53 protein-coding genes and 1 pseudogene (2 of these 54 cut by a window edge) are annotated in these 57,032 nt (G+C 63.4%); 24 read left to right on the top strand and 30 right to left on the bottom strand.

What is annotated here, in order from left to right; genetic code table 11:
• Positions 1-138, top strand: partial view of a hypothetical protein gene (locus GWE18_RS25700; RefSeq protein ID WP_275188486.1) — the end only. The gene continues 1,503 nt to the left of window position 1, outside the view; the window shows 138 of its 1,641 coding nt (coding positions 1,504-1,641); its start codon lies off the left edge, out of view; the stop codon is at positions 136-138.
• 20 nt (positions 139-158) lie between these two features.
• Here GWE18_RS25700 and GWE18_RS25705 read toward each other — a convergent pair whose 3' ends face one another.
• On the bottom strand, positions 159-581 hold the full coding sequence (locus GWE18_RS25705) for a DUF6157 family protein (protein ID WP_275188487.1): 423 nt from the start codon (positions 579-581) through the stop codon (positions 159-161).
• A 29-nt stretch (positions 582-610) separates the two neighbouring features.
• Positions 611-1,252 carry a glutathione S-transferase family protein gene (locus GWE18_RS25710; RefSeq protein WP_275188488.1) on the bottom strand — a complete coding sequence of 214 codons (642 nt, stop codon included), beginning with the start codon at positions 1,250-1,252 and terminating at the stop codon, positions 611-613.
• 88 nt (positions 1,253-1,340) lie between these two features.
• On the opposite strand from GWE18_RS25710, the gene GWE18_RS25715 reads away from it, so the two are divergent.
• The gene (locus GWE18_RS25715) at positions 1,341-2,348 is read left to right on the top strand and encodes a YafY family protein (RefSeq protein ID WP_275188489.1); all 1,008 of its coding nucleotides are present in this window, start codon (positions 1,341-1,343) and stop codon (positions 2,346-2,348) included.
• Here GWE18_RS25715 and GWE18_RS25720 read toward each other — a convergent pair.
• From GWE18_RS25720 to GWE18_RS25755, 8 genes and pseudogenes are all read right to left on the bottom strand, one after another.
• Positions 2,335-3,045 carry a nitroreductase gene (locus tag GWE18_RS25720; RefSeq protein WP_275188490.1) on the bottom strand — a complete coding sequence of 237 codons (711 nt, stop codon included), beginning with the start codon at positions 3,043-3,045 and terminating at the stop codon, positions 2,335-2,337. The genes GWE18_RS25715 and GWE18_RS25720 overlap by 14 nt on opposite strands.
• A 2-nt stretch (positions 3,046-3,047) precedes the next feature.
• Positions 3,048-4,292 (bottom strand): acyl-CoA dehydrogenase, encoded by a 1,245-nt coding sequence (locus GWE18_RS25725; protein WP_275188491.1) that lies wholly within the window; start codon positions 4,290-4,292, stop codon positions 3,048-3,050.
• A gap of 143 nt (positions 4,293-4,435) precedes the next feature.
• The gene (locus GWE18_RS25730) at positions 4,436-5,683 is read right to left on the bottom strand and encodes an acyl-CoA dehydrogenase (protein WP_275188492.1); all 1,248 of its coding nucleotides are present in this window, start codon (positions 5,681-5,683) and stop codon (positions 4,436-4,438) included.
• Positions 5,684-5,806: 123 nt separating this feature from the next.
• Positions 5,807-6,934, bottom strand: coding sequence for an acyl-CoA dehydrogenase family protein (locus tag GWE18_RS25735; protein ID WP_275188493.1), 1,128 nt, complete (start codon positions 6,932-6,934; stop codon positions 5,807-5,809).
• A 111-nt stretch (positions 6,935-7,045) separates the two neighbouring features.
• On the bottom strand, positions 7,046-8,917 hold the full coding sequence (locus tag GWE18_RS25740) for an AMP-binding protein (RefSeq protein ID WP_275188494.1): 1,872 nt from the start codon (positions 8,915-8,917) through the stop codon (positions 7,046-7,048).
• Between the two features lie 78 nt (positions 8,918-8,995).
• Positions 8,996-9,100 (bottom strand): annotated as a pseudogene (locus GWE18_RS25745) (enoyl-CoA hydratase/isomerase family protein); the annotation flags it as partial.
• Positions 9,101-9,283: 183 nt separating this feature from the next.
• Positions 9,284-10,042 (bottom strand): SDR family NAD(P)-dependent oxidoreductase, encoded by a 759-nt coding sequence (locus GWE18_RS25750; protein WP_275188495.1) that lies wholly within the window; start codon positions 10,040-10,042, stop codon positions 9,284-9,286.
• Positions 10,043-10,128: 86 nt separating this feature from the next.
• Positions 10,129-10,794, bottom strand: a complete 666-nt coding sequence (locus GWE18_RS25755; protein WP_275188496.1) for a TetR family transcriptional regulator — start codon at positions 10,792-10,794, stop codon at positions 10,129-10,131.
• A 148-nt stretch (positions 10,795-10,942) separates the two neighbouring features.
• On the opposite strand from GWE18_RS25755, the gene GWE18_RS25760 reads away from it, so the two are divergent.
• From GWE18_RS25760 to mbfA, 4 genes are all read left to right on the top strand, one after another.
• Complete coding sequence (locus GWE18_RS25760) at positions 10,943-12,115, top strand: acetyl-CoA C-acetyltransferase (protein WP_275188497.1); 1,173 nt, start codon at positions 10,943-10,945, stop codon at positions 12,113-12,115.
• A gap of 189 nt (positions 12,116-12,304) precedes the next feature.
• Complete coding sequence (locus GWE18_RS25765) at positions 12,305-13,846, top strand: acyl-CoA synthetase (RefSeq protein ID WP_275188498.1); 1,542 nt, start codon at positions 12,305-12,307, stop codon at positions 13,844-13,846.
• A 161-nt stretch (positions 13,847-14,007) separates the two neighbouring features.
• Positions 14,008-15,159 carry an alpha/beta hydrolase gene (locus GWE18_RS25770; protein ID WP_275188499.1) on the top strand — a complete coding sequence of 384 codons (1,152 nt, stop codon included), beginning with the start codon at positions 14,008-14,010 and terminating at the stop codon, positions 15,157-15,159.
• An 82-nt stretch (positions 15,160-15,241) separates the two neighbouring features.
• Positions 15,242-16,213, top strand: a complete 972-nt coding sequence (gene mbfA / locus GWE18_RS25775) for an iron exporter MbfA (protein WP_275188500.1) — start codon at positions 15,242-15,244, stop codon at positions 16,211-16,213.
• A gap of 8 nt (positions 16,214-16,221) precedes the next feature.
• Here the strand turns inward: mbfA and GWE18_RS25780 are convergent, their stop codons facing one another.
• Positions 16,222-16,758 carry a GNAT family protein gene (locus GWE18_RS25780; RefSeq protein ID WP_275188501.1) on the bottom strand — a complete coding sequence of 179 codons (537 nt, stop codon included), beginning with the start codon at positions 16,756-16,758 and terminating at the stop codon, positions 16,222-16,224.
• 377 nt (positions 16,759-17,135) lie between these two features.
• On the opposite strand from GWE18_RS25780, the gene GWE18_RS25785 reads away from it, so the two are divergent.
• The 3 genes from GWE18_RS25785 to GWE18_RS25795 all read left to right on the top strand — a co-directional run bounded on the left by GWE18_RS25785 (position 17,136) and on the right by GWE18_RS25795 (position 19,625).
• Positions 17,136-18,608 (top strand): amidase, encoded by a 1,473-nt coding sequence (locus GWE18_RS25785; RefSeq protein ID WP_275188502.1) that lies wholly within the window; start codon positions 17,136-17,138, stop codon positions 18,606-18,608.
• Between the two features lie 126 nt (positions 18,609-18,734).
• Positions 18,735-19,232 (top strand): hypothetical protein, encoded by a 498-nt coding sequence (locus GWE18_RS25790; RefSeq protein WP_275188503.1) that lies wholly within the window; start codon positions 18,735-18,737, stop codon positions 19,230-19,232.
• A 39-nt stretch (positions 19,233-19,271) separates the two neighbouring features.
• Positions 19,272-19,625, top strand: coding sequence for a nuclear transport factor 2 family protein (locus GWE18_RS25795; RefSeq protein WP_275188504.1), 354 nt, complete (start codon positions 19,272-19,274; stop codon positions 19,623-19,625).
• Between the two features lie 190 nt (positions 19,626-19,815).
• Here the strand turns inward: GWE18_RS25795 and GWE18_RS25800 are convergent, their stop codons facing one another.
• Together GWE18_RS25800 and GWE18_RS25805 are read right to left on the bottom strand one after the other, a co-directional pair.
• On the bottom strand, positions 19,816-20,904 hold the full coding sequence (locus GWE18_RS25800; protein WP_275188505.1) for a Zn-dependent alcohol dehydrogenase: 1,089 nt from the start codon (positions 20,902-20,904) through the stop codon (positions 19,816-19,818).
• Positions 20,905-20,956: 52 nt separating this feature from the next.
• A complete protein-coding gene (locus GWE18_RS25805) occupies positions 20,957-22,726 on the bottom strand; it encodes an acyl-CoA dehydrogenase family protein (protein WP_275188506.1) in 1,770 nt (589 codons plus the stop codon).
• A 284-nt stretch (positions 22,727-23,010) separates the two neighbouring features.
• Here GWE18_RS25805 and GWE18_RS25810 point away from each other — a divergent pair, with 284 nt between their 5' ends.
• Positions 23,011-23,712, top strand: a complete 702-nt coding sequence (locus tag GWE18_RS25810) for an SDR family NAD(P)-dependent oxidoreductase (protein ID WP_275188507.1) — start codon at positions 23,011-23,013, stop codon at positions 23,710-23,712.
• 130 nt (positions 23,713-23,842) lie between these two features.
• The gene (locus GWE18_RS25815; protein ID WP_275188508.1) at positions 23,843-24,673 is read left to right on the top strand and encodes an enoyl-CoA hydratase; all 831 of its coding nucleotides are present in this window, start codon (positions 23,843-23,845) and stop codon (positions 24,671-24,673) included.
• A gap of 42 nt (positions 24,674-24,715) precedes the next feature.
• On the opposite strand, the gene GWE18_RS25820 is transcribed toward GWE18_RS25815, so the two are convergent.
• Positions 24,716-25,348, bottom strand: a complete 633-nt coding sequence (locus GWE18_RS25820) for a GNAT family N-acetyltransferase (protein ID WP_275188509.1) — start codon at positions 25,346-25,348, stop codon at positions 24,716-24,718.
• Between the two features lie 69 nt (positions 25,349-25,417).
• Complete coding sequence (locus GWE18_RS25825) at positions 25,418-25,621, bottom strand: DUF1127 domain-containing protein (protein ID WP_275188510.1); 204 nt, start codon at positions 25,619-25,621, stop codon at positions 25,418-25,420.
• A gap of 114 nt (positions 25,622-25,735) precedes the next feature.
• On the opposite strand from GWE18_RS25825, the gene GWE18_RS25830 reads away from it, so the two are divergent.
• From GWE18_RS25830 to GWE18_RS25860, 7 genes are all read left to right on the top strand, one after another.
• Complete coding sequence (locus GWE18_RS25830) at positions 25,736-26,635, top strand: transcriptional regulator GcvA (protein WP_275188511.1); 900 nt, start codon at positions 25,736-25,738, stop codon at positions 26,633-26,635.
• A 189-nt stretch (positions 26,636-26,824) separates the two neighbouring features.
• On the top strand, positions 26,825-28,216 hold the full coding sequence (tcuA, locus tag GWE18_RS25835; protein WP_275188551.1) for an FAD-dependent tricarballylate dehydrogenase TcuA: 1,392 nt from the start codon (positions 26,825-26,827) through the stop codon (positions 28,214-28,216).
• Positions 28,217-28,267: 51 nt separating this feature from the next.
• Positions 28,268-29,299 carry an esterase gene (locus GWE18_RS25840; protein ID WP_342804296.1) on the top strand — a complete coding sequence of 344 codons (1,032 nt, stop codon included), beginning with the start codon at positions 28,268-28,270 and terminating at the stop codon, positions 29,297-29,299.
• Positions 29,300-29,329: 30 nt separating this feature from the next.
• Positions 29,330-30,445 (top strand): tricarballylate utilization 4Fe-4S protein TcuB, encoded by a 1,116-nt coding sequence (gene tcuB, locus GWE18_RS25845; RefSeq protein ID WP_275188513.1) that lies wholly within the window; start codon positions 29,330-29,332, stop codon positions 30,443-30,445.
• 350 nt (positions 30,446-30,795) lie between these two features.
• A complete protein-coding gene (locus tag GWE18_RS25850; protein ID WP_275188514.1) occupies positions 30,796-32,268 on the top strand; it encodes an HlyD family secretion protein in 1,473 nt (490 codons plus the stop codon).
• Positions 32,269-32,297: 29 nt separating this feature from the next.
• A complete protein-coding gene (locus GWE18_RS25855) occupies positions 32,298-33,491 on the top strand; it encodes a hypothetical protein (protein WP_275188515.1) in 1,194 nt (397 codons plus the stop codon).
• Positions 33,491-35,467 (top strand): cellulose synthase catalytic subunit, encoded by a 1,977-nt coding sequence (locus tag GWE18_RS25860; RefSeq protein ID WP_275188552.1) that lies wholly within the window; start codon positions 33,491-33,493, stop codon positions 35,465-35,467. Before GWE18_RS25855 ends, GWE18_RS25860 begins: the two co-directional genes overlap by 1 nt.
• Positions 35,468-35,516: 49 nt before the next feature.
• Here GWE18_RS25860 and GWE18_RS25865 read toward each other — a convergent pair whose 3' ends face one another.
• The 4 genes from GWE18_RS25865 to GWE18_RS25880 all read right to left on the bottom strand — a co-directional run bounded on the left by GWE18_RS25865 (position 35,517) and on the right by GWE18_RS25880 (position 38,819).
• A complete protein-coding gene (locus GWE18_RS25865; protein ID WP_275188516.1) occupies positions 35,517-36,122 on the bottom strand; it encodes a DedA family protein in 606 nt (201 codons plus the stop codon).
• A 92-nt stretch (positions 36,123-36,214) separates the two neighbouring features.
• On the bottom strand, positions 36,215-36,628 hold the full coding sequence (locus GWE18_RS25870; RefSeq protein ID WP_275188517.1) for a Rieske (2Fe-2S) protein: 414 nt from the start codon (positions 36,626-36,628) through the stop codon (positions 36,215-36,217).
• Positions 36,628-37,737: an amidohydrolase family protein gene (locus GWE18_RS25875; RefSeq protein ID WP_275188518.1), complete on the bottom strand. Its 1,110-nt coding sequence runs from the start codon at positions 37,735-37,737 to the stop codon at positions 36,628-36,630. The genes GWE18_RS25870 and GWE18_RS25875 overlap by 1 nt, the downstream gene beginning before the upstream one ends.
• Positions 37,734-38,819 (bottom strand): amidohydrolase family protein, encoded by a 1,086-nt coding sequence (locus tag GWE18_RS25880; RefSeq protein ID WP_275188519.1) that lies wholly within the window; start codon positions 38,817-38,819, stop codon positions 37,734-37,736. Before GWE18_RS25880 ends, GWE18_RS25875 begins: the two co-directional genes overlap by 4 nt.
• A 132-nt stretch (positions 38,820-38,951) precedes the next feature.
• Between GWE18_RS25880 and GWE18_RS25885 the strand changes: the two genes are divergently transcribed.
• The gene (locus GWE18_RS25885; protein ID WP_275188520.1) at positions 38,952-39,434 is read left to right on the top strand and encodes a CinA family protein; all 483 of its coding nucleotides are present in this window, start codon (positions 38,952-38,954) and stop codon (positions 39,432-39,434) included.
• A gap of 117 nt (positions 39,435-39,551) precedes the next feature.
• Entirely contained in the window at positions 39,552-40,442 is an 891-nt protein-coding gene (locus GWE18_RS25890) for a hypothetical protein (protein ID WP_275188521.1), read from the top strand.
• A gap of 164 nt (positions 40,443-40,606) precedes the next feature.
• On the opposite strand, the gene GWE18_RS25895 is transcribed toward GWE18_RS25890, so the two are convergent.
• From GWE18_RS25895 to GWE18_RS25905, 3 genes are all read right to left on the bottom strand, one after another.
• Entirely contained in the window at positions 40,607-41,914 is a 1,308-nt protein-coding gene (locus GWE18_RS25895) for an HlyD family type I secretion periplasmic adaptor subunit (protein WP_275188522.1), read from the bottom strand.
• Positions 41,911-43,656: a type I secretion system permease/ATPase gene (locus GWE18_RS25900; protein ID WP_275188523.1), complete on the bottom strand. Its 1,746-nt coding sequence runs from the start codon at positions 43,654-43,656 to the stop codon at positions 41,911-41,913. The genes GWE18_RS25895 and GWE18_RS25900 overlap by 4 nt, the downstream gene beginning before the upstream one ends.
• A 384-nt stretch (positions 43,657-44,040) precedes the next feature.
• Complete coding sequence (locus GWE18_RS25905) at positions 44,041-44,310, bottom strand: GlsB/YeaQ/YmgE family stress response membrane protein (RefSeq protein ID WP_057849015.1); 270 nt, start codon at positions 44,308-44,310, stop codon at positions 44,041-44,043.
• Positions 44,311-44,452: 142 nt separating this feature from the next.
• Here GWE18_RS25905 and GWE18_RS25910 point away from each other — a divergent pair, with 142 nt between their 5' ends.
• Entirely contained in the window at positions 44,453-44,692 is a 240-nt protein-coding gene (locus GWE18_RS25910; RefSeq protein WP_275188524.1) for a hypothetical protein, read from the top strand.
• A 167-nt stretch (positions 44,693-44,859) separates the two neighbouring features.
• Here GWE18_RS25910 and GWE18_RS25915 read toward each other — a convergent pair whose 3' ends face one another.
• From GWE18_RS25915 to GWE18_RS25945, 7 genes are all read right to left on the bottom strand, one after another.
• Positions 44,860-45,843 carry an ABC transporter ATP-binding protein gene (locus tag GWE18_RS25915; protein ID WP_275188525.1) on the bottom strand — a complete coding sequence of 328 codons (984 nt, stop codon included), beginning with the start codon at positions 45,841-45,843 and terminating at the stop codon, positions 44,860-44,862.
• The gene (locus GWE18_RS25920) at positions 45,840-47,252 is read right to left on the bottom strand and encodes an amidase (RefSeq protein WP_275188526.1); all 1,413 of its coding nucleotides are present in this window, start codon (positions 47,250-47,252) and stop codon (positions 45,840-45,842) included. Before GWE18_RS25920 ends, GWE18_RS25915 begins: the two co-directional genes overlap by 4 nt.
• A complete protein-coding gene (locus GWE18_RS25925; protein ID WP_275188527.1) occupies positions 47,249-47,446 on the bottom strand; it encodes a hypothetical protein in 198 nt (65 codons plus the stop codon). Before GWE18_RS25925 ends, GWE18_RS25920 begins: the two co-directional genes overlap by 4 nt.
• Complete coding sequence (locus tag GWE18_RS25930) at positions 47,443-48,522, bottom strand: ABC transporter ATP-binding protein (protein WP_275188528.1); 1,080 nt, start codon at positions 48,520-48,522, stop codon at positions 47,443-47,445. Before GWE18_RS25930 ends, GWE18_RS25925 begins: the two co-directional genes overlap by 4 nt.
• A 4-nt stretch (positions 48,523-48,526) precedes the next feature.
• Positions 48,527-49,414 carry an ABC transporter permease gene (locus tag GWE18_RS25935; RefSeq protein WP_275188529.1) on the bottom strand — a complete coding sequence of 296 codons (888 nt, stop codon included), beginning with the start codon at positions 49,412-49,414 and terminating at the stop codon, positions 48,527-48,529.
• A 3-nt stretch (positions 49,415-49,417) separates the two neighbouring features.
• Entirely contained in the window at positions 49,418-50,371 is a 954-nt protein-coding gene (locus GWE18_RS25940; protein ID WP_275188530.1) for an ABC transporter permease, read from the bottom strand.
• A 206-nt stretch (positions 50,372-50,577) separates the two neighbouring features.
• Positions 50,578-52,236 (bottom strand): ABC transporter substrate-binding protein, encoded by a 1,659-nt coding sequence (locus tag GWE18_RS25945; protein ID WP_275188531.1) that lies wholly within the window; start codon positions 52,234-52,236, stop codon positions 50,578-50,580.
• A gap of 198 nt (positions 52,237-52,434) precedes the next feature.
• Between GWE18_RS25945 and GWE18_RS25950 the strand changes: the two genes are divergently transcribed.
• The 3 genes from GWE18_RS25950 to GWE18_RS25960 all read left to right on the top strand — a co-directional run bounded on the left by GWE18_RS25950 (position 52,435) and on the right by GWE18_RS25960 (position 55,172).
• Positions 52,435-54,048: an ABC transporter substrate-binding protein gene (locus tag GWE18_RS25950; protein WP_275188532.1), complete on the top strand. Its 1,614-nt coding sequence runs from the start codon at positions 52,435-52,437 to the stop codon at positions 54,046-54,048.
• Between the two features lie 201 nt (positions 54,049-54,249).
• Positions 54,250-54,459 (top strand): hypothetical protein, encoded by a 210-nt coding sequence (locus GWE18_RS25955; protein ID WP_057849005.1) that lies wholly within the window; start codon positions 54,250-54,252, stop codon positions 54,457-54,459.
• Between the two features lie 62 nt (positions 54,460-54,521).
• Positions 54,522-55,172 (top strand): hypothetical protein, encoded by a 651-nt coding sequence (locus GWE18_RS25960; RefSeq protein ID WP_275188533.1) that lies wholly within the window; start codon positions 54,522-54,524, stop codon positions 55,170-55,172.
• Positions 55,173-55,384: 212 nt separating this feature from the next.
• Here the strand turns inward: GWE18_RS25960 and GWE18_RS25965 are convergent, their stop codons facing one another.
• A protein-coding gene (locus tag GWE18_RS25965; RefSeq protein WP_275188534.1) for an adenylate/guanylate cyclase domain-containing protein crosses the window boundary here: on the bottom strand, positions 55,385-57,032 show its 3' portion. The gene runs 581 nt beyond the window's last position; only the last 1,648 of its 2,229 coding nucleotides appear in the window; the start codon falls outside the window, past its right edge; its stop codon occupies positions 55,385-55,387.

The following is a 57,032-nucleotide window of genomic DNA, read 5'->3' on the forward strand; positions in this document are numbered from 1 at the left end:
TGTGCCCGTGCACTGCTCGACCATGGAATGCCGCACGCGACGGCTATTGCTGATGATCCCGAATGGGTGCTGATCGCCGGCAAGCGAAAGCAATTCTCCGACGAGATCACCGAGGAGTTGCTGTCGGCACGTGCTTGACGCGCGTGCCCACCATCTACTCAGGCCCGCTTCGTCCGCATCGCGCGTGTTTGGGCGATGTTCGGATCCTTTGCAAGCGCCTGGTATCGCTTGCTGTCGACGGCGTAGAGGGCGACGCGGCCTTCGGCATCGGCGTGAATGCCCCAGCCGAAGCGCTTGCCGAGACCCGATGCCCGCAGGCACGCCTGGCCCCTGGAGAAGAATTCGCTGCGGGCCAGATCGCGCGCCTTCCTTGTCGCCTTCGCATCGAGTTGCCTGCCGGGAGCAGAGGTCGCGAAAACCACGTCGTCGGAGGTGTACTTGTAGGGCGCCTGCGCGATCATCTGATATTGCAGGCTTGCGACGGTCGGATTGCCGCCGCGAAGCGGCGGCTCCTCGCCCGTTTGCGCCGGACAGTCCTCCGCGACGCGGATAAAGGTGTTGAAGCAATTGGTCGTGTGCATCGTCTTTATCATGGGGGTGGTTGCATCTTTTATCCGGCTGCCTCAGCGTGCCGGGCAGCCATCTCATCGTCTGCGGCGCTGATCCGCTGAAATGCCGGGCGCTGTGTGATGCGCTCGGCGTAACGAACGAACACGTCCTTTTTGGGCACGAGGCCGAACATCATCGTCCAGCTAAAGGCAACGCCCCAGAGAATATCGGCCGCTGTCATGCGTTCGCCGAGCAAATATGGCCCCTTCGATAGCTGCGCCTCGAGAGCACCGAGCATCGAGTCGTAATCGGAATATGGCGATTGCGTCACCGGCGCCGGCTCGCGCTTCATGAAGCTGTCGATCACGGCCGGCTCGAACGAGGCGCCATAATAGGCGATCCAGCGCAGATAGGGGCCGCGGAGGGGGTCATTGAGGGCGGGCGTAAGGCCCGCCTGGGGAAATAGGTCAGCGAGATAGATGTAGATCGCGACCTGCTCGGTCACCAGCGCCTCGCCGTGGCGGATCGCCGGCACCTTGCCGAGCGGGTTGACGGCGAGATAGGCCGGCTGGCGCTGCTCGCCTGCCTTCATGTTGAGGACGTGGAGATCGTAAGGCGCGCCCAACTCCTCCAGCAGGATCCGTGCGCCGGTCGCGCGGCTCTGCGGCGAATAATACAGGGTGATGCGGTTGGGATCGGTCATTGGCAGGTCTCCAGATGCGCCCTCGGGCCATGGCCTCTCTATGAACCGACATACCTGACATCTTGTGTCAGGTATGCTTTAAGGGGCCATGCGCGCGAGCCGGCTGCTTTCCATCCTCACCGCCCTGCAGGCCCGGGGGCGGATCACCGCGCCCGAACTCGCCGAGGCCTGCGAGGTCTCGGTGCGCACGATCTATCGCGACATCGACGCGCTCTCGGCGGCCGGAATCCCCGTCTATGCGGAGCGCGGCGCGGAAGGCGGTTATCGTCTGCTCGACGGCTACCGGGTGCGGCTGAACGGACTATCGCCGCCCGAAGCTGAGGCGCTGTTCATGGCGGGACTGCCGGGGCCGGCCGCTGCGCTTGGCCTGGACGCAGCCATGATGGCGGCCCAGACCAAGGTGATGGCGGCTCTGCCGGCCAATCTGCGCCCGAGCGCCGCGCGGATGCTGGGACGCTTTCATCTCGATGCGCCAGGCTGGTTCGGAGAGGCGGAGCACCCCGAGCATCTGCGCGCCATTGCCGGCGCGCTGCTGCGCGAGAGCCTGATCGAGATCCGCTACCGAAGCTGGAAGGCCGAAAAACGCCGCCGCGTCGCGCCGCTCGGCCTTGTGCTGAAGGCCGGCAGTTGGTATCTCGCCGGCAGCGTCGATGGCAGCGTGCGCACCTATCGCGTGGCGCGTATCCTCGATTGCATGGTGCTGGAAAAGACCTTCGTCCGGCCCGCTGACTTCGATCTCGCCGCCTATTGGCAGCGCGCGACGGAGCGCCTCGAAGCCGAACTGCATCCAAACCGCGCCACCGTGCGGCTGTCACCGTTTGGCATCAAGCTGCTCGACGTCCTGAGCCAGCCCTATGTGAAGACACGCACGCGGTTTGAGGACGCGACTGATGCGGCGGGCTGGCGGATCGCGGTAGTGCCAATCGGAAAATCCATCTGGCACGCCGCCGCTGAACTGCTGCGCCTCGGCGCAGAGGCTGAGGTGCTGGCGCCGGCGGAACTGCGCGACAAGATGGCCGAGATCGCGCAGGCGATGGCGGCGCGGTATCAGCAAGAGCCGGTTCGCGACCTACCTGATCTCGCTATTCATCGATGAACGTCACGGTATCGGCGACGCTCGCCCGCGAGGTACGGTAGCTGTTGACCTTGTGGGCGTGGTCGGCATAGCCGAAGGAAATGCCGCAAACCACGCGGCGGTCGTCGGCAAGATTGAAGTGCCGCCGGATCAGCCCGGAATGCCGCGCCAGCGCGGCTTGCGGAATCGTGCCGAGGCCGAGCGCCTGCGCCGCCAGCATGAAATTAGAGACATAGGCGCCGCAATCGACCGCGCCGTAGATGCCGAGCGGCTCGTCGGTGTGGATAACAGCGACATGCGGCGCGCCGAAGAAATTGTAGTTCTCCAGCGCCTGCTTCGCATAGGCCATCTTGTCGCCTCTGGTGATGCCGAGCGTGTTGTAGAGCTGGAAGCCGCTCTCGCGCCGGCGCTCAAGATAGACGCCGAGATATTCGCGCGGCGGCGTGAAGTCATGATCGTCCTTGGCGCCGGAGGCGGCCTCGGCGTAGATCGCCTTGCGAAACTTCTCCTTTGCCTCGCCGCTGGCGATCAGCACCTGCCATGGCTGGCTGTTGCACCATGACGCCGTGCGCTGCGCCACCTTGAGAATGTGTTCGATGGTCTCGCGCGGCACTTCCTGCGGCAGGAACGCGCGCACGGAGTAGCGCTCGTTCAAGAGCTCTTCGAGCACGCCGATGCGATCTTCTGTCGTGTAACTCGCCTTCGCCACAGCATCCATGTTCACCGCCCCTTGGTCGGGATCCTGTTGAACGGCACGTCCTTGTCGACGCGGATATCGCCGGGCAGGCCCAGCACGCGTTCGGCAATGATGTTGCGCAGGATCTCGTCCGTGCCGCCGGCGATGCGCATCGAGGGCGAGGACAGCAGCATCTGCTGGAACTGGCCACGCGCCGCTTCCTCGTCCGCGCCGGTGAGCGCGCCGGCCGCGCCCTGCAGATCCATCGCATAAGTCGCGATGTCCTGCAGCATGGTGCCGGAGACCAGCTTGCCGATGGAATTCTCGGGGCCTGGACGCTCGCCCTTGGAGAGCGAGGAGATCGCGCGGTAGCTGGTGTATTTCAGCCCGCTCGCCTTCACCGCCCAGCTCGCAAGCTTCGAACGCGTCGCGGGATCGTCGATCGCGAGCCCGTCATCCGTCATCAGGTTCGAGCAGAACTCGAACATCTCGGGAAAGCCGGTCGCAAGCCGCGAACCGATCGACATGCGTTCGTTCATCAGCGTAGTCAGCGACACGTTCCAGCCGTCGCCGACCGCGCCGAGACGCTGATGATCGGGGATCACGACATCTGTGAAATAGACCTCATTGAACTCCTGCATGCCGTTGGCCTGCTTGATCGGCCGCACCTCGATGCCCTTGCTCTTCATGTCGAGGAAGAACATCGTCAAGCCCTTGTGCTTGGGCACATTGTGATCGGTGCGGGTGATCAGCAGGCCGTAGTCGGAATAATGCGCGCCCGAGGTCCAGATCTTCTGGCCGTTGACGATCCAGTTGTCGCCCTTCTTCTCCGCGCGCGTGCGCAAGCCCGCAACGTCGGAGCCGCCGGCCGGCTCGGAGAAGAGCTGGCACCAGATGTGCTCGCCGGAAGCGAGCTTGGGCAGATAATGGCGCTTGTGCTCCTCGCTGCCGAACGCCATCACCGTCGGGCCGCACATGCCCTCGCCGATCTGGAACGGCTGCGTCAGCTTGCCGTAGACGCCCTCTTCCTGCTGCCAGATCACCTTCTCGATCGGGGTCGCGCCGCGGCCGCCATATTCCTTCGGCCAGTGCAGGCAGGCCCAGCCGCCCTCGGCCTTCTTCTTCTGCCAGGCCTTGCCGACATCGACGATCTCTTCCTTCTCCAGGCGGATGCGGCCGAGCGAGGATTTTGACAGCTCCGCCTCATATTGCTTCGGCGCATTGGCGTCGATCCATTTGCGGGCAAGGCTACGGAATTCCGCTTCCTGCGGGGTATCGTCGAAGTTCATGGCGGACCTCTCATTTTTCTAATCTTGCTTCTGTCTCTTCCTCATGGTGAGGAGCGCGGAACGCGCGTCTCGAACCATGAGGCCACCGGCCGGGCCTTCATCCTTCGAGACGCCGCGCTTCGCGCGGCTCCTCAGGATGAGGATCAAGCCCTTCCCTTGGTCGGGATCTTGTTGAACGGCACGTCCTTGTCGACCCTGATGTCGCCGGGCAGACCGAGCACGCGCTCGGCGATGATGTTGCGCATGATTTCGTCAGTGCCGCCTTCGACGCGGGTGCCCGGCGCACGCAGCAGCATCGCCTGGAATTTTCCGGCGACTTCGGCGTCTTCCGGCCCGCTCAGCACGCCGGCGGCGCCCTGCAGGTCGAGCGCATACATCGCGACTTCCTGGACCATCGATCCCGCCACCAGCTTACCGATCGAATTTTCCGGACCGGGACGCTCGCCCTTCGATAGCGCCGAGATCGCGCGCATGCTGGTGTATCGGAGGCCGCTGGCCTTCACCGCATAGTTCGCAAGCTTCGAGCGAACGCTGCGGTCCTCGATCGCGGGCCCATCCTCCAGCATCAGGCTGTTGCAGAAGTCGAACAGTTCCGGGAAGCCGGTCGAAACGCCCGCGCCGATCGACATGCGCTCGTTCATCAGCGTGGTCAGCGAGACGTTCCAGCCGTCGTTGACGCTCCCCAGCCGCTGCGAGTCCGGGATCTTCACGTCAGTAAAGTAGACCTCATTGAAGTCGGACTGGCCGCTGGCCTGCTTGATCGGCCGCACCTCGACACCCGGGCTCTTCATGTCCAGGAAGAACATCGTGAGGCCCTTGTGCTTCGGCACGGTCGGATCGGTGCGCGTCAGCAGGATGCCGTAATCGGAATAGTGCGCGCCCGAGGTCCAGATCTTCTGGCCGTTGATGATCCAGTCGTCGCCCTTCTTCTCGGCGCGGGTGCGCAAGCCCGCCACGTCGGAACCGCCGGCAGGTTCGGAGAATAATTGACACCAAACCTTTTCGCCGGAGGCCAGCGGCGGGAGGTACTTCCGCTTCTGCTCCTCGCCGGCGAACGCCATCATGGTCGGCCCGCACATGCCGTGGCCGATGATGAACATGCCGCTAAGTTTGCCGAACGGGCCCTCTTCCTGCTGCCAGATCACCCGCTCGATCGGCGAGGCGCCGCGGCCGCCATATTCCTTCGGCCAGTGCAGGCAGGCCCACCCGGCATCGGCCTTCTTCTTCTGCCAAGCTTTTGCGACTTCAAGGATGTTGGCGCCCTTCAGCACGGTGCGGCCGAGCGAGGACTTGCGCAGCTCTTCCTCATATTGCTTCGGCGCGTTGGCTTGTATCCACGCCCTGGCTTCGGCGCGGAACGCGGCTTCCTGCGGAGTGTCGTCGAAGTTCATGTTCTAGTCCTCGGTCGCATCCTGCTTCGTAGGATGGGCGGAGCGAAGCGATACCCATCTCTTTTGCCGTCCAACTTCTGATGGGTTTCGCTTCGCTCTACCCATCCTACGGTTCTCACAAGCTCACGCCGCGTTCTTCTTGCGCATGCGGTCGATCAACTGATCTTCCCAGTACGACAGGCTGCCGAGCGTCAGCGCGGTGGCGTTGGCGCGGCGGTAGTACATGTGGCAGTCGAACTCCCAGGTGAAACCCATGCCGCCATGAACCTGGATGTTGTTCTTGGAGCAGTGCTGGAACGCCTGCGTCGCGCTGATGCGCGCAGCCGCCGCGGCTTCCGGCAATTCGGACGCGTTGGTCGAGAGCGCCCAGGCGCCGTAATAGCAGTTGGAGCGTGCCAGCGTTGCCGAGACATACATATCGGCCAGCATGTGCTTCACCGCCTGGAACGAGCCGATCGGCCGGCCGAAGGCGATACGGTCGAGCGCATAATCGCGGCCCATTTCGAGCGCGCGGTCGGAGCCGCCGACCTGCTCGAACGCGAGCAGCACGGCGGCGCGGTCGAGCACCTGGGTCAGGATGCTCCAGCCTTCGCCGACTGCTCCCAGCGGCTCGGCCTTGGCGTTCTTGAAGGTGAGTTCGGCCTGGCCCCGGGTCGGATCGACATTGGTCAGCGACTTGGCTTCGACGCCGCCGGCCTTCAGGTCGACCAGGAACAGCGAGATGTCTGAATCGCGCTCGGTCGAGCCGGTGCGCGCGGCGACGACGGCGAAATCGGCGATCGCCCCATCCGGCACCGGCTTCTTCACGCCATTGAGCGTGCCGCTGGAAGCCTGCAGCTTGATTGCCTTCGGCGACGGATTGCCCTTGCCCTCGAACAGAGCCAACGTGCCGATCACCTCGCCGCTCGCGATCTTCGGCAGCCATTTCTGCTTCTGCGCGTCGGAGCCTGCCAGAAGCAGCGCTTCGGCGGCGAGGTAGGCGGTGGACGAGAACGGCACCGGCGCATTCGCGCGGCCCATTTCTTCCGCGATCACGCAGAGTTCAAGATGGCCTGCGCCCGCACCGCCGAACTCTTCCGGGATCGCGACGCCGAGGAAACCCATCTCGGCGAGCCCCTTCCACAACTCCTTGTCATACGGCGCCTTGCCGTCGAGCACCTCGCGCACGGCTTTCGGCGGGCACTTCTCGGCGAGAAACTTCCTCGCCGCGTCGCGCATCTGTTTTTGTTCGTCGGAGAAATCGAAGTTCATAGCGTGTTACTCGCGTTGTGTGATGGCTCTGTAGGATGGGTGGAGCGAAGCGATACCCATCAATTGTTGGTTTCGAATGATGGGTTTCGCTGCGCTCTACCCATCCTACGGTCAGTTCAAGATGATCACGTCCTCTTCCGGCTGATCGGCATAGAGCTTGTCCACCAGCGCGGCGCGACGCTCGAGGCCGGCGCGCTGGTTGATGTAGCCCTTGTCGGTGAGTTCGTTGCCGTCGATCGAGGGTGGCTCGGCCATCAGCATCGCCCGCGCAATCCGCATGCTGCTGCCGGTGGCGGACGCGTTATGCGTCTCCAGCCCGCGCTTCAGGCAGGCGATCACTTGGGGATGCCGGACCACATCCTCAAACGTCGCATCGGGATTGCCTGTTATCTGCCGGCAGGCGTGCAGATTGGGCCAGGCGAGCAGCCCGATGAACGGACGATCCTGTCCCGTGACCAGCGCATCGTGCACCACCGGCGTCGCGGCCGCGATCGCATCGGTGCGCAGCGAACCGACATGGACGAAGGTGCCGGTCGTGAGCTTGAAGTTCTCGACCACGCGGCCGGCGAAGATGATGCCCTGCAGCGGATCGTTGTCGTCGACGAACACGCCGGCATCGCCGATGCAGTAAAAGCCTTCCTCGTCGAACATCCTCTTGGTCAGATCGGGTTGGCCGAAATAGCCTGGGGTGACGTTGATGCCGCGCAATCGCAGCTCATACTTCGAGCCGCACGGCACCATCTTTAGTTCGACGCCGGGAAACGGCAGGCCGATCAGGCCGACGCGCTCGGTGTCCCAATAGGTGCCTGTCGAGGTCGGCGCGGTCTCGGTCGAGCCCCAGCCGGTATAGAACACGATGCGCTCGCCGGTGGTTTTCACCGCCAGCGCCTGCATGCGGTCGTAGAGATCATCCGGTAACCGCGCGCCGCCATAGGCCATGATGCTCAGGTTTTTGAAGAAGCTGCGGCACAGCGCGTCGTCCTTCTCCATGGCGGCGGCAAGCGCCGCGTAACCGGCAGGCACGTTGGCATAATAGGTCGGAGACACTTCGCGCAGGTTACGGATGGTCTCTTCGAACTGGCCGGGCATCGGCCGGCCGTCGTCGATATAGAGCGTACCGCCATCGACCAGGATCGGATGGAACGCCGCATTGCCGCCCATGGTATGATTCCAGGGCATCCAGTCCAGCACGGTCGCGACCGGCCCGCTGGGATCGCGCGGGCGCACCTGCATCATCATCGCCGCATTGGCGCACATCATTTCCTGCGTATTGATGACGGCCTTCGGCATGCCGGTCGAGCCCGAGGTGAACAGCAGCTTGCCGATGGTGTCAGGCGTAATTTTCGCAATCGACTCCTCGACCGCGTTCGTCACCGGCGTTGCGGCCAGATCGGCAAAGGACACGCTCTTGATGCCCTCGCAGGGCCGCGCGACGTGAACGACGGTGACACCGGTCAGATCGATCGCCCTGAGCGCCTTCTCGAAGGTCGGCCCGTCCTGCACCATCACGATCGCAGGCTTGATCAGATTGAACAGGTATTTGAGCTTGAGATGATCCTGGCTCATCAGCGAATAGGCCGGCGACACCGGCGCCGCCGGTAGCCGCGCCTGCATCGCGGCCTGCGTCATCAGCGCGTGCTCGATCGAATTGCCTGACAGGATCGCGACGGGCCTGCCTTCGGCAAGGCCGAGATCGAGCAGTCCCTGCGTCAGCCCGTCGACGATGCGCTTGGCTTCGCCGTAGGGGACTTTCCGCCATTGCCGGTCCGGGCCGCCGCGTTGCGCCAGCCAGATGCGCTCGGGCGCTTGCTTGGCCCATTTTGCCAGCGATGCCGGAATATGCTTCTCGTAAGCCTGCAGCGGGATGCGAGATTTCAGGATGATGACGCCATCAGGACGACGCTCGACCGCAATGTCACGCGCCAGCCATTCGATCTTGCGAAAGGCCGGCTTGGTCAACACTGCGGCAGCACTCCCACTCATATTGCGTCTCCCGGAATTTTTGTCCTTTGCGGATCTTGTCGTCATCGCCTGATATAGACAGGCTTTCGTTTCTCAAGGAAGCGCGTCGATCAGTGACGGATCGAGCGCGCTCAGGCTGTCCGGGCGATTAGGCGTGACCCAATCGATCCCGTCATGACGTTCGATCAGCAGCGGTTGAGTCACGGGGCGCTCCCTGCATCCGCGGATTGCGGCGCTCGTTGCTGCGCCCTCTCCCCCTGTGGGAGAGGGCTACACCGGCGTTAGCCGTGCATTCGATTCGGTGAGGGGTTGCCAACCGGAGAGGACCCCTCATCCGTCTTCGCGTTCCGCGAAGCCACCTTCTCCCACAAGGGGAGAAGGGAGGCGCTACCGCGGCCCCATGCGGATCGCGCCGTCGAGACGGATGGTCTCGCCGTTGAGCATCGGATTCTCGACGATGTGAACCGCCAGCGCGCCGTATTCGGCGGCATCGCCGAGGCGGGCCGGATGCGGCACCTGGGCGCCCAAGCTCTTGCGGGCCTCTTCATTCAGACCCATCAAGAGCGGCGTCAGGAACAGGCCGGGCGCGATGGTGTTGACGCGGATCTTGAGGCTGGCGAGGTCGCGGGCTGCCGGCAGCGTGAGGCCGACGACGCCGCCTTTCGAGGCCGAATAGGCGATCTGGCCGATCTGGCCTTCGTAGGCCGCGACGGAAGCGGTGTTGATGGCGACGCCGCGCTCCTCGCCGACCGGCGGCGCCGTGGCGAGCCGCTCGGCGAACAGGCGCAGCACGTTGAAGGTGCCTATCAGATTGACGTTGATGATGCGGACGAATTTTGCCAGCGGATAGACGCCGTCCTTGCCGACGGTGCGCTGCGATCCGCCGATGCCGGCGCAGTTCATCAGCACGCGGGCGATGCCGTGCGCGGCTTCGGCTTTCGCAATCGCCGCCTTGATGGCTTCCTCGTCGGTGACGTCGGCGTGCAGCGCAACGCCCTTCACTTCGGCGGCGACCTTTTCGGCGTTTTCCTTGTTCTGGTCGATCACGCCGATTTTCGCGCCCTTGGCGGCCATGGCGCGGGCGGTCGCGGCACCGAGGCCCGAACCACCGCCGGTGATGAGAACGGCAACGTCTTGCAACTGCATTTTAGAGGACCTTTCCTTGGATGTTTTCTTCTCTAGATCTGGCGAATAGCGAATAGGGAGTAGCGAATGGCGCAGATGACCATTCGCTATTCGCTACTCGCCATTCGCCCATTCAGCATTCCGCTGCAGATCAGCGCTTCCATGTGCTTGATATACTCGCGGCAGACGTCGTCGGTGACGGGACCGACCCCGGTCGCGCGCGACATAGCGTGGCGGCCGAAGAACAGGTGATCGCAGGCGCCGATCAGGCTGGTATAGAACAGCACCGGATCGATATCGCGGAATTCACCGGCCTTGACGCCTTCGGCGAGCAGGCGGCGGTGAAAGTCCAAGAGCGGCGCGACGAAGAATTTCGAGACTTCGTCGGCGGCTTCCGGGCTGCTCTCATGCAGGAGATAGTGGATCAGCCGGTTCATATAGGGGAACTGGTGATAGGCACGGATGATGCCGCCGATATGCAGGCGCAACTTGGCGGTCGGCGAGATCGGCTGGTTGATCAGGTATTCGAGCCCCGACATCTCGGTCGCGGCGTCCCGCGCCAGCAGCGCCAACAACAGCCCGTCCTTGTTGCCGAAATGATATTTCACCAGTGCGGCGTTGACGCCGGACTTCTGCGCGATGTCGGAAAGCGACACTTCGATCGAGGCGCGCTCGATCATCAGTTCGCTCGCCGCGACAAGCAGCTTCTCGGCGGTGGCATTTTTGCCGCCCGGAAGCCTCGTCGGTACGCTGGTATTCAATTGCGATGCCATCACTGCCTGCCGGAAGTCCGGGCCGCACATAAGCGCATGCCGCGGCTGCACTCAAGAGTTAATTGATTGATTGACTAAATCCCGCAGTGCCCCTTAAATCCGGCCAATCCATCAAACGCCATCCATAACAATCCAAGGGAGAACAGACATGGCCGAGGCCTATATCGTCGCCGCCGCACGCACCGCGGGTGGCCGCAAGGGGGGACGTCTGGCGGGCTGGCATCCGGCCGACCTTGCCGCTTCCGTGCTGGATTCGCTGGTCGACCGCACCAGGGTTGATCCCGCCCAGATCGAGGACGTGATCATGGGCTGCGTGATGCAGGCCGGCGAGCAGTCCAACAACATCGCCCGCAACGCGGTGATGGCCTCAAAACTTCCCGAGAGCGTGCCCGCCACCTCGGTCGACCGCCAGTGCGGCTCGTCGCAGCAGGCGCTGCATTTCGCGGCGCAAGCGGTGATGGCCGGTTCGATGGACATTGTCATCGCTGCCGGCGTGGAGTCGATGACGCGCGTGCCGATGGGCCTTGCCTCGCAGCTTCCCGCCAAGAACGGCTTTGGCCATTACAAGAGCCCGGGCATCGAAAAGAAATATCCGAACATCATGTTCAGCCAGTTCACCGGCGCGGAGATGATGGCGGAGAAGTACGGGCTCTCCAAGGACCAGCTCGACGAGTATTCCTACAACAGCCACCAGCGCGCGATCGCCGCCACGCAAGCCGGCAAGTTCAAGGACGAGATCGTTCCGCTGCAGGTCACCCGCGCCGACAATACGGCCGACACCCACCATATCGACGAAGGCATCCGCTTCGACGCCAGCCTCGACGGCATCAAGGGCGTCAAGCTGATCGCCGAGAACGGCAAGCACACCGCAGCCAGCGCCAGCCAGATCTGCGATGGAGCCTCCGGCGTCCTGGTTGTCAACGAACGCGGCCTGAAGTTGCTCGGCGTAAAACCGCTGGCGCGCATCCATCACATGACCATGATGGGCGGCGATCCCGTCATCATGCTGGATGCGCCGTTGCACGCCACCAAGCGGGCACTGGAGAAGGCCGGCATGTCGATCGACGACATCGACCTGTTCGAGGTCAACGAGGCCTTCGCCGCCGTGCCGGTCGCGTGGCTGCAGGCCACCGGCGCCGATCCGGAAAGGCTCAATGTCAATGGCGGCGCCATCGCGCTCGGCCATCCGCTCGGCGGCTCCGGCACCAAGTTGATGACCACCCTGGTCAACGCGCTCAAGCAGCGGGGCAAGCGCTACGGCCTGCAGACCATGTGCGAAGGCGGCGGCATGGCCAACGTGACGATCGTCGAACGGCTGTAAGAAAGCGGCTGCTGAACTGCTAGACGCGTCCACATAAAAGGTGTCGTCCCGGCCTTGAGCCGGGACCCATAACCACAGGTGAGCGTGGTTACATAAAGCTGGAGCTCCAGCTTGCTTGAACAATGACCCGCAGTGGTTATGGGTCCCTGCGTTCGCAGGGACGACAAAAATAAATCCGAGGAAACGTCTGTGACCCACCCCTCTATCCACGCCCGCAGCCAGCCGAACAAGATCGCCTATCAGATGGCGGGGACAGGCAAGGCGATCACCTATCGCGAACTCGACGAGCTCTCGAACCAGGGCGCGCAATTGTTTCGCAAGCTCGGCCTAAACGCCGGCGACCACATCGCGCTCTTGATGGAAAACCGCCTCGCTTTCATGGAAATCTGCTGGGCGGCGCAGCGCGCAGGTCTCTATTACACCGCGATCAGCCGCTATCTGACGCAGGACGAGATCGCCTACATCGTCAGGGATTGCGGCGCAAAAGTCTTCATCACCACGCCGAGATGCGCCGAACAGGTCAGGAGCCTTGTCGGCCAGTCTGACGGGCCGCTGCTCTACATGATCGACGAGCCGGAGCCTGGCTTCCGTTCGTATGACAAGGAAGCCGCCGCGCAGCCGGCTACGCCGATATCGGATGAAGTGGCGGGCTACGACATGCTCTATTCCTCCGGCACCACCGGGCGGCCGAAGGGCATCAAGAAGGAGTTCGAGGGCAAGGCGATCGACGTGCCGAACCCACTGCTGAAAATTCTCTGCGCCGACATGTGCGGCATGTCGTCCGACAGCATTTATCTGTCGCCGGCGCCGCTCTATCATGCGGCTCCATTGCGCTTCAACATGATGGCGATCACGCTCGGCGGCACCTCCATCATCATGGAACATTTTGACGCCGAGGAATTTCTGAGACTGGTCGAGAAATACAAGGTCACGCAGTCGCAGCTCGTCCCGACCATGTTCGTGCGCATGCTGAAGCTACCGGACGAGGTTCGCGCGGCTTACGACGTCTCGTCGCTGAAGGGCGCCATTCACGCTGCGGCCCCCTGCCCGGTCGACGTGAAAGCAAAAATGATCGAATGGTGGGGACCGATCCTGATCGAGTATTACGCCGGCTCCGAAGGCAACGGCGTCACGGTTTCGACCTCGCAGCAATGGCTGACCCATCGCGGCACCGTCGGCCGCGCCGTGGTCGGCAAGGTCAAGATCCTCGACGAGAATGACGAGGAGCGGCCGGTGGGTGAAATCGGCACGGTCTATTTCGCCGATGCGCCGGTCTTCACCTATCACAACGACCCCGAGAAAACGAAGAAGGCCTACAACGACAAGGGCTGGTCGACGCTCGGCGACGTCGGCTATCTCGACGCGGAAGGCTTTCTCTATCTCACCGACCGCAAGAGCTACATGATCATCTCCGGCGGCGTAAACATCTACCCGCAGGAGACCGAGGACGTGCTGATCACCCATCCCGCCGTCTCCGACGTCGCCGTGTTCGGCGTGCCGAACGAGGAAATGGGCGAAGAGGTCAAGGCCGTAGTGCAGCCGCACGACATGACAAAGGCGGGAAAGGCGCTCGAGGCCGAACTGATCGCGTTCTGCCGAAAAAATCTGTCCCCGGTCAAATGCCCGAAGAGCATCGACTTCGAGGCGGAACTGCCGCGCACGCCGACCGGAAAACTGGTGAAACGGCATCTGCGCGACAAATACTGGCCGAAGCCGGCGGCGAAGACATAGCTTCCTTCCCTTCTCCCCGTGTGGGAGAAGGTGCCTTCCCGAAGGGAAGGCGGATGAGGGGTATGTCTCCGCGGAAACAACCCCTCACCCGTCTCGAATGAGCTTACGCTCATTCGATCCACCCTCTCCCACAAGGGGAGAGGGGAAGAGAGGCGCAAACAATGACCATCCTCCCCGAGATCCCGCTCCCCTCCTCCATCCGCTCGCGCTACGTCGACGACATCAACGGCCTGCGCATGCACGTGCTGGAAGCCGGCTTCGAGACCCGCGGCAGGCCTTGCGTGCTGCTGCTGCACGGCTTTCCCGAACTCGCCTTCAGTTGGCGCAAGGTGATGCCGGTTCTCGCAGAAGCCGGCTATCACGTGATCGCGCCGGACCAGCGCGGCTATGGCCGCACTACCGGATGGGATCCGGATTATGACGGCGACCTCGCCTCGTTCCGGCTCCCCAATCTGGTGCGCGATGCGCTGGGGCTGGTATCGGCATTCGGCTATCGCAGCGTCGACGCCGTCATCGGGCATGATTTCGGCTCGTCGGTCGCCGCATGGTGCGCGCTGATCCGGCCGGACGTGTTTCGCTCCGTCGTCATGATGAGCGCGCCGTTCGGCGGCCCGCCGTCACTGCCCTTCAACACCGCCGACGGCGCGGCCATATCAGCAGCAGAAGATCCCATTCATTGCGATCTTGCCGCGCTGCCGCGCCCGCGAAAACATTACCAGTGGTACTATTCGACGCGCGAGGCGAACAACGACATGCACCACGCGCCGCAGGGCGTGCATGATTTTCTCCGTGCCTATTACCACCACAAGAGCGCGGACTGGAAAGCCAACAAGCCCTACCCGCTCAAATCCTGGACGGCGGACGAAATTGCGAAACTCCCGACCTATTATGTGATGGACCTCGCCAAGGACATGGCCGCCACCGTGGCGGAAGAAATGCCGTCGGCCGCTGAAATCGCCGCCAACAAATGGCTGCCGGACAGCGAGCTTTCCTTCTACAGCGCCGAGTATGAACGCAACGGATTCCAGGGCGGCCTGCAATGGTATCGCTGCGGCACCTCGGGCGCGTTCCTGCCGGAATTGCAGACGTGGTCGGGCCGCACCATCGACGTGCGCTCCGCCTTCATCTCCGGCAAGCAGGACTGGGGCACCTATCAGCGCCCCGGCGTGTACGAGGCCATGCAGAAGGCCTGCACCAACATGATCGGCTGCAATCTCGTCGATGGCGCGGGCCACTGGGTGCAGCAGGAGCAGGCTAACGAGGTGAGCTGGTTGCTGGTGCAATTCCTGCGAGGGGCGAAAACAAGCTCGTAGACGAAGGCGAACCAGGCCACGGCCGGCAATTGACCGCGGCGACAGCCAATATTAGAATAATTCTAAACTAAGGCGCTGTCCCGTGAAGAATTTCGCCGATCTCACCGAGCGCGAAGTGCTGGCCGTTGCGATCTCTTCCGAGGAGGAAGACAGCCGCATTTACATGACCTTCGCGGAAGACCTCGCCGCGCGCTATCCGGATTCGGCCAAGGTGTTCGAGGAGATGGCCGAGGAAGAACGCGGCCACCGTCACCGTTTGCTCGAGCTTTATGAGAAGCGTTTCGGGACGCATCTGCCGCCGATCCGCCGCGAGGACGTCAAGGGATTCCTGAGGCGACGCCCGATCTGGCTGACCAAAAACCTGCCGCTCGACACCATCCGCAAGGAGGCCGAGACGATGGAGCTCCAGGCCGAGCAGTTTTACATCAAGGCTGCAGAGCAGGCCGAGGACGTCGGCGTACGCCGCTTGCTCGGCGACCTCGCCGAAGAGGAAAAGGGCCACGAGAAACTCGCGATCAAACTCACCGGCGAAATCTTGAAGCCCGACGTGCGCGCTGAAGAGGATCGGACGCGGCGGCGCATGTTCGTGCTGCAATATGTGCAGCCGGGACTGGCCGGCCTGATGGATGGTTCGGTCTCGACGCTGGCGCCGCTGTTCGCGGCGGCCTTCGCCACACATCAGAACTGGCAGACGTTTTTGGTGGGACTAGCCGCCTCGATCGGCGCCGGCATCAGCATGGGGTTTGCCGAAGCACTGTCCGACGATGGCTCGCTCACCGGGCGCGGCTCGCCCTGGCTGCGCGGCTTGACCTGCGGGTTGATGACCACGCTGGGCGGTATCGGCCACACCCTGCCCTATCTCGTTCCCGACTCCTGGCCGAACGCGTTCTGGATCGCGACCGTGATCGCCTGCATCATCGTGTTCTTCGAACTGTGGGCAATCGCCTTTATCCGCGCGCGATATATGGACACACCATTCCTGCAAGCGGTGTTCCAGATCGTGCTGGGCGGCGTCATCGTGCTCGCGGTCGGGATATTGATCGGGACGGCGTAGCCGGTGTCTCAGTTCGCACTCACGGCGTCTCCCGCGATCCGGCCGAACATTCGAAAATCATGGAACGCGCCCTTGAACCATGCCTTTTGCCGCAACGTGCCTTCATAATGAAAGCCTGACTTTTCCAGCACGCGGTCGGACGCGGCATTACCGGGCATCGTCCAGGCATCGATACGATTGAGCCTGAAGGTCTCATGTCCGCACGCGACCACGGCCCGCACCGCCTCCGTCATCAGGCCCCTGCCCCAATAATCCGGATGCAACTCGTAGCCGATTTGGCCGCACCGCCATTTCTTCTCGAAACTGTTGAAGCGGATCGCGCCGGCCAGCGCCTTTGAGCCGCTGATCTCGATGATCCAGGCACACCCCTTGCCGGAGCCGTGGACCTTGGACATCCAGCGCACGAAACGTTCGACCTGCGTCGTGGACGGCGCGTCGGGCCAATTGGAAAAACGCGTTACGTCGGGAACCGACAATAACGCCCGAAACGCAGGGACGTCCTTTGGCGCCGCGGCCCGCAAGGTCAGCCGCTTGGTGGACAACATGGGAAATTTCCGGCTCGCGCTGGGCGGCATGGTTTCCTCTGCCCGTTGATTTTGGTTCGCAGACATTCCGGACGAGTGGCATCAACTGCCGTTGAGCCCGCCGATCTCGGGGAAGAACATGTCCTTCCGAAGCAGGCTCGTGCTTGATGGCGCCGACCCGGCGCATGAATTTTGCGAATTTCATCTGCGCCGATCTCATCGGAGCCTCCCGCGCTGTTTTCATTTTTCGTTGAACGGAAGACTAGCGCGCAAACGGTGTTGCCGCCAAGAGAATAGCAATGTGACCGTTCTGCCGCTGTACAGCTATTGCTCTTGCGGCATGCGCGCAAACTGAGCATCATCCGCGCCGCATTCGAAAAACAGAGCGGGAGTACGCCTTGGCCAAATCGCAATGGAGTTTCAAGACCGCCGTCGAACTGTCCTCTGCGCTTGCTGACAGGAAAGTCTCAGCGGTCGAACTGGCAGAGGACGCGATCAGCCGGATCGAGCGGCACGATGCGAAGATCAATGCAATCTGCGTTCGCGATTTCGAGCGTGGCCTTGCGGCGGCCCGTGCCGCCGACGCCGAACTCGCGCGCGGCGTGAAGAAGCCGCTGCTCGGTCTCCCCGTGACGGTCAAGGAATCCTACAACATCGCAGGCCTGCCGACGACCTGGGGCATTCCGGCGCAGAAGGATTTTACGCCGACCGAGGACGCACTCTCGATCACGCGCGTCAAGGACGCTGGCGGCGTGATCCTTGGCAAGACCAACGTCCCGCTCGGGCTTGGCGACTGGCAGAGCTACAATGATATCTACGGCACGACCAATAACCCGTTCGATCTCGGCCGCACGCCGGGCGGCTCCTCCGGCGGATCGTCGGCGGCGCTCGCCGCGGGCTACGGGCCGCTGTCGCTCGGCTCCGACATCGGCGGCTCGCTGCGCGTTCCGGCATTCTATTGCGGCGTCTATGCGCACAAACCGACCTTCGGGCTGGTGCCCGGACGCGGCCACACGCCGCCGCCGTTCCAGCCGCTACCGCTCGACCGCGACCTTGCCGTGGTCGGTCCGATGGCGCGCAGCGCCGCCGATCTCTCCCTGCTGCTCGATACGATCGCAGGGCCCGATCCGCTGGAGGCCGGCAAGGGCTACAAGCTCGCACTGCTGCCGCCGCGCCAGACAGCGCTGAAGGATTTTCGCGTGCTGGTGGTCGAGACTGATCCGGTCATGCCGACCGACAAGACGGTGCGCGGCACGATCGATACGCTCGCCGGCAATCTCGGCAAGGCCGGCGCCAAGGTCGAGCGCAACAGTCCGCTGTTGCCGAACTTTGCGGAGTCGTCCCGGCTCTATATGCGGATGCTGATGTCGTTCCTCGCCGCGTCCTTCCCGCCGGAAGGCTACGCCGGCGCGCAGGCTGCCGCTGCGGCGCTATCCACCGACGACACCAGCCTTGGCGCCGAGCGCCTGCGCGGGATCGTGCTCAGTCACCGCGACTGGCTGATGGCCGATGGCGGACGCGCTCGCCTGCGCGCGCAGTGGCGCGAACTGTTCAAGACTTACGATGCGGTGATCTGCCCAATCATGCCCACGCCGGCCTATCCGCACGATCATTCCGACGACCAGGAGAAGCGCCGCATCAAGGTCGACGACAAGGATTACGTCTATCCAGACCAGCTCTCCTGGCCCGGCATCGCCACGCTCCCCGGCCTGCCCTCGACCGCGATCCCGACCGGCTTTTCGCCGGACGGATTGCCGGTCGGCGTGCAGATCGTCGGCCCGTGGCTGGAGGACCGCACGCCGCTGAAGCTGGCGGAATTGATCGAGCGCGAGTTCGGCGGCTTCAAACCGCCGCCGATGTTTGATGATTGAAGACGCTGCGTGGCAGGAGTTGCGCGCAAGCGCACCTCCTCGCCACGAGGGTGAAGCGGGACCGTTGAAAGCGCCATGCGGACTTTCATTCAAAGCGTCATCGCCGTCGTTGCCGGCTTCCTGCTGATGTGGCCGCTTGGCTATGCCTATGCCGCGCTCGGCTGGCCAACATTCCACTTGTGGGGGCTGATGCATGGCACATTTGTCGCGGCCTGGCCCGCCCTGTCGATTCTGGCATTCCTGGCACTGGGGTATCTGCCGCTTTTCCGGAGCATCGACGATGCCGCGCTTCTGATGGCCGGCCTTGTTTGGGGTCTGTTGCTGGCCACTGCTTTCAACATCCGCCACGCTCTCGGCTTTGAGATTGCCTATGGCCTGTTCAGCGCCACGGCCGTTATCGTTGCAGCATTATGCACTTTTGCCAAACACCGGCTCCGTTTGGCGCTGCTCGTGATATCGCCGCTTGTATTCCTGAACTTGGATCTTCTGCTGGCGCCACCGACGCTTGAACAAACCATCTTTGATCTCAAGGCGCTCTTGCCGCCACTCGCCTTCTCGCTTGCGGGTTACGTGCTTGGCTCGCTCGCCCGCGTCGTGATCAAGCGCCCCCCGAGAACAGCATGATGGCCACTCTGCATTGACGAACAAGGACCGGAGGAAATCATGAACAACGACCTCGCCGAGCTGACAGAGCTCAACCGCGACTACGTCGCTTCCGTCCAGAACTCCGACGTCAAACGCTTCGACGAAATTCTTGCCGCCGACTTCTACTGTTCGAACCCCGACAAGTCGCTGGTCGATCGCGCCGAGTTTCTGAAACAGACGGCAGTACCCGTGACCATCAAGAACCTCACCGCGCACGACGTGAAAATCCGCATCCTTGGCGATTTCGCCATCATCCACGCCGCCACCAGCTATACGACCGCCGATGGCCAGCAGGCCCACGGGCGCTATACCGATTGCTGGGCGAGACAGAACGGCAAATGGCTCGCGGTGTCCGCGCACGTGTCGCGGTAGGCCGAGCTCTCACCGCGTCGTCCCTGCCTAGTGCGCAATTGCGCACGGGAGCAGGGACCCATAACCACCGCTGCATGTCGGGAGAGAGGCCGTCTCCCCGTGTGCCATTTCCTTCGGCCGCGGCGTATGGGTCCCGGCGCCTGATGCGCAATTGCGCACGAGGCCGGGACGACATCGCGTGCTACACCCCTCACGCATCGAACATGATCACGCTGCGCAGCGTCTTGCCGGCCTTCATGTTGGCAAAGCCCTCGTTGATCTCGGAGAGCTTCAGCTTGGCCGAGATCCAGTCCTCCAGATGCAGCTTGCCGCGCATGTAGAATTCGACCAGGCGGGGCATGTCGACGCGGAAATGGTTGGAACCCATCGACGAGCCCTGGATGCGGCGCTCGCGCAGGAAGTCGAAACCGTGCAGCTCGATCTTCTGGCCGAACGGAATCATGCCGACGATGGTTGCGGTGCCGCCCGCTGCCAGCATCGCAAAGGACTGCTCCGCGGTTTCCTTGCGACCGAGCACCTCGAAGGAGTGATGCACGCCGCCGCCGGTGAGTTCACGCACCTGCTGCACCACGTCACCCCTCGCGGGATCGACGATGTCGGTCGCGCCCAGCTTGGTCGCAAGCTGCAGCTTGGCCGGGTTGGTGTCGATCGCGATGATGCGGCCGGCGCCGGCGATCGCGGCGCCATTGATCGCGGCCATGCCGACGCCGCCGCAGCCGATCACCGCGACGGTTTCGCCGGCCTGAACCTTGGCCGTGTTGACCACAGCGCCATAGCCCGTGATGACGCCGCAGCCGATCAGCGCCGCGAGCTCCAGCGGCATGTCCTTGCGGATTTTGACGATGGCGTTTTCGTGCACCAGCATCTGCTCGGCGAACGACGACAGATTGAGGAATTGGTTGAGTTTCTCCGCGCGCGCCCAGGACAGGCGGTTGGACTGGCCGGGCAGCATCTTCACGGTGGTGTCGGTGCACAGCACCGTGCGGCCGGTGGTGCAGTTGTCGCAGGTGCCGCAGAACACCGACAGGCAGGTCACGACGTGATCGCCGGGTTTTACATAGGTGACGTCGGAGCCGACCTTTTCGACGACACCGGCGGATTCATGCCCGAGCACCGCAGGCAGCGGATGCGGGTAGAGCCCCTCCATAAAGTGCAGGTCGGAGTGACAGAGGCCGGCGACGCGCGTGCGGATCAAAACTTCGCGCGGGCCGGGGTTCGGCACGCTTACATCCTCGATCACCAGCGGCGTGTTGACTTCATGCAGAACAGCGGCCTTCATCGGTGCCTCCCCTTCAATTTCTGTTATTTTTTAAACCAGAACTGAAGCCAGCCTACGCTGCGACGAGCAATTCGCCAACCTCGGCCATGCCGACGCTGCGATCGCCGAGCAGATGGCCCGTGATGGCGCGTTGGGTAACATTTTCCGCAAGCCGGAACGGGTCGCCCGCCGAGACGCGATGGTCGATGACCATGCGCGACAGCAACAGCCGCCTGGCGTCGCCACGCATCTCGTGAATACGCCCGCCCTCCCAAGTCAGCGCCACCGCGCTGGCGACATGATAGAGCAGGCTGGTGGCGCGCCGCGCATCGCCCTCATTGTCGCTGCGGCTTGCCACTTCGCGCGCAAAGCCGACGGAGCGATCGGTCAATTCGCGCAGGCGGTTGCGCCAGGCCTGCGGTACGTTGGCGCTGTCGTCGAGACGGGCGTGCAGATCGGCGGCGAGCGCGGCATCGGCGCCATGACGGCCGACGGCACGCGTGAGCGCATCGATCGCGACGATATTTCCGGTGCCTTCCCAGATCGAGCCGAGATGCGCGTCGCGCAGCAGCCTCGCGGTCGCGAATTCCTCGATGTAGCCGATGCCGCCGCGCATCTCCAACGCATCGCCGCAGACTTTTCGGGCGTCGCGGGTGGCGCGGAATTTCAGGGTCGGGGTCAGGATCCGTAACAGTGCTGCCGCATCCTGGCTGCCGGCCTCCGCGCGATCGAGCGCGTCCGCCGTGAGGAAGCTCATCGACAGCGCCTGCTCGGTCGGCAACATGATCTTCATCAATTGCCGCCTCGCCAGCGGCAGATCGATGATCCTCTGGCCAAACACCACGCGGTTTCTCGCCACCGTCATCGCATCATGATGCGCGCGCCGCATCAGCGCGGTGGACTTGACCCCGTTGGAAAGCCGGGACGAATTGACCATCTCCGCCATCTGCACGAAGCCGCGATCGAGCTTGCCGACGGCATAGGCGATCGCGCCCTCGAACCTGATTTCGCCCGAGGCCATCGAGCGGGTGCCGAGCTTGTCCTTCAGGCGGACGATCCGGTAGTGATTCTGCGACCCGTCGTCGAGATACCGCGGCATCAGGAACAACCCGACGCCGCGCGTGCCCGGGCCCGCCCCTTCCGGCCGCGCCAGCAGCATCACCACCTTGGCGTCGGCGTTGGAGCAGAACCACTTCTCGCCATAGAGCCGCCAGTGATCACCTTCCTGCACGGCCGCCGTCGTCAGCGTGCCGACGTCAGAGCCGCCCTCCTTCTCGGTCATGAACTGGCCGCCCTGGGTCAGCCTGCTCATATCGGTCTGGGTCAGGCCGTCGAGATATTTCGCCTTCAACGCTTCGCTGCCGAAATTGTTGAGCAGCTTGGCGCAACCGTCGGTGACGTTGATCGGACACCCCATGCCGAACTCGGTCTGATTGAACAGAAACGTGAAGGCGTGCTTGGCCACGACAGGGTATTTATCCGGCCAGCCCATGATGCCCTTGCGGATCGACATCGCGTGAATGCCGAACTCGCCGAACGCGGCCTTTTCCAGCTCGCGGTAGGCCGGATGGTATTCGATGTATTGGCTGTCGCGCCCGAACTTGTCGCGCTGATGCAAGATCGGCGTGTGACGATCGGCGAGCCGCGCGCATTCGTCGAGATAACCGCCGGCCAGTTCGCCGAGGCGATCGAGATGCGGCTCGATATGGCGAAACAGCGCATCGGGGAGATGCAGCCGCAGCAGATCTGTTAGCGCCGGATCGGCCCGGTAGAAATTCATTCCCGTCGTATCAGGCGCGAGCAAGCCCGGCTGGTTTGCCGAAGCCGCCCCGCGATCATGCATGATTGGATGCATATTTAGCCCTTGTTCGTTCCGCCCGATCTTGATCATCTACCGATAACGCAGGCCATCACGCCGTCAACAAGCATAATTGGAGAACCACCCCATGGCGGACGGATACCGCATCATCGGCACCGAGTTATTTCCGCTACAAGGACATTCCGCTCCATCGGATTTTGCGAGATGCGGCCAATAGGCGCGATCTCGAGCCTATCACCGTTTCGGCAGGTTGCCCGGCGGGATTGCGTGCCTAGATAACAAGTCCCGGCCTTCCCTGGAGAGCGCTCATGGAAATTCCGAAATACAAGATTGCCCTGATCGTCGGCGTCGGCGAGGGATTGAGCGCATCGCTGGCGCGCCTGTTCGCGCGCGAAGGCATCAAGGTTGCGCTCGCCGCGCGCAAGATCGAAAAGCTCGGCGCGCTCTGCGCCGAAACCGGCGCCCGTGCCTTTGCCTGCAACGCCACCGATGCCGAGGAGGTCGAGCGTCTCTTTGGCATGGTGGAGCGCGAGATCGGCACGCCCGACCTCGTCGTCTACAACGCCAGCGGACGGGCGCGCGGCGCCTTTACCGACCTCGTGCCGGCGGATGTTGCGCAGGCAATTGCCGTTTCGGCCTTCGGCGGCTTTCTGGTGGCGCAGCAGGCGGCGCAGCGCATGCTGCCGAACAGGCATGGCGCGATCCTGTTCACCGGCGCTTCCGCCAGCGTCAAGGGCTATCCGCAGTCGGCACCGTTCGCGATGGGCAAGTTCGCGTTGCGCGGGCTTGCCCAGAGCATGGCCCGCGAATTGGCGCCGCAAGGCATTCATGTCGCGCATTTCGTCATCGACGGCGGCATCCGCAGCGCCGCCCGCGCCGAACCTGCCGACAGGCCGGACTCGATGCTCGATCCCGACGCCATCGCATTGAGCTATTGGAGCGTCCTGCAACAGCCGCGCAGCGCCTGGACGTGGGAGGTTGAGTTGCGGCCGTGGGTGGAGAAGTTTTAGCAGCCAATGCCGTCATTCCGGGGCGCGAAGCGAACTATGGTGCGCAATTGCGCACCTGAGAATCTCGAGATTCCGGATCTGGTGCTAGCGCACCATCCCGGAATGACAGAAATCAATTACTGGGGGACCCATGACCACCGAAACCAAAATCGACACCGGCACCGACGAACTGCTTTGCGTGATCCGCGACCGCGTCGCCATCATCACGCTGAACCGCCCCGAGGTGCGCAACGCAATGTCGGACACGCTGACGCCGGCCCTGCGCACGATGATCAAGACCTGCGGCGAGAACCCCGATGTCGGCGTGCTCTTGCTCACCGGCGCGGGCGCCGCATTCTGCGCCGGCGGCAACGTCAAGGGCATGGGCGCGCACCGCGACAAGAAAAAGCTCGAAATGTCCGATGAGGAGAAGGTCGCCGATCTGCAGGAGCGGCAGCGGCTGCTGACCGGCGCGCTGGCATCGGTGCGCAAGCCGACGATTGCCGCACTCCCCGGCCCAGCGGTCGGTGCGGGGCTTGCGATCGCGTTGGCATGCGACATCCGCATCGCCGCGCAGTCGGCGTTCGTCTCGACAGGCTATCTCCGTGTGGCCCTCTCCGGCGACTACGGCATCGCCTGGCTGCTGACGCGGCTGGTCGGGACCTCGCGGGCGCGCGAACTGATGTTCACCGCCGAGAAGGTCGATGCGGCCAGGTGCGAGGCGATCGGCCTCGTCAACCGCGTGGTGCCTGATGACAGACTGCAGGCCGAGGCCTTTGCGCTCGCCAGGTCTATGGCGGAGGGGCCGACGCTGGCGCTTCGCTATATGAAGGACAATCTCGACGAGGCGCTGCAATTCGACTTCGCCACCGCCCGCGACCACGAGGCCGAACGTCTGGTCCGCCTGACCACGACCGCCGATCACAAGGAGGCCGTGCAGGCCTTCATCGACAAGCGCAAGCCGGTGTTTTCAGGCCATTGAGAAAAAGCCCGGTTCTGGTGCAGCCAGAACCGGGCTCAGTTGTCAGACCGCAAGCGAGGACATTGCGCTGGGAGAGACGGCGGCAAGCCGCCAACTGGCGCAGGGGATATCTTGCGGTTCGACATGGGTCTGTTCTTGGATCGGTTTTTGGAAGCGCGTCAGCTTCCAGTCGCCGGGGGTATTGGTGAAGGCGTAGCCCGACTTGCGGGCGAGCGCGATCATTGCGTCATTCGAGCGCAGCGTGTCGCCGAACAGGCGCGCGGCGCCGAACGAAGCCGCGCGACATTCAAGATTCTTCAACAGCGCCTTGCCGATGCCCCGGCCCTGCCAGCGGTCGCCGATCGAAAGGCCGAACTCGATGCTTGTGGTATCACCGTCAAAGGCATAGCGCGCCTCGCCCACGATGGTCTCGCGGCCGTCAATCCGCATGGTCGCGACCACGCTGAATCGATCGGCCTCACCGACATGGATGAAGCGCTCGAGCTCAGACGGCGACAGTTCGCTGGCCGCGCCGAGGAACCGGTTGTAGCGGGAGCGCGTCGACAGCGAGCGGAAATAGTTCTGCAGCGCCTCCGCATCGCGCGGCTCGACGAAGCGTACGGTTACCAGCTCGCCATGATGCGCGCGCAGCACGTCGGAATATTGCCTGAGATCGTCGAGCCGCATCGTGGTCATCGGTCACTCCCGCGGAGCAAAAAATCGGCTGGCGTCCCCGTGATCGGGCGGCGCCAGCCTGGCTGCCATTCAAGCCCGCCAGAACGGCTTTTCGGCTTCGTAGGCGACATCGCTCCAGGAGATGCCGATGTCGTGCAGCTCCCGCTCCGACCAGCTCGCCAGCTCGCGTCGCGACCGGTAGCGCTGCCGCCAGACATGAAGGGTTTCGGCCAACTGGGCCAAGAGCCCCGGTTCATGATGATTTATCATCGATTCATGGGTGTAAGTGGACATTTTCGGCTCCTGTAGCTAATCTGTCTTCGCGAATATCGGCCCTACAGGGGCTTTTCACAAACGACACTTTGTACCGTTTCGGATGATATAAACTCATGCATCTGAGGCCCTAAAATGACTGCCAGGCTGCCGTCGCTGAATGGATTGCGGGCATTTGAGGCCGCGGCCCGGCATTTGAGCTTCACGCAGGCGGCGTCCGAGCTGAACGTCACGCAGACCGCGATCAGCCACCAGATCAAGCGGCTGGAGGAAGAGCTCGGCGTTCGCCTGTTCATCCGCCAGAACCGCTCGCTGGCGCTGACGGCGGAAGCGCAGGACTACCTTCCGGGCATCCGCGCCGCCTTCAACGATCTCCGCCTCGCGACCGACCGCCTGCTGCGCAAGGACGACGACCGTGTGCTGACGGTGTCGACGCTGGCGTCGCTGGCCGCCAAATGGCTGCTGCCGCGACTCGCCTCGTTTCAGGAAGCCCATCCCGGCATCGACGTGCGCATCACCACGTCGACCAGCCTGGTCGACTTCCAGCGCGACAAGGTCGACGCAGCCATTCGCTACGGTCGCGGCCAGTGGCCGGGCGTTCGCGCCGACTGGCTGATGGCGGACGAGCTGTTTCCCGTGTGCAGCCCCGCGCTGCTCAAGGGCAACAAGCCGCTGAAATGCCCCGAGGACCTCAGGGACCACGTGCTGCTGCACACCAGCAACGCCAACAGTGACGACTGGCGGCTGTGGCTGACCGCGGCCGGACTGCCGGCCGATTTTTCCAAACAGCCAGGCGCCACCTTCGATATGATCTTCATGACTGTGCAGGCCGCGATCGACGGCGTCGGCGTCGCCATGGGACGCACCGCCTATGTGCAGGAGGACATCGCCAAGGGCCGGCTGGTTGTTCCCTTCAAGATCTCGCTGCCGGTCGATGCCGGCTTCTATCTGGTCTCGCCGTCGGGGCGAACCGATCCGCCAAAGCTGTCGGCCTTTCGGCATTGGCTGCTTGCCTCGGTGCAGAACCATCTCTGACCGCGCGGATATTCGCGCGCCGCATGCGACATCGTCGCATGCAGCTGCGCAGATCACCGATGCGAGCGCACGCCGCGCGTGACGCGGTCGCTCTGTCAGGCTAGAAAAACGCCGGGGCCGATGGATCTGCCCGCCGGGGCGCCGGTGTGATTTCCATGCCAACAACGACAACAAGAGCGCATGGTCGATTTGACTCAAAAATTCGATGTGCTGGTGATCGGCGGCGGCAATGCCGCCCTCTGCGCCGCCATCGGCGCCCGCCGCGCTGGCGCCTCTGTGCTGGTGCTGGAGGGCGCGCCGAAATTCTATCGCGGCGGCAATACCCGCCATACCCGCAACATGCGTTGCGCGCACGATGCCGCCACTGACATTCTCACCGGTCCTTACACGGAAGACGAATTCTGGGACGATCTGTTGCGCCTGACCGGCGGGCAGACCGACGAGGAACTGGCAAAGTTCATGATCGCCGAGTCCAAGGACATCCTGAATTGGATCGTCGAACAGGGCGTGCGCTGGCAGCCCTCGCTCGGCGGCACGCTGAGTCTTGGCCGCACCAATTCGTTCTTCCTCGGCGGCGGGCGTGCGATGCTGAACGCGCTTTATCTCACGGCGGAAAAACTCGGCGTCGAGATCGTCTACGACGCCGAGGTCACCGACCTCCAGATCGAGGACGGCATGTTTCTTTCCGCGACGCTGAAGCAGCCGATCGATGGCGCCAGCGAAATCCGCGCGTCCGCACTGGTGGCCGCCGCCGGCGGGTTTGAGGCCAACATCGAATGGCTGAAGGAGTATTGGGGCGAGGCGGCCGACAATTTCCTGATCCGCGGCACACCCTATAACCGCGGCTCGATCCTGAAAATGCTGCTCGACAAGGGCGTGCAGGACATCGGCGATCCCACCCAATGCCATGCGGTCGCGATCGACGCCCGCGCGCCGAAATTCGACGGCGGCATCATCACGCGGCACGACTCGGTCGTGTTCGGCATCGTCGTCAACAAGCATGCCCAGCGCTTCTATGACGAGGGCGAGGACATCTGGCCGAAGCGTTACGCGATCTGGGGCCGGTTGGTGGCCGCGCAGCCGGACCAGATCGCCCACATCATTTTCGATTCTACAGTGGTGACCAGCTTCATGCCGACGCTGTTTCCGCCGATCGCGGGTGCGACACTTGCCGAACTCGCCGGCAAGCTCGGACTGGAGCCAGCCGCGCTGGAGAACACCGTCGCCGATTTCAACGCCGCAGTTCGGCCCGGCACCTTCGATCACACCATCCTGGACGATTGCCGCACTGAGGGATTGACGCCGCCCAAGACGCATTGGGCGCGCAAGATCGAAACGCCGCCATATCTCGCCTATCCGGTGCGGCCCGGCATCACCTTCACCTATCTCGGCACCCGCGTGAACAGGCAGTCGCGCATCGTGATGAAGGACGGCAAGCCTTCCGCCAACATGTTCGCGGCCGGGGAGATCATGGCCGGCAACGTGCTCGGCAAGGGTTATGCGGCCGGCATCGGCATGACCATCGGCAGCGTGTTCGGACGGGTTGCGGGACGGGAAGCGGCGAAGAATGCGAGGAATTAACGCGAAGCGCTTCGCCCCGCTTGCGAGGAGAGGGAGCCAAAGGGAGGATTGATGATGCGCGTAGCGATTGTCTCTGCTGTTGCAGTTCTGATGTCCGCGACGCTGGCCAACGCGGCCGAGCCGATCGCGCTGCGCGACATGGGCTCGTTCCATGTCGGCGGGAGGCTTGTCGAAATTTCCGGCAAGCCGGTCAAGGAAGTCACCTTCACGCCGGGCGGCGTACCCGCAAAGGTCGATCCCAACGGCACCTATCAGGTCGAGCAGATGTATGTGCAGTACTTTCTGCCCGCCAACGAAAAGGGCGCCTATCCGCTTCTGATGTGGCACGGCGGCGGCCTAACCGGCGTCACTTACGAGACCACGCCGGACGGACGCGAGGGCTGGCTGAACTATTTCCTGCGCAGGGGTTGGGCCGTGTACAATTCGGATGCAGTCGAGCGCGGCCGCGCCGGCTGGGCGCAGTATCCTGATATCTTCAAGAGCGAGCCGGTGTTCCTCACGACCGCCAATCCGTTCGAACGCTTTCGCATCGGTGACGGTGCCGGCTCCTACAATCCGGACCCGGCCAAGCGAAAGCTGATGCCGGGCAGCCAGTTCCCGAACGAAGGCTATGAGAATTTCGTCAAGCAGAACGTGCCGCGCTGGACCACGACCGATGATGCGATTATCGCCGCCTATATCGCCGAGATCGACCGCGTCGGTCCGTCCATCATCCTGTTCCACAGTCAGGCCGGCAGTTTCGGCTTCAAGGTGGCGCAGGCACGGCCGGACAAGGTCAAGGCGCTGATTGCGATCGAGCCCGCCGGGGTCGGCGATCCCGCCAAGGTCGATGTCCTCAAAAACATTCCGACGTTGATCGTCTACGGCGACTATATCGAGAAGGATTCGCGCTGGCCGAAAATCCGCGCCAACGGCATCGCCTTTGCGAACGCCATCAAGGCCGCGGGCGGCAGCGTCGATGTCGTCGACCTCCCGCAGGCCGGCATCAAGGGCAATTCGCACATGGTGATGATGGACAAGAACAACGCCGAGGTCGCGGACCTGATCCAGAAATGGCTCGAAGGCAAGGGGCTGACGAAGTAACCGGGTTCGCCCGAAGGCAGGAAGCAACGGATGCACGGAACGCGAATCCTTGACGAAGCCGACCGCCTGATGACGGTCTGCAATTCCTGCCGTTATTGCGAAGGCCTCTGCGCGGTATTTCCGGCTATGGAAATGCGACGCGCGTTCTCCGACGGCGACCTCAACTACCTCGCCAATCTCTGCCATTCCTGCGGCGCGTGCTACACCGACTGCCAGTTCTCGCCGCCGCATGAATTCAACGTCAATGTACCGAGGACGCTGGCGGTGGCGCGGGCCGAATCCTATGCGGCCTATGCGTGGCCGCGCGCCTTCTCCGGCGCCTTCGCGCGCAATGGGCTCGTCATCAGCCTTGTTGCCGCGCTCAGCGTCGCCGCGTTCATTTTCGGTTTTGCCGCCTTGCACGACCGTCAGGTGCTGCTCGGCGTCCATACCGGCCCGGGCGCGTTCTACAAATTGATGCCGCATAACGCGATGGCGGCGCTATTCGGCGCGGCATTTCTCTATGCGATCGTGGCGCTGGTAATGGGCGTACGGGCGTTCTGGCGCGACATCGGTGAGCCCGTTGGCATGAGGACCGACATGGCCGCACTGCTGCAAGCCATCCGCGATGCCGGCGAGTTGCGCTATCTCGACGGCGGCGGGGTCGGCTGCTTCAACGAGGACGACCGTCCGACCGATCGTCGCAGGCTCTATCATCACCTGACATTCTACGGCTTTGCATTGTGCTTCGCCTCTACCTGCGTCGCGACGCTCTATCACTATCTGCTGGCACGCGAGGCCCCATATGCATGGTGGGATCTGCCTGTCGTGCTAGGCACGCTGGGCGGCATCGGACTGCTGATCGGGCCGATCGGTTTGCTCGCTGAGCGATGGAAGCGCGATCCCGTGCTGGTCGATGAAGCGCGCTACGGCATGGATGTCGCGTTCATCGTGATGTTGTTTCTCACCAGCCTGACCGGCATGGCGCTGTTGATGCTGCGCGAGACGGCGGCGATGGGCCCGCTGCTGGCGCTGCATCTCGGCGTGGTGTTCTCGCTGTTCGTCACCATGCCCTACGGCAAGTTCGTGCACGGCATCTACCGCTTCGCCGCGCTGGTGCGCTATGCGATGGAGCGAAGAGCGATGGCACAGGGGACGGCGGAGTAAGGTCGCCGTCTTTCCACGTCATTGCGGGCGGACCGTCTCGCGGCGGTCGGCTCCCTCCCCCCTTGCGGGGGAGGCCCTAACCCCCGCAAGAGGGAACGGAACAGACCTCTCGTGCGGTAGCGATGATGTTGGGAGCGCGGCGTTCGTTCATGATGATGTCGCAGATGTGATCGCTGGAAACGCGAGTTCACCGCGCATTTTCGGCCGAAAGTTTCTGCGGCTTTTTCCCGAACTGACCCGAACCAATCGCGCCCTGCATTGTTTGCAGTGCATTAACAAGGCCGCCGGAGAAACCGGAGCCGGTTCGTGAGGAAGCGCTTTTTCGGGCGCCACCAACCGAGAGAGAGCTGATGAACAATCTATTCAACGCCGGTGCGACTGGACGTTCCTCCGGATTCGAGCACGGCCTCCCACCGGGAGCCCGGCGCCACCCGACCATCCTGAGAGTTTCCGCCGTCGGTGTCGCTGGGCTGTTGTCGGCATTGATGGTGACGGCCGTGGCTCCGCCGATCACCGCCGACCAATCCGACCGCGCCGTTGTCAACGCGCCGGTGACGCTGCTGACCGCACCGATCGGCGGCGAAATCGACACGCTGACGGCGCTTCCCGGCCGCGACGTTCGCGACGGCGACAAGCTGGCGCAGATCAGCAATCCAAGGGTCGACCGCAGCACGCTGATCTCGTTGGAAGAAAAATCATCCGATGCGCGCCAGAAGCTCGACGCGACGCGGGCAAAGGGCGCATCCGACCACGCCTATGTTGCTTCCCTCGAGGCCGAACTCGCCAGCCAAACTGAGCAGCTCAAGATGCAGTTCCAGTCGCAGATCGAGGAGCTGCGCGCCCGCGTGTCGCAATCCAATGCCCAGAGCGGCGAAAAGAAGGTTTTGGTAGAACGGCAAAGCAACCTCGTGACGCGCAATACGGCGAGTACGGAGATGCTCAGGCCGACCACGCAGCAATATGCCGCGGCCATGCACAATTCGGACGCGGAACGCGCCAAGCTCAATCAAAAGATTGCGCAGCTCAATGCCTTGAACAGGGGCATCTATGTCGGAGAGGAACTGGTTGTGCTCAACAATCTGGCGCAAAAGCGCAGGGACATCGATCTCGACGCCCAGCGCATGGAGATCGAGGAGCGGCAGCAATCTGCCGTCCTCGGCGACCTGGAGCGCCTGATCGACGCCGAGCAGAGGCGGCTTGCGAGCCTGGCAGGAGCGGACGTCCTTTCTCGCGGCCCCGGCAAGGTGCTGACCATCGGCGCTGCGATGGGGCGTCACGTCAACGCCGGCGATACCATCAGCTCCGTTGTTGATTGCGACAAGCGCTTCGTGGTTGCCATTTTCTCGTACCGGCAAGGACAGAACATGATGCCTGGCACCCGTGTCCGCATCGACGGGAGTACGTTCCGTACCGGAATCGTCAGCGCGGTGTTGCCGAAGACCAGCGACAAGGTCGATGAGCGCTTTGCCGTGCCGTTTCCGCAAACCGAGCGGCGCGAGCTCTATGCGATCATTACGCCGGAAGGCGCGAACGAGGCTGGCGCGCCGGTGCGGGAAACGCAGGCTTCGGATACTGCAGCCTGCCCGGTCGGCCAGTGGGTTACCGTCACGCGCGACAACGGCATGGTGCCGTCGATGTCGGTCACCTGGCAGCGGCTCGGCAATCTCATGGCCTCGTGGTCGCATGATGATGGCCGCAACAGCGAGACCGCGCAAAACCATCCGATCGATGCGGATACACGCCGTGCCGGCATGGCCCAGCCGGTGGCGCCGAAGGCCGATGAAAACTGGTGGTCCCGCACTCGCACGTTCGTATCGCGATGAAGCACGCGATCGGAATGGCGTTATGTGCAATGGTCCTAGGTTCGATGGCGGTTGCGAGCAAGCAGCCGGAAAAGGGCGGCGGCCCGTTTTGCGCCGGGCTGAACAAGGCGGTGGCACCGCTGACCGGCGAGGCCGATGCCGTCTTCATCCGCAGTTATGAACCCGGCGCTGGCGAAGCAAACCTGCCGGCAGGCATTGCCACGACGGCGTTTGTTTATGACAACGCGCTCGCCGTCATTGCGCTGATCGCCTGCGGCAACGTGCCGGATGCCAAACCGATCGGTAACGCATTGAGCCGGGCGGCCCGCAACGACCGAACTTTTCACGATCATCGAGTGCGCAACGCCTATCGCGCCGGCCCCGTTGGCAACGGGGGTCCGATTCTACCGGGATGGTGGGATGAGCACGCCAGGATCTGGGCCGAGGATGCGGCGCAGGACGGCACCTCGACCGGCAACGTTGCATGGGCGGCCTTGGCGCTGCTGACGCTGCACCAGGCGACGCACGATCGGCAGTATCTCGCCGACGCCGGAAGCCTGATCGATTGGGTCATCGCCACGACCGCCTGCGGCGATGGGTTCTGCGGTGGCGTTCATGGCTACGATCCGCAGCAGGTCACGCTCACCTGGATGTCGACCGAGCACAATGCCGACGTCCACGCCGCCGCGAGCTGGCTGTTCCGCCTGACCGGCGAGCCAAAATACGCCGACGCGGCCGGGCGGGCCCGGCGGCTGCTCGACCGTACCTTCCGCGGAAATCACTTCCTGCTCGGCACAAAGCCCGACGGCAGTCTTGCGAATGAAGGCCTGCTCGCGCTCGACGCTCAGCTTTGGCCATGGATGGCCGTGCCGGATGCGCCTGCGGCGTGGCGAAGCACGCTTGATTTCGCGCAAACTCACCTGGCGGTAGACGGCGGCTTCGATTTCAACGGCGACCGCGACGGCGTCTGGGTCGAAGGAACGGCGCAGGCGGCATTGGCCTACCGGATCAGCGGCAACACACCGCGGAGCGATCGGCTGCTGGCCAGTTTGAAAGCCGACCAAACGCGCTCCGGTCTACTCAACGCCGCACGCACCGCGCGACTGACGACGGGGTTGTCGATCGATCCCACCGGCAACGTACCCGACTTCTTCTACTACCGCCGCCCGCACCTCGGCGCGACGGCGTGGGCGGCGCTGGCCGAAACAGGTTGGAATCCGTTCACCGGGGAAAAGATACGATGATGTTCCCAAGCGCCGGCGATGACCTATCGATCCTCACCATGGATATTGGAATCCTCCTTGGGCTTCTGGTGATGGCGCGACTGCTGGATCCGCTGCATGCCAAGGACCGTATCCTGTTCGGCATCACGACTTCAGCCCTTCTGATCCTCTATGCGCTCTGGCGATGGAACGATACGTTGCCGCCATTTGCGCTATCGGCCGAAAGCCTGTGGCCGCGGCTGTTCATCTCGTTTGAATCTCTTGCCATTCTCTACACGCTGACCTCGATCGTCATCCTGTTCCGCAGCACCGATCGCTCCGCGCAGGCCGACGCGGCGCAACGTGAACTATCCGGATCGCGTGGCTTCCCCGCCGTCGACATCTTCATCTGCACCTATGACGAGCCGCTCGAAATCCTCGAACGATCGATACTCAGCGCGCTGGCGCTCGACTATCCCAATGCGACGGTCTGGGTGCTCGACGACACCAGGCGCGACTGGCTGCGGGAGTATTGCGAAAAAGTCGGTGCTCGTCATGTGACGCGGCCAGACAACAACGGCGCCAAGGCCGGCAATCTCAATAACGGGCTAATGACGACCGAGCGCGAGACCAATGCGCCCGTTATCCTGGTGCTCGACGCCGATTTTGCCCCACGGCAGGATTTTTTGAAACGCACGGTCGGCCTGCTGTTGTCCGATCCGGAAGTTGCGATCGTGCAGACGCCGCAGTACTACCATAACGCCGACCCGATCCAGCACAATCTGCTCGCCGGGAAGAGCTGGGTCGACGATCAACGCTTCTTCTTCGACGTCTTTCAGCCTGCCAAGGACGCGTGGGGCTGCTCGTTTTGCGTCGGCACTTCCTTTGTCGTTCGCCGCGACCGGCTTGACGAAATCGGCGGCTTCCCGCAGCAAGCGATTTCGGAAGACATCAATCTCACTTACACGATGCTTGCGCACGGCTACCGTACCTGGTGGCTGAACGAACCGATCAGCTTCGGGCTTTCCGCTGAAGGCATCCCCGAATACATCACCCAGCGCGCTCGCTGGTGCCTTGGCACTATACAGGTCGCTCTGCTCCGCAATGGCCCGCTATTCGGCCGCGGCTTCAGCTTCACCCAGCGCTGGCACTATTTTCACGGGGTGCTGAACTGGCTCAGCAAGCCATTCATGGTATTGCTGCTGATCGCGCCGACGATCTACTGGTTCGGCAGCCTGCCCGCCTTCGAAGCCGACTACCATACCTTCCTGCGCTACGGCCTGCCGGCGCTGCTCGGTCAAATCATCTACATGAGCTGGATCTCGCGCGGGCGGACGCTGCCGTTATTCATGGAGGCCACCCACGCGGTCACCTGCTTTGCGGTTACCGCGACGCTCTTGAGCGCCATCGTCAAGCCGTTCGGCCGCCCGTTCAAGACCACCGACAAAGGCGGCGACCGCTCGACGCCACGCGTGCATTGGAAGCTTGCAGCGATCTTTGGACTGATCGCCGCAAGTTCTGCCGCCAGCATCCTCTGGGCGTTCATCTCGCCCTATGCGGCCAACGAGATTTCCTCGCTCGACTTCTTCAATCTGCTGTGGGCCGGCATCGCGATGCTGATCGCCTTCATCGCGTTTCTCGTCTGCTTCGAATTGCCCCGTCCTGGCGACATGTTCGAAACCGATGAGCCTGCCTGGCTGTCGGGCGAAGGGAAAATCCTGTCGTGTCGCCTGCTCGCGGTGTCACCGACCTCGGTGCGCTTTTCGGGTCCGGCCGGCAATGCCCTCGAGCTTGCGGGCTGGCGGTATCAGATTCATCTGGATGGGTTGGGATGGACCGACATATCCATGGTCTCGCGATTCCGCGAGACAGTGCTGGCGCGCCTTGAACCTACGGCCGAACAATATCAGCGGCTGGTAGTTCGGCTTTTCAGCACATCTCACGGCAACATCGCCAATGAAGCCAGCCTGCGCGGCGCGCTGGCCGGATTGCTGCGACGGGGATTCCTCGGCGCCTGAAGCGGTATGCACGTCCCATCGACATCAGTACAGGCGAGCGTACCTGGCTTCAGTACCGCTCCACGATCTGATCGAGCTTCCTGCTGAGCAACCAGGACAGGCCGAGGAATGCGACCAACATCACGATACCCAGGCCCGAAGAGGCATTGTTGATCGACTTCTCCGAGAACTGACCGAAGGCATAGCCGGCCGAGACAACGGCGCCGGACCAAAGACCTGCCGCGACGAAGTTGAGCGCAAGGAAAGTCGACCAGGGCAGCCGCGATATTCCGTAGGCAAACCCCGCGATCCCGCGGACGCCGTGCGGGAAACGGTGAAACAGGATCATCCAGACATAGTGGCGCTCTGTCAGCCGGACTGCGGTCTGGACGGGGCGCTCAAACCGCGGGAAACGATCGAGCAAGCGGAGGCCATAACGCCGCCCGATCCAGAAGCGAATGACGTCGCCGGCGAAACTGCCGAACCAGCAGACCGCGATGAGCGTTCCAAGACCCAGCGCACCCGAGTGCGCCGCGTAGCCCGCAAATAGCGCAAGCAGCAGGCTATGCGAGGCCGCATAGGCAAACATCAGGCTGTAGGCCACGTCGCCGTGCTGGCGTATGATGTCGAGGAACGAGGTGAGGTCCGTCGGAAACAGCAATGTAAGCGCACCCACTCATGTGAAAAGTTCCCCCAGATGAGTGGGTTCGGTCTGAACGCTAGCACTTCGCGGAAGGACACGGAAGCCCAATGGGCAGGCCACGGCAGTTACAAATCCACCACCACGTAATCGCTCTCGACCGATACGGCGATCGTCTCCGCGACATACGGCCCCTTCACCACGGCGGCTCCCGGCTCGACATTGACGGGATAGGCCCGGGCGCGGAAGCGCTTGGGGTCGCAGTAGGATTGCCCGGTGCGGATGTCGAATTCCCAGCCGTGCCAGGGGCAGCGGATGATCTCGCCGAGTTTTGTGTATTCGACCTCGCCCGGATTGGAGGATTGCGCCAGCCCGATCAGCGGGCCTTCGCACAGCGCTGCGCCCTGATGCGGGCAGCGGTTCAACAGGCCGAAGAACTCGCCCTTGACGTTGAAGATCGCGATCGGCCGTCCGTCGATGTCGAGGAATTTTCGCGTCCCCGGCGGCAGCTCGTCCACCGGGGCAATCACATGACGCACCATCAAGAGATCCCGTACAGCTTCTTCGCGTTGCCGAGATAGAACGCTTCGCGGTTGGCGTCGCTGACGCCGGCCGGCAGCACGCGCGACGGCTCATCAAAGTCCCAATGCGGGTAGTCGGTCGCGAACAGCAATTTGTCCCAACCGATCCATTCGATCGTCTCGAACAGATGATCGCGCCGCTCCGGGTCTTCCATCGGCTGCGTGGTCCACCAGACGTGATCGCGGATGTATTCGGACGGCTTGCGCTTGAGATGCGGCACCTCGCTGTGCAGCCGCTCGAAGGTCTTGTCGAGCCGCCAGCCCAGCGACGGCGCCCAGCCGAAGCCGGCCTCGATCATCACCATCTTCAGGTCAGGATAACGCTCGAACACGCCTTCGAGCACGAGGCTCGCAAGTGCGGTCTGCTGGCACTGCGAATGGCCGACCATCTCCTCGATGTAGAAGCTCGGCCAACCCGAGGGGGTGAGCGGATTGCCGCCGAAGCCGAAGGCATGGACGCCCACCGGCAGGCCGATCTCCTGCGCCGCCTCGTAGACCGGCCAGTAGCGGCGCTGGCCGAGCGGCTCGACATTGCGCGAGAGAAGCAGCACCTGTACGAAATTCGGATCGCCCGCGCGCTTGCGGATCTCTGCGGCAGCGGAGATGCCGTCCTCATTGGCGACGACGATCGAAGCCTTCAGGCGCTCGTCCTTGCTGGTCCATTTCTCGATCTGCCAGTCGTTGATTGCGGAGCAGATCGCGCCGGCCAGATCCTGGTTGCGCAGGCCCTGTCCGCTGGCGAGCGGATTGAGCACGCCGAGGGCCACGTTGTAGGGATCGAGGAGCTGCTTCTGCATGAAGGACAGCGAGGAGCCCTGCGGCCCGCCTTCCGGCGGCCAGGCATCGCGGCGCGAGGCGTTGGGCTGCGCCTTCGGATAGGGCGGGCCTTCCATCATGCCGTGATAGGCCTGCTTGCCATAGGTCTCGAGATGCGCGTGCCAGCGCTTTTCCAGGAAGGGGTAGAGCTCGGTCGCGGTCGCGCGGGCCGGATGGATGTCGCAATCGGCAATGGCTGATTTGACGCTGACAGACGCTGACGACTCCGGACGGTCGCGGAACTGGATGTTCATGGCGTCGCCTCCTGTGTCACTGTCTGCTTCAACCGGCCGTAGGTCTTAAGCGGATTATCGATCATGATCTTGCGGACCAGATCGGACGAAATTCCCTCGGGCAGCACCTCGTCGCCGTCGAATTGCCAGTGCGGATAGTCAGTCGAGAATAAGAGCAATTCGTCGGACTGCATATGGTCAAACAAGCGGTTCAGGGTTGCCGAATCGGGCGGCGCATCGACCGGCTGCAGCGAGAAGCGGATATTGCTGCGCACAATCTCCAGCGGCGTGCGATCGACCCACGGCGTTTCCATCCGTATGCCGCGCCAGAACTTGTGCAGCCTCCACAGATAGGCCGGCAGCCAGGTGAAGCCAGATTCCAGCATCACCATCTTGAGATTCGGATGGCGGGCGAACACGCCCTCGACGATCAGGCTGGTGAGCTGGGTCTGGAACGCGGTCGCCTGCGCGACATAGTCCTCGATGTGGTAGGAGCCCCAGCCGATCGAGGTCGGCGGATTGTGATAGGCGCTGCCGGCATGGACGCCGATGGTGAGGCCCAGCCGTTCGGCGGCGGCGTAGATCGGCCAGTAGGCGCGTTTGCCCAAGGGCATGTCGCCCATGACCAGCATCAGCACCTGGACGAACCGACTATCCCTGGCGCAGCGCTCGATCTCGGCGACCGACTTCTCGACGCTTTGCGTCGGGATCACGATCGAACCGCGCAGTCGCTCGTCCTTGTCGAGCCACTCTTTGGCCAGCCAGTCGTTCAGCGCGCGGCAGAATGCGTCCTGCATGTCCTCGGAGAACACCATCTGCACGCCATAGAGCGGATTGCAGATGCCGTAAGCTGCGGCGAAACGGTCGAGCGCCTGCTTCTGCATGTCGGCAAGATCAGCGCCCGGCTTGCCCTGCGCCGGCCGCCAGTCCGGCCGCGAGGAGATCGGCGAATTGGTCGGATAGGATTGCGAGACCAGGTCGGTCATGCCGCGCGTCGTCACCTGGTCGCGCCAATAGTCGTTCATATAGGGCAACAGGCTGGTCAAATGCGGAACGGCGGGATGCAGATCGCAATCCACGCCGCCCGCGATCGGCGACGTCATGGTGTTTCCTCGTGTGCCGCCTCAGTGCGGTCGTTTGAGGTATTCAATCAGGGCAGCACGCGCGCCGCAACTCGGCAGGCGTGGACCTCCTGTGCTAGGAAGACATGACTGGCGGGACTTTTGGGAGTTGAAATGAAAGAGCTCATAACGATAGCCGAACAAATCGCCGCTCAATTGATCGCGCGCAAGCAGACGATTGCGGTTGCGGAATCCTCAACCGGCGGCCTGATCTCGGCGGCACTGCTGTCGGTGCCGGGCGCATCCGCCTATTTCCTCGGCGGTGCCGTGGTCTACACTCGCGATGCGCGGCGGCTGTTGATGGACATTCCGGACGAGGCGATGAAAGGCATCCGCTCGGCGTCCGAGCCTTATGCAAAACTTCTGGCGAGTCAGGTGCGCCAGCGCTTCTCGACGGATTGGGGATTGTCGGAAACCGGCGCGACGGGTCCGACCGGCAACCGCTATGGCGACGCCGCCGGACATTGCTGCACGGCGGTAGCGGGTCCGGCGCAATCGGTATTCACGCTGGAGACCGGAAGTGCGGACCGGCAAACCAATATGCAGGAGTTTGCGAAGACGGCGTTGAATCTGCTGCTGGAGAATTTGTCGAAGTGAGGACCCGATGTGTAGGGTGGGCAAAGCGAAGCGTGCCCACCATCTTCTACGGAGTGCTGATGGCGGGCACGGCGCGATGCGCCTTTGCCCACCCTACGAATCCCGAGGACCGCACCCATGCCACCACAGTTCGACCGCGCCGCAGAAGATCTCGGCAACTCGATCCATTTCGAGCATGTCAACGTCACGATCCCCGATCAGCGGCTGGCGACGCTGTTCTACATCGCCGGCCTCGGGCTGACCCGCGATCCCTACCTGATGGTGTCGGACAGCAACATGTGGGTCAATGTCGGCAGGAGCCAGTTTCATCTGCCGGATGGCGCGCCGCAGGTGCTGCGCGGCCATACCGGCATCGTCATCGCGGGCCGCGAGGCGCTGCTGGCGCGACTGGCGTCGGTCGCGAAGAAGCTGGAAGGAACATCGTTTGCGTTCAGCGAGTGCAACGATCATGTCGAGGCGATCTGTCCGTGGGGCAATCGCGTGCGCTGCTATGAGCCTGATGCCGCGCGCTTCGGGCGCATCACGCTCGGCATCCCCTATGTCGAGTTCGACGTGCCGGTCGGGACCGCGAAAGCCATTTGCGCCTTCTACCCCGCGATCATGGGGATGCCGGCCGAACTCTTGAACGGCGACGGCATCGTGGCGCGCGTCAAGGCCGGCAAGGATCAGTATCTGCAATTCCGCGAGACCGACCAGCAGCTTCCGGAATTCGACGGGCATCACGTGCAGATCTACATCACGGACTTCTCAGGCCCGTACCGCCGCCTGCGGGAGCGCGGCCTGATCTCGCAGGAAGACAACCAGTATCAATACCGCTTTCGCGACATCATCGACCCCGACGGCGGCAGGCATCTGTTCACCGTCGAGCACGAGGTGCGCAGCGCCACGCACCCGATGTTCATGCGGCCGCTGGTCAACCGCAACCCGGCCGAGACCAACCGCACCTACGCGCCGGGGCATGAGCAGTGGGCTTGGGCGATGGGGCCGGATGAATATGACAGAAGGTAGCGGCTGTTCGAGACACTCCGGCCTGTCGGTCGTCCCTGCGAACGCAGGGACCCCATACGCCGTGTCGCGCGTGTTGGGAGACGCTGTTCGACGGCTTTCGTCCAGCAACTAACATTGGTGGTTATGGGTCCCTGCGTTCGCAGGGACGACAGCGGAGAGTGTCCTCACCGCTCCCTGAACGAGCGCATCAACTGGTCGCTGAACGGCTTCATCAAATAGGAGAACATGGTGCGGTCGCCGGTTTGCACGAAGGCTTCCACCGGCATGCCCGGGATGATCTTGACCTCGCCGAGGCGGGCGACTTCGTCCGGCGGCATCGAGACGCGGATGGTGTAGTAGCTTTGGCCGGTGCGCTGGTCAGTGGTGACATCGGCCGAGACGCGCGTCACCACACCATTGAGCTCGGGCGTGGTGCGCTGGTTGAAGGCGGATAGCCGCAGCAACGTCTTCTGGCCGATCTGCAGCTTGTCGATGTCCTGCGGATTAACCTTGGCCTCGACCGAGAGATCGTCCGCCCGCGGCACCACCATCATGATGGCGTCGCCTGCGGTGATGACGCCGCCGACGGTATGAACCGTGGACTGCAGCACGACACCGTCCTGCGGCGCGCGTATGTCGATGCGGCGGAGCTGGTCCTCGGCGGTGACCTTGCGCTCAACGAACTCGCCGATCTTGTCGTTGGCCTCGCGAAGATCCTTGGAGACCTCGCTGACCACGTCCTTGTCGATCTGGATGATCTGCAGTTCGGTTTCGGTGATCTTGCCCCTCGCCTGCGCACGCGCGGCGATGTATTGCGCGCGCTCGCCCGACAGCCGGGCAAGGTCGCGCTCCAGCACCGTCAGGCGCGAGATCTGGATCAGGCGCTGCTCGTAGAGCTGGCGCACACCGACCAGTTCCTTCTCCACCAGCGCGATTTCCTTTTCCTTGGCCTGTTCCTGCGCCGTGAGGCCCGAAATTTCCTCATTGAGCTGCGCCACCCGCTCGCGCAACTGCGATTTCTGCCCCGCACGGCCGAACACGCGCACCTCGAACAGTTTTGTTTCGCTCGCGATGACGTCGCGGACGTCGGGATCATCGGCGCGATCGGTCAGCATCGACGGGAACTTGATCTTGTCGAGCCCGCGCTGCTCGGCCTCCAGCCGCGCGGCGCGCGCCCACAATCCGTTCAGCGTCTTGACGACGATGGCCAGACTCGCCTTGACCACGGTCTCGTCGAGACGCACCACGACGTCGCCCGCCTTGACGATGTCGCCGTCACGCACCCGCACCTCGCCGACCACGCCGCCGGTCGGGTGCTGCACCTTCTTGACGTTGGAATCGACCACCACCGAGCCCGGTGCGATCAGCGCGCCTGAGATCTGCACCGTGGAGGCCCAGCCGCCGAACCCGCCGGCCAGCACCAGCATCAGCGCAAGACCCAGGATGAGATGCGAGCGTATCGAGCGGCGCGCGCCTTTCAGCTCACCGGTCATTTTTTCGCGGCTCCTGCTTCGGACACAATCTTGATCGGCGGCGGCGGCGACGGCACCCGCTGCAGCACCTGGCCGAGCACGGTTTCCTTCTGACCGAACGCCTGCATGCGGCCGTCCTTCAGGACCAGCAATTGATCGACCGCCTCGATGCCGATCGGCCGGTGCGCCACCACGACCACGATGGCGCCGCGCTCGCGCGCAGCACGTACCGCGCGGGTCAGAGCCTCGTCGCCCTCGCTGTCGAGATTGGAGTTCGGCTCGTCGAGCACGATCAGGAACGGATCGCCGTAGAGCGCTCGCGCCAGCGCGACGCGCTGCGCCTGCCCCGCCGAAAGCGCCGCGCCCTGCTCGCCGATCTGGGTGTCGTAGCCCTCGCGCATCTTGATGATCATCTCATGCACGCCGGCTTCCTTGGCGGCGGCGATGATCGCTTCCGACTTCGCTTCCGGATCAAAGCGGCAGATGTTCTGCGCCACGGTGCCGGCGAACAATTCAACGTCCTGCGGCAGGTAGCCGATGTGGCGGCCGAGCACGTCCGACGACCACTGGTCGAGTGCCGCGCCATCGAGCCGCACCTTGCCGCGGACCGGCATCCAGACGCCGACCAGCGCGCGCACCAGCGACGACTTGCCGGAACCGCTCGGGCCGATGACGCCGAGGCCAGTGCCGGCGTCGACGGCGAAATTGACGTCCTGCACGATGACGCGCTGGTCGCCCGGCGGCACGATGCTGACGGCTTCGACCGACAGCCGCTTGGTCGGTGCCTGCAGCAGGGTCTGCTGGTTCGATGCCGGCATCTGCTCCAGCAGCTTGCTGAGGCGATGCCAGCTCTGGCGCGCGGCCATAAATCCCTTCCAGTGGGTGATGGCGAGGTCGACCGGTGCCAGCGCCCGCGCGCTGAGGATCGAGCCCGCAATGATGATGCCGGCGGTGGCTTCCTGGTGGATCACCAGATAGGCGCCGACCCCAAGCACCGCCGATTGCAGCATCATGCGCAGGACCTTGGCGACCGCCCCCAAGCCGCCGGCGATGTCGCTGGCGCGCTGATTGCCCGCCAGATAGGTCTCGTTGGCCTCGCTCCAGCGGCTGGTCAGGCGTCCGGACATGCCCATCGCGACCAGCACTTCGGCGTTGCGCCGGCTGGTGGCGGCCAGATCGTTGCGCCGCGCCGCCAGTGTCATCGCCTCCTTGGCCGGCGTGCGCGACAGGAACTCGGTGATCAGCGTCAGCGTCACCAGAATGATGGCGCCGGCCAGCGCGGTGACGCCGAGCAGCCAGTGAAAGGCGAAGCAGATCAAGAGGTAGAACGGTAGCCACGGCAGATCGAAGAATGCGCCCGGTCCCATGCTGCCGAGAAACGACCTGACATTGTCGAGGTCGCGCAGCGGCTGCAGGCCCTCGTTGCGGCTGCCGACCATCAGCGGCAGGCGCACCACGGTTTCGAACACGCGCGTGTTGATCGCTTCATCGAGCGCAGTGCCGATGCGGCCGAGAATCCGCCCGCGGATCAGATCGAGGCCGCCCTGGGCAACGTAGAGGCCGCCGGCAAGAATCATCAGACCCACCAGGGTCGGCACGCTGCGGCTCGGCAGCACGCGGTCGTAGACCTCCAGCATGAAGATCGAGCCGGTGAGATACAGCAGATTGATCATGCAACTCATGACGCCGACGCCGATAAAGGCGCTGCGACAGGCGCGCAGCGCTTCACCGAGTTCGGACCGCCGGACCGGAGCGACTGCCATAAATGCGTGTCTCTTCAAAAGGATCAGGTGACGGGCTGGTTTTACCGATGTTTTTGGACACCGTCTATTTTAAGTCACGTTAACCCCAATCCAGTTCATACCCGTGAAGAGGGGGATGACGACGGAAACCGCCTGTTTGGGCAGCAAATTTGACGCCGGCGCCAGCCGCTCGGCGGGTTCGGGCCTCAGGCCGCCCGGAAACGGGACTGGGATCACGGACATCGAGACCCAGCTGAGCTTGACATGGAGGTCGAGCCGCACGCCGCTTCCGGCGCGACCTCACCCGCTATCTTCCACCGCACTTTACGGCCGGGCTAACCGGAGGGCGCCAGGCGACCTGCGCAGGTCCCTGCCGCTGACTTCAAGCCATCGGGCTGTAGGTAACTATAACCGCCCGCCGGTGCGGACCAGCCGCACGACCAGCAGCAGGATGACGGCGCCGATGGTGGAGTAGACGATCTCCGACACCAGCCCGGTGCCGAGGCGGATGCCGAGCTTCGGAAACAAGAGGCTTGCGAGCAGCGCGCCGGCGATGCCGACGATGATGTCGCCGATGATGCCAAAGCCGGTGCCGCGCACGATCTTGCCGGCGAGCCAGCCGGCCACCAGACCGACGAAGAGAATGACGAGAATGCCTTCGTTGGAAATCTGCATTTGAAGCCCCCGGATGTTGCGGCGCGTCGCGTCCAGCCGAACGATAGCTATAATTGCCCGATGTGACGACCCAAAAACTTTTGCGGCTTGCAGCGGCTGTCGCAGCGTTGAAACTTTTTTCCGCCACACGCGTTATGCAGCCATGAAGAAGGGCGACATTTGGTATGTGACTTTTGGTCGAGACAAGACGGACGAGACTGCGCAGAGCACGACCCGCTCGACCCGAACCTTCAAATCTGAAATCGACGCCAAGCTGTTTGCGATGCAGATCCTGGCCAAGGGCTGGTCCGCCAGCGCAGGCACGCTCAATCCCCATCAGCCCAAGCAGATCGTAGGACCGTCTCAGATCGAGCGCTGGGCCGATCCGGGGCTCGGTGGCTAACTGTTCTCTTGTCCCGGACGCGGTGCAGCGTGAAGCGCTGCGCCGCAGAGCCGGGACCTACCTACTGCCACAGCGTTTGGACCCCGGATCAGCAGCGCACCACGCCGCGAAGCGCGGCGCGCTGCGCAGCATCCGGGGAATGCCGCGCGCAGCCCAGGCTCATCATATCAGTTCGCCGCAGAAGTTTCCGCCGCCTCCGCCAGCACGCAGCGCGCGGTTCTATCCGGCGATACTTGCACGTTGGGCGGTAAGCGTTCGGTGCAGCTCGGCTGCGCGAACGTACAACGCGGCGCAAACGAGCAGCTCGCGGGCGCCTTGTCGAGCGAGGGCGGCGTCCCCGGGATCGTCTCCAATCGCTGGCCGCGCTTGGCGCCATGGACGGTCGAGGCCAGCAAGCCCTTGGCATAGGGATGAACCGGCGAGCGCACGATGTCGCGCAGGCGTCCCTGCTCCACGATCTGGCCGGCATACATGACCGCGACGCGGTCGCAGATTTCAATCGCCACGCCGATGTCGTGGGTCACGAAGATCACGGACATGCCGAACTCCCGCTGCAATTCGCGGAGCAGCAGCAGGATCTGAATCTGCACGGTGGCGTCCAGCGCCGTGGTCGGCTCGTCGGCCAAAAGAATCTTCGGCTTGCAGGCCAGGGCGAGCGCGATCATCGCGCGCTGCCGCATGCCGCCGCTCATCTCGTGCGGATAGGCATCGAGGCGACGCCTGGCGGAGGGAATGCGAACCACCTCCAGCATTTCCAGCGCGCGGGCCATCCCTTCCTTCTGGCTCTTGCCTTCATGGCGCATCACGCTTTCCGCGATCTGGTGGCCGATCGTGTAGACGGGGTCGAGCGCCAGCGCCGGCTCCTGGAAGATCATGGAGACGGTCTGGCCGCGGAACGCCGAGAGCTGCTCGTCGTTCATCGCCAGCACGTCGCGGCCCAGCACCTTCACGCTGCCCGAAATCTGCGTCCGCTTCTTCGGCAACAGCCGCATCAGCGCCCGCAAGGTCACGCTCTTGCCCGAGCCGGATTCGCCGAGCAGGCCGAGCACCTCGCCCTCGCCAAGCGTGAGCGAGATATCGTTGACGGCATGAACCGTGCGCTCGCCCGTGAAGCGGATGTTGAGGTCGCGGATTTCGACGAGATTGCTCATGCAGCTTTCGGTACCTGCTGGTGATAGTCGGTGGCGCGCTGGAACGCCGCGCCGATCCGTGACAGCCCGGCCTCATCGAAGGGGCGGCCGATCAACTGCATGCCGACCGGCAGGCCCTTTCCGGTGAAGCCTGCGGGAATCGCAAGCGACGGCAGGCCGAGATAATTGATCGGCCGGGTGAAGCGCGTGATGCGCTGGATCACGGCTTCCGCGTCGAGGCTGTTGCCAACATCGCTCTCGGCAATGGTCGCCGCCGGCATCGGCGCGACCGGCGCGATCACGGCATCGGTGCCGGTAACCGCCGCGAGGTACGCAGCCAGCGCCGGACCGCGCCAGCGCATCGCTTCGAGATAGGTCACGGCGGGAATGGCGAGCCCGTTCTGCAGCCGCATCAGCACCTGCGCGCCATAATCCTGCGGCCGTTCGATCATCCAACGCTTGTGGAAGGCGGCGGCTTCGGTGGCGAGCACGATCTGGCAGGCGGCGGTGAGCTGGCGCTGGTCCGGGAGCTCGATCTTGACGATTTCGGCGCCCTCTCTCTTGAGGGTAGCGATGGTCTCGTCGAGCACCCGTGCCACTTCGGAATCGAGATCGTCGACATAGAAGGCGGTCGGCACGCCGATCTTCACGCCCTTGAGCGAGCCTGTGGTCGCGGCCATGTAGTTCGGCACCGGGCGCGTCGAGGCGGTGGGATCCTCGGGATCAGCGCCAGCCATCAGCCCGATCAGGAGCGCGCAGTCTTCGACGGTTTGTGCGAGCGGGCCGACTGTGTCGAGCGATTGCGATAGCGGCATCGCGCCGGCACGGCTGATAAGGCCGACCGTCGTCTTGAAGCCGGTGACGCCGCAGAAATGCGCGGGCATCCGGATCGAGCCGCCGGTGTCGGAGCCCAGCGCCGCAAAGGTCAGCCGCGCCGCGACCGCCGAGCCCGAGCCGGACGACGAGCCGCCGGTGATGTGATCGACATTCCAGGGATTGCGCACCGCGCCGTAATGCACGTTGTGGCCGGTCGGGCCGTAGGCGAACTCGACCATCTGCAGCGAGCCGAGCCGGTGGGAGCCGGCATCCCTCAGGCGCTGCAGCGCGGTCGAGGTCGTCGTAGCCACGAATTCGCGCCGGATTTTTGAGCCGCAGGTCACGACCTTGCCGGCCTCGTAATACATGTCCTTGTGCGCCATCGGCACGCCGTGCAGCACACCCAGATTCTTGCCCTTGGCGAGATCAGCGTCGGCGGCGTCAGCGGCAGCAAGCGCCTCCTCCGCCTCGATCGCCATGAACGCGTTGACGCGCGGCTGCCATTGCGCGATCCGGTCGAGACAGGACTGCGTCACCTCACGCGAGGATAATTTTTTGCCGGCGATCGCCTTGGCGACCGACACCAGCGACATCAAGGCCGGTTCGCCGCTCATTTCGACACCTTGGCGTTCTGCACGAGAAGGAAGCTTGCAGGCTCGAGATCCATCGGCAGCGTGCCCGCGATCGGCGCAAAACCGTCGAAGGCCGGGCCGATGGAATTGGCGATGCGCGCGGAAACTTCCGAATCCTGCGGAACGCCGGCGACGTCGGTCATTACCTTGACCTGTTTGGGATCGGGTCTTGTCATGCGGCGGTTGCTCCCTTGTCATTTTCTTTGGCCGGTGCGCGGCTGTGCCCGGAGCCGGCAATGGCCATGTAGCACGCCGCCTGATGGCCCATTGTATCGACATCGCTGAGTTCTGGCGTCGCATTTGCGCAGAGCGGCTCCGCAAATGGACATCGGGTGTGAAACCGGCAGCCGGATGGCGGGTCGATCGGGTTGGGCGGATCGCCCGAGATCGGCGGTGTCTCGGTGCGGTTGTCGGGGTCGGAAGATGGCATCGCGGCCAGCAGCGCCCGCGTATAGGGATGCGCCGGCGCATCCCAGACCTTGTCGACCGGGCCGAGTTCGACAACTTCGCCGAGATACATAACCAGCACGCGGTCCGAGATGTAGCGCACCACGTTGAGATCATGGCTGATGAATAAGTACGTGAGGCCGAACTCGCGCTTCAGGTCCGCCAGCAAATTGAGCACTTGCGCTTCGACCGATTTGTCCAGCGCCGAGACGGCTTCATCGAGGATCACGAGCCGCGGCGACAGCGCCAGCGCACGCGCGATGTTGACGCGCTGGCGCTGGCCACCGGAAATCTCGTGCGGATAGCGGTTGGCGAAGGTTTCGGGCCGCAGGCCTACCTTGCCGAGCAGCTCGCGCGCCAGCATCCGCGCGGCAGCATCCGCCATGCCGTGAACCTTGGGGCCGAACGCGATCGAGTCCTCGATGGTCAGGCGCGGGTTGAGCGAGGCGTAGCTGTCCTGAAACACCATCTGCATGCCGCGGCGCAATTCACGCAGCGACAGCGCGCGGCCGACTTGCATGCCGTCATAGACGATATCACCGGCATCGCGCTTCATCAGATGCATCAGCAGCCGCGCCGTGGTCGACTTGCCGCAGCCGGATTCGCCGACGATCCCGACCGTTTCGCCCTTGGCGATGGAGAAGGAAACATTGTCGACCGCGCGCACGGTCTTGCGAGGACTGAACAGATCGCCGCGCACCGGGAAATGCTTTGTCAGCCCCGATACCTGCAACAGCGGCTGCGCTGCGCCGCCGACGTCCTCGACCTGTTCCAGTAGTTCGACTGAACGGCTTGTCTCACTCATCGCGTCAGTTCCTGATATCCATGGCGCTGCGCATGCCGTCGCTGAGCAGGTTGAAGCAGATCGACACCGCAAAGATCATGACGCCCGGCAGCGCCGCCACCCATGGGTTGACATAGATCGCGGTCCGCAACGTGTTCAGCATCAAGCCCCATTCCGGCTCCGGCGGCTTGGTGCCCAAACCGAGGAACGACAGACCTGCCGCGAGGATCATCGACACCGAGATCAGCCCCGTCGCGTAGACGAAGATCGGGCCCAGCACGTTGCCCAGCATGTGCACCCGCATGATGGTGAAAGGCCCGGCACCGGAGGCGCGCGCGGCCTCGACGAAATCCATGTTGCGTACGCCCGTGGTGACGCTTTCGGCGACGCGGGTGATCTGCGGCACGAACACGATGGTCAGCGAGACGATGGAATTGACGATACCGGCGCCCAGCGCGCCGGAGATCGCAATCGCCAGCAGCACCGAGGGGAAGGCATAGAACACGTCAATGGTGCGCATGATCGCGGTGTTGAGCCTGCCGCCGACATAGCCGGCGACAAGCCCGAGCGAGGTGCCGATCACGAAGGCGAAGATCACGGGAAGGATGCCGATGATCAGCGACAGCCGGCCGCCATAGATCAGCCGGGCCAGCATGTCGCGGCCGAGTTCGTCGGTGCCGAGCGGATAGTTCGGCGTACCGATGTGGCGAAGCCTGCGGATCATCGAGCCCTGGTAGGGATCGGCGAGGCCGAGCCACGGCGCCAGCAGCGCGGAGGCGAAGATCAGCACCAGCACCAAGGCGCAGACCATGCTGACCTTGTCGCGCGAGATGCGGCGGCCGACGGTCGCCCAATAGCCGCGCGCCTTGGTCGCGGGCGCGGCTTGCAGGGCGGTATCCGACATCACGGTCATGGATCAGCCCCGCTTGATGCGCGGATCGATCGCGGCTTGCGCGATATCGACCAGCAGATTGAGGGCCACGAAGAACAGCGCCAGCACCAGGATCGTGCCCTGCAGCAGCGGCAGGTCGCGCTGGAAGATCGCGGAATTGAGCAAGAGGCCCGAGCCGGGCCAGGAGAAGACGGTCTCGATCAGGATCGAACCGCCAAGCATATAGCCGAGTTGCAGCCCCATGACCGCGAGCGCAGTCGGCGCGGCGTTCTTGATAACGTGTTTGAACACGTCGAGTTCACGCAGACCCTTGGCGCGCAGCGCCTCGACAAAATCCTGCGAGAGAATGTCGCCCGTCAGGGCGCGCACGGTGCGGGTGACGATGCCCATGGGAATCACCGAGGTCGTGATCGCCGGCAGGATGAGATACTTCATGTGCTCCCAGTCCCAGCCCCACGCGCCGGAGCCGCCGGGACCGGCGCCGACCGCGGGCAACCAGTTGAGCTGCACCGAGAAGATGATGACCATCACCATGCCGAGCCAGTAATGCGGCACCGAGACGCCGGCGATGGCGACTGACGTCGCGACCTTGTCGATCCAGGTGTCGCGAAAATAGCCGGCGATCAGGCCGAACAACAGCCCGAGCGTGAAGCCGATCAACGCGGCGGCGACGGCAAGCGTCACGGTGTTGCCGACCGCACGCAACACTTCGGTCAGCACCGGGCGGCCGGTGGCGATGGAGCTGCCGAGATCGCCATGGATCGCCCGCCACAGCCAGAGCCCGAACTGAACCGGCAGCGGCCGGTCGAAGCCGTAGGCCGTGCGCATTTGCGCGGCGAGTTCCTGCGACGCATCGGCCGGCAGCACGGCAACGAGCGGATCGCCGGGCGTAATGTGCACCAGGAGGAAACACACCAGCGCGACGCTGAGCACGATCGGAATGACGTAGACGATACGCCGGGCGATATAAGCAAACACGAGCAACTCTCTTCTTCCTTCTCCCCTTGTGGGAGAAGGTGGCGCGGACTTTAGTCCGCGCCGGATGAGGGGTTCTATCCGCGGACGCAGACGTTCAGATGAGGGAGGTGTGTCCGCAGAGAGAACCCCTCACCCGTCTTCGATGCTACGCATCGAAGCCACCCTCTCCCACAAGGGGAGAGGGTGCAACATCGCAAGTCCTGCACCTACGGCGCCATCGACACCGGCGAGAAGTCGACAAACCAGCTCTTCGGTTGCACAAAGCCCTTGACCTTCGGGCTCATGGCGCGCGGCGAGACGTCGTGGGCGACGTAGAGGAACGCCGCATCGTCCACCGAAGCCGCATGCAGTTCGGCGAGCGCTGCGTCACGCGCTGCGGGGTCGAAGGTCTGGCGCGCCTTGTTCACCAGTTCATCGAACTTGGGATTGTTGATGAAGCCCCAATTGTTCGAGACGGGCGGGGCCATCGACGACTGCAGGAAGCGCACCAAAGCGAAAAACGGGTCCATCGCCGCATAGGTGACGTTGGTGGCATTGGCGCCGTTGGCGGTGGGATCCTTGGCGCCGCGGCGCCAGTTGGTGAACAGCGTGTTCCACTCGATGACGTCGAGTTGAACGTCGAAGTAGCATTCGGCCAGCGCCTGCTGCAGATACTCGTTCATCGGCAAAGGCTGCATCTGGCCCGATCCCGACGCCGACGTCTGGGTCTTCACCGTCAGCTTCTTGTTCGGACCGTAGCCCGCTTCCTGCATCAGCTTCTGCGCAGCCTTCAGGTCATACTTGATCGCAAAGGTCGGCTTGCCGCGCCAGGGGTGCCCGGGCTCGAAGGTGCCGGTGGCCGGCACCATCAGGCCGGCGAGCAGGCCCTCCTTGAGGCCTTCGCGATCGATGCAGAGATTGGCCGCCTTGCGGACGCGGATATCGTTCCACGGCGAGCCTTCGATGCGCGAGAACTGCCACGGCCAGACATGCGGCGATTCATTGGCCTGGAGCTGGAAGCCGCGCTGCTTGATCTCCTTGACCGCATCCGGTGCCGGCGCTTCGACCCAATCGACCTGGCCGGAGAGCAATGCTGCGGTGCGGGCATTTGCCTCCGGCATCGGCAGCAACACCATCCGGTCGACCTTGGGCACGCGCGCCTTGTCCCAATAGCCCTCGTTCTTCACCAATTCGAGCCGTTCGCGCGGCGTGAATTTCGACATCTTCCAGGGACCGGTGCCCGACGCGTCACGGGCAAACGCCGCCCAGGCGGCCTGCGACTTCGCCTTGGCGTCGGCGCCTTCAGCCTTGTCATAGAACGCCTGCCACTTCGAGGGGCTGGCCATGAACAGGTTGGTCAGGTTGATGGGGAGAAAGCTGTCCGGCTCCTTGGTAGTCAATTCCACCGTCATGTCGTCGATCTTGCGGGCGGAGGCCAAGGTCGGCATGCGCGAAGCGGTGACGCCGACCTGGCTGGCGTCGAATTGCGGCGCATCCTGCTTCAGCACCTTTTCGACGTTCCAGACCACGGCGTCGGCATTGAACGGCGAGCCGTCATGGAATTTGACGCCGGGACGCAGCTTGAAGGTCCACTTCTTCTTGTCAGCATCGTCGACCTTCCATTCGGTCGCGAGCCCGGGGATCATGACGCTCGCCTTCTCCGCCGACGACAGGTCCCACAGCGTGAGGGCGTCATACATCGTCAGCCCGGTGAAGCGGTTGCCCTCAAAGCCCTGATCGGGCTGCCCGAGCGTGCGCGGAATATCGGCGGCCGTCATGCCGATCCGCAGCACCGTTTCGGCGCTCGCGAGTTGCGGCAGTCCGACCACCAGCGCCGTCGCCAGCAGCCACGCGGTGGCCGTCTTCTTCGATTTGTCGTTACGCATATGCAGCAATCCCTTCTCGACTTGGGTGACTAATTCTTATGCAAAGGTATGCAACGCCTGTGCCAAGGCAGGGGCTTTCGCGGGGGCGATTAGCCGCACAACTCCCTGTGAGTGCGTATACACGCGCAGGTTCTATGCTCCATCTGGCACCAAGCTTGCATTTTTTAGCTCCAACCCCCGCCCGATGGAGCTTAATTCATGCGCATCCGAAATTCGATGCTTCTTGCTGCCACAGCACTCATCCTAGGATTCCCACTTGGCTTGCCTACGAATTCGGCGCAGGCGGAAACCATTGTGCGCTACGGCATTTCGATGGCGGACATCCCGCTAACCACCGGCCAGCCGGACCGCGGTGCCGGCGCCTACCAGTTTTCGGCCTACACGATCTATGATCCGCTGGTCGCCTGGGAGATGGACGTGTCCGACCGGCCGGGAAAACTGGTGCCGGGGCTTGCGACCGAATGGAAGGTCGATGAAGCGGACAAGAAGAAATGGCGCTTCACCCTGCGTCAGGACGTCAAGTTCCATGACGGCAGCGACTTCAATGCCGACGCGGTGATCTGGAATCTCGACAAGGTGCTCAACGAGAAGGCACCGCAATTCGACAAGCGCCAGAGCGCGCAGGTGAAAACCCGCCTGCCTTCAGTGGCAAGCTACGCCAAGATCGACGATGCGACCATCGAGATCACGACCAAGGCCGTTGATTCCTTCTTCCCGTATCAGATGCTGTGGTTTCTGGTGTCCAGCCCGGCGCAGTATGAGAAGCTCGGCAAGGACTGGGACAAGTTCGCCAGCCAGCCCTCCGGCACCGGACCGTTCAGGCTGACCAAACTTGTCCCGCGCGAACTGGCTGAGCTCACCAGGAACCCCGGCTATTGGGACAAGAAGCGGCTTCCGAAGGCCGACAAGATCGTGCTGATCCCGATGCCGGAAGCGCTGACGCGCACCAATGCGCTATTGGCCGGCCAGGTCGACCTGATCGAGACGCCGGCGCCGGATGCGGTGCCGCAGCTCAAATCCGCCGGCATGAAGATCGTCGACAATGTCACGCCGCATGTCTGGAATTATCATTTGAGCGTATTGCCCGGCTCGCCCTGGACCGACATCCGCCTGCGCAAGGCGCTGAACCTTGCGATCGACCGCGAGGCCGTGGTCGGGCTGATGAACGGATTGGCAAAGCCTGCCAAGGGCCAGGTCGATCCGTCGAGCCCGTGGTTCGGCAAGCCGGGTTTCGAGCTGAAATACGATGTCGCGGCGGCGAAGAAGCTGGTGCAGGAAGCCGGCTACTCGAAGGAGAAGCCATTAAAGGCGACTTTCATCATCGCGCAGGGCGGCACCGGGCAGATGCTGTCGCTGCCGATGAACGAATTTTTGCAGCAGAGTTTCAAGGAAATCGGGATCGAGATCGACTTCAAGGTGGTCGAGCTCGAGACGTTATATACGGCTTGGCGCAAGGGCGCGGCCGACGAGATGAACGCCAACATCACCTCGAACAACATCGCCTATGTCACCTCGGATCCGCTCTACGCCATCGTCCGCTTCTTCCACTCCGGCCAGATCGCGCCGGTCGGCGTCAACTGGGGCGGCTACAGAAGTGCGAAGGTCGACGCGCTGATCGACGAGGCCAAGCAGACGTTCGACGTCGCAAAGCAGGACGGGCTGTTGGCACAGGCGCACGCAGAGATCGTCGACGACGCCACGCTGGTGTGGGTGGTGCACGACACCAATCCACACGCGCTGTCGCCGAAGGTGAAGAAGTTCGTACAGGCCCAGCACTGGTTCCAGGATTTGACGACGATCGGGCTGGAGTGAAAGGGGCTTGATCTAGAACACCGGGTCCGCACGAACAGGGCTCGAGGATTTTGCCCGCCTCACAACTGCCGCACAGCAGTCATGTTCGCCGAACGTGTCCGCCGTACTGTGGTCGTATTCCGACGATCATGTGCACGGCATGCCTGCTGGGCAGCGCTCAGCAGGCATGCTTTGTTTCGTCTAACCTCATGGGGAACTGCCGTGATCAAGATTGCGATTGTAGCGGGCGCAACGCTTGCCGTGGTGACTGCCGCCAGCGCCGCCGACATTCCACGTCGGCAGCCCGTCTATCAGCAAGCTGCCGTCGGCAAGATGCCGATTGGCAAGACACCAGTCGCGACGATTGGCAAGACACCGGTCGGCAAGAGCCCAATCGGGAGGCCGCCCGGGCCCGTCGTGTCGCGCTACTAGCGCACGGCATTGACCGAGGGATCGTTGAACCTGCCTTTCTCGTCGAGGGTTGAGGGCGAAGCGTGGCGAGGCCACCTAACAGATTGGGACCATGGTTGCTTGCGGGACTCACACTCGCAGCTTCGCTCCCAGGCACAATTCCATCGGCTTCTGCACACGAGGCACGCAAGCGCTTAGCTGCCGCGAATGCACTTGTGTCTGGTGACGCGCCCATCCAGCCAAGACCAGCGGCGCCGGCGGCTCGAACGCGGGGCACAGCCAAGGGCCCGTACTACGTCGATTTCAGAGCCAGGACGGCGGCGAGCTGGGGACATGCCTTCGTCTGGTACGGGAAGACAAGCGAGCGAGCAGTTGAGGTCGCGGGCCTCACGCCTGCCGGAGACACCTTTGCCTACGTGCTGGGGCATTTGACGTGGGTCCCGTCCGAGACCGGAGCGAGCTATGGCGATCTTGATCCGGAGTACCTGACCGCGAGCTACCGGGTTTACCTGAGTGAGCCGGACGCAAAAAGGGTGTTCGCTTACATCAAGAAATTGCAAGCGAGTTCACCGGTCTGGAACGCGGAAACATCCAACTGCACAGCGTTTATCGGCAGCATCGCAAGTTTTATGGGACTGAAAGTGCCTCTCCGCTGGCTGCGTCCCGAGAACTACGTCAACAGCCTCAAGGAAATGAATGGCGGACGCCAGATGGTCCGCCTGTTATCGGAGTAGTTAGCGCGCGCTTGGGATTGGTGGTCTCGCAATATCCACTATGCGGGCAAGCGAAGCGCGACCCTAGACTCATAACCACAGGGAGCCTGTAGGATGGGTAGAGCAGAGCGAAACCCATCGCGCTTCCGCGCAGGGATTTGATGGGTATCGCGGAGCCTGTCATCGGGCGCGCGTTCGCGCGACCCGTTGGCTCCACCCATCCTACGGTCTTTTCACTTCGTCAGCAGCGCGAACGCACCGTTCCAATCTTCCGGCGGCGGATTTTCGAGATAGCCGCGGATGCGCACCTCATACAAATCGTAGAGCAGCTCCAGCGCGTTTGCGTCGTCGGTCTTGCGGCCGCGTTCGATCGTGGCCAGCGCGCCTTCCCAGTCGCGGTTGCGATAGCAGGCGAGCATCTCGATCGTCAGGTTGCGCAGGCGCTGGAAACGGCCTGATTGTGCGACGTCCTCGCGGCCGGCGATAGCGTAGATCACTTCCGGCTCCTTCTTGCCCTTCACCATGATGAAGTCGAGTTCGAGGATCGCGAACCTGTCCTTGACCGCAAGCGCGGTCCTGGAGCCAACAATGATGGGGAAGCCGTATTCCTTGGACTGCCCTTCGAGGCGCGAGGCCAGATTGACGCTGTCGCCGAACACCGAATAATCGAAGCGCTGGTCAGAGCCCATGTTGCCGACCACGCAGGTGCCGGTGTTGAGTCCGATGCCGGCATTGAGCGGAATGAACGGCCGCCCTTCTTCCTTCGCCTCCAGCTCGCGCGCCTGATTGAGTTCGTCGACGCGTTCCAGCATGTCGAGCGCGGCCTCGCAGGCGTTGAGCTCGTGGTCCTTGTCGTCGAGGGGCGCATTCCAGAACGCCATGATGGCGTCGCCCATGTATTTGTCGATGGTGCCCTTGCGGCTGAGGATGGCGTTGGTCAGCGGCGTCAGGAAGCGGTTCATCAGCGCGGTGAGGCCCTGCGGGTCGCTCTTGTAGGTTTCCGAGATCGAGGTAAAGCCGCGCATGTCGGAAAACATGATGGTCATCTCGCGCTCTTCGCCGCCGAGCACAAGTTTCTCCGGCGACTGCGCTAGTTGCTCGACCAGCGCTGGCGACAGATACTGTCCGAAGGCGGAGCGAATTTGCCGGCGCTGGGCCTGCTCGCGCACGAAGCTGGAAAAGATCAGCGTCAGATAGATCGACGTGGTCGACATCAGCGGATAGGTGAAATCGATCAGCAGCCGGTGCTGCGTGTAGAAATACACCGACGTGCCGAGCAACGCGGCCGCAAACGCCGCTCCCAGCGCGACCAGCGTGACCGGCCCGAACAGCGGCGCGAACGCGATAACCAGAAGCCCGAACAGCAGCGCGGTCGCGAATTCAACGGCGATGCCGTTGTTCGGCTGCGAGATCACCGCGCCGGTCAGCGCGCTTTCGAGCACCTGGGCGTGGATCTCGACGCCCGGCATGGCGCGGGACACCGGCGTGGTCTTGATGTCGTAGAGGCCGGCCGCCGAAGTGCCGATCAGCACCAGCTTGCCCGCGATCATGTCGGGCGCGACGTTCTTCTCCAGCACGTTGACCGCAGGGACGTAGATTGAGGCATCGTTGCGGGCATAATGGACCCAGAGCTGGCCATTATGGTCGGTCGGAATCTGAAACCCCTTGACGCCGATGCTCTTGATGCCGGCCTTTTCGGCCTTGATCAGGATGGTGCCCGAACCGCTGGCGACCCGCAGGATCTCGAACGTGAGCGACGGCATGGTCTGGCCCTGCGCCTGCATGATCATCGGCACTCGCCGCACGATGCCGTCGCGTTCGGGCTTGATCGTGAACAGGCCACGCCCGGCGGCGGCGTGCTCCAGCACCGGCACGTTGCGG

This window comes from Bradyrhizobium sp. CSA112 (genome assembly GCF_029051645.1).
In the GTDB taxonomy this organism is placed as follows: Bacteria; Pseudomonadota; Alphaproteobacteria; order Rhizobiales; family Xanthobacteraceae; genus Bradyrhizobium.

Coding starts and splice junctions, on each gene's coding strand:
- GWE18_RS25705 (WP_275188487.1), bottom strand. CDS start 581: ATGCACACGACCAATTGCTTCAACACCTTTATCCGCGTCGCGGAGGAC.
- GWE18_RS25710 (WP_275188488.1), bottom strand. CDS start 1,252: ATGACCGATCCCAACCGCATCACCCTGTATTATTCGCCGCAGAGCCGC.
- GWE18_RS25715 (WP_275188489.1), top strand. CDS start 1,341: ATGCGCGCGAGCCGGCTGCTTTCCATCCTCACCGCCCTGCAGGCCCGG.
- GWE18_RS25720 (WP_275188490.1), bottom strand. CDS start 3,045: ATGGATGCTGTGGCGAAGGCGAGTTACACGACAGAAGATCGCATCGGC.
- GWE18_RS25725 (WP_275188491.1), bottom strand. CDS start 4,292: ATGAACTTCGACGATACCCCGCAGGAAGCGGAATTCCGTAGCCTTGCC.
- GWE18_RS25730 (WP_275188492.1), bottom strand. CDS start 5,683: ATGAACTTCGACGACACTCCGCAGGAAGCCGCGTTCCGCGCCGAAGCC.
- GWE18_RS25735 (WP_275188493.1), bottom strand. CDS start 6,934: ATGAACTTCGATTTCTCCGACGAACAAAAACAGATGCGCGACGCGGCG.
- GWE18_RS25740 (WP_275188494.1), bottom strand. CDS start 8,917: ATGAGTGGGAGTGCTGCCGCAGTGTTGACCAAGCCGGCCTTTCGCAAG.
- GWE18_RS25750 (WP_275188495.1), bottom strand. CDS start 10,042: ATGCAGTTGCAAGACGTTGCCGTTCTCATCACCGGCGGTGGTTCGGGC.
- GWE18_RS25755 (WP_275188496.1), bottom strand. CDS start 10,794: ATGGCATCGCAATTGAATACCAGCGTACCGACGAGGCTTCCGGGCGGC.
- GWE18_RS25760 (WP_275188497.1), top strand. CDS start 10,943: ATGGCCGAGGCCTATATCGTCGCCGCCGCACGCACCGCGGGTGGCCGC.
- GWE18_RS25770 (WP_275188499.1), top strand. CDS start 14,008: ATGACCATCCTCCCCGAGATCCCGCTCCCCTCCTCCATCCGCTCGCGC.
- GWE18_RS25780 (WP_275188501.1), bottom strand. CDS start 16,758: ATGTTGTCCACCAAGCGGCTGACCTTGCGGGCCGCGGCGCCAAAGGAC.
- GWE18_RS25790 (WP_275188503.1), top strand. CDS start 18,735: ATGTGGCCGCTTGGCTATGCCTATGCCGCGCTCGGCTGGCCAACATTC.
- GWE18_RS25795 (WP_275188504.1), top strand. CDS start 19,272: ATGAACAACGACCTCGCCGAGCTGACAGAGCTCAACCGCGACTACGTC.
- GWE18_RS25800 (WP_275188505.1), bottom strand. CDS start 20,904: ATGAAGGCCGCTGTTCTGCATGAAGTCAACACGCCGCTGGTGATCGAG.
- GWE18_RS25805 (WP_275188506.1), bottom strand. CDS start 22,726: ATGCATGATCGCGGGGCGGCTTCGGCAAACCAGCCGGGCTTGCTCGCG.
- GWE18_RS25810 (WP_275188507.1), top strand. CDS start 23,011: ATGGAAATTCCGAAATACAAGATTGCCCTGATCGTCGGCGTCGGCGAG.
- GWE18_RS25815 (WP_275188508.1), top strand. CDS start 23,843: ATGACCACCGAAACCAAAATCGACACCGGCACCGACGAACTGCTTTGC.
- GWE18_RS25820 (WP_275188509.1), bottom strand. CDS start 25,348: ATGACCACGATGCGGCTCGACGATCTCAGGCAATATTCCGACGTGCTG.
- GWE18_RS25825 (WP_275188510.1), bottom strand. CDS start 25,621: ATGTCCACTTACACCCATGAATCGATGATAAATCATCATGAACCGGGG.
- GWE18_RS25830 (WP_275188511.1), top strand. CDS start 25,736: ATGACTGCCAGGCTGCCGTCGCTGAATGGATTGCGGGCATTTGAGGCC.
- GWE18_RS25840 (WP_342804296.1), top strand. CDS start 28,268: ATGATGCGCGTAGCGATTGTCTCTGCTGTTGCAGTTCTGATGTCCGCG.
- tcuB (WP_275188513.1), top strand. CDS start 29,330: ATGCACGGAACGCGAATCCTTGACGAAGCCGACCGCCTGATGACGGTC.
- GWE18_RS25850 (WP_275188514.1), top strand. CDS start 30,796: ATGAACAATCTATTCAACGCCGGTGCGACTGGACGTTCCTCCGGATTC.
- GWE18_RS25855 (WP_275188515.1), top strand. CDS start 32,298: ATGGTCCTAGGTTCGATGGCGGTTGCGAGCAAGCAGCCGGAAAAGGGC.
- GWE18_RS25860 (WP_275188552.1), top strand. CDS start 33,491: ATGTTCCCAAGCGCCGGCGATGACCTATCGATCCTCACCATGGATATT.
- GWE18_RS25870 (WP_275188517.1), bottom strand. CDS start 36,628: ATGGTGCGTCATGTGATTGCCCCGGTGGACGAGCTGCCGCCGGGGACG.
- GWE18_RS25875 (WP_275188518.1), bottom strand. CDS start 37,737: ATGAACATCCAGTTCCGCGACCGTCCGGAGTCGTCAGCGTCTGTCAGC.
- GWE18_RS25880 (WP_275188519.1), bottom strand. CDS start 38,819: ATGACGTCGCCGATCGCGGGCGGCGTGGATTGCGATCTGCATCCCGCC.
- GWE18_RS25885 (WP_275188520.1), top strand. CDS start 38,952: ATGAAAGAGCTCATAACGATAGCCGAACAAATCGCCGCTCAATTGATC.
- GWE18_RS25890 (WP_275188521.1), top strand. CDS start 39,552: ATGCCACCACAGTTCGACCGCGCCGCAGAAGATCTCGGCAACTCGATC.
- GWE18_RS25895 (WP_275188522.1), bottom strand. CDS start 41,914: ATGACCGGTGAGCTGAAAGGCGCGCGCCGCTCGATACGCTCGCATCTC.
- GWE18_RS25900 (WP_275188523.1), bottom strand. CDS start 43,656: ATGGCAGTCGCTCCGGTCCGGCGGTCCGAACTCGGTGAAGCGCTGCGC.
- GWE18_RS25905 (WP_057849015.1), bottom strand. CDS start 44,310: ATGCAGATTTCCAACGAAGGCATTCTCGTCATTCTCTTCGTCGGTCTG.
- GWE18_RS25910 (WP_275188524.1), top strand. CDS start 44,453: ATGAAGAAGGGCGACATTTGGTATGTGACTTTTGGTCGAGACAAGACG.
- GWE18_RS25915 (WP_275188525.1), bottom strand. CDS start 45,843: ATGAGCAATCTCGTCGAAATCCGCGACCTCAACATCCGCTTCACGGGC.
- GWE18_RS25920 (WP_275188526.1), bottom strand. CDS start 47,252: ATGAGCGGCGAACCGGCCTTGATGTCGCTGGTGTCGGTCGCCAAGGCG.
- GWE18_RS25925 (WP_275188527.1), bottom strand. CDS start 47,446: ATGACAAGACCCGATCCCAAACAGGTCAAGGTAATGACCGACGTCGCC.
- GWE18_RS25930 (WP_275188528.1), bottom strand. CDS start 48,522: ATGAGTGAGACAAGCCGTTCAGTCGAACTACTGGAACAGGTCGAGGAC.
- GWE18_RS25935 (WP_275188529.1), bottom strand. CDS start 49,414: ATGACCGTGATGTCGGATACCGCCCTGCAAGCCGCGCCCGCGACCAAG.
- GWE18_RS25945 (WP_275188531.1), bottom strand. CDS start 52,236: ATGCGTAACGACAAATCGAAGAAGACGGCCACCGCGTGGCTGCTGGCG.
- GWE18_RS25950 (WP_275188532.1), top strand. CDS start 52,435: ATGCGCATCCGAAATTCGATGCTTCTTGCTGCCACAGCACTCATCCTA.